Origin of the sequence: Streptomyces sp. NP-1717 (assembly GCF_022695985.1) — a bacterium.
In the GTDB taxonomy this organism is placed as follows: domain Bacteria; phylum Actinomycetota; class Actinomycetes; order Streptomycetales; family Streptomycetaceae; genus Streptomyces.
On sequence record NZ_JAAPBF010000003.1, the window covers coordinates 1 to 56,718 of the forward strand.

General features: G+C 71.2%; 51 protein-coding genes and 1 riboswitch (1 of these 52 only partly in view). Of the genes, 17 read left to right on the forward strand and 34 right to left on the reverse strand.

The features are described from left to right. Positions 1-94: 94 nt before the first annotated feature. The 5 genes from GXP76_RS00900 (at position 95) to GXP76_RS00920 (ending at position 5,345) form a co-directional block, all read left to right on the forward strand. Positions 95-1,129 carry an SMP-30/gluconolactonase/LRE family protein gene (locus GXP76_RS00900; RefSeq protein WP_374359561.1) on the forward strand — a complete coding sequence of 345 codons (1,035 nt, stop codon included), beginning with the start codon at positions 95-97 and terminating at the stop codon, positions 1,127-1,129. 170 nt (positions 1,130-1,299) lie between these two features. Continuing rightward, the gene (locus tag GXP76_RS00905; RefSeq protein WP_242569440.1) at positions 1,300-2,142 is read left to right on the forward strand and encodes an MBL fold metallo-hydrolase; all 843 of its coding nucleotides are present in this window, start codon (positions 1,300-1,302) and stop codon (positions 2,140-2,142) included. Positions 2,143-2,207: 65 nt separating this feature from the next. Continuing rightward, entirely contained in the window at positions 2,208-3,701 is a 1,494-nt protein-coding gene (locus GXP76_RS00910) for a carboxylesterase/lipase family protein (RefSeq protein WP_242569441.1), read from the forward strand. Positions 3,702-3,792: 91 nt separating this feature from the next. Next, positions 3,793-4,287, forward strand: coding sequence for a hypothetical protein (locus GXP76_RS00915; RefSeq protein ID WP_242569442.1), 495 nt, complete (start codon positions 3,793-3,795; stop codon positions 4,285-4,287). Between the two features lie 200 nt (positions 4,288-4,487). Further along, complete coding sequence (locus GXP76_RS00920; protein ID WP_242569443.1) at positions 4,488-5,345, forward strand: aldo/keto reductase; 858 nt, start codon at positions 4,488-4,490, stop codon at positions 5,343-5,345. Between the two features lie 39 nt (positions 5,346-5,384). Here GXP76_RS00920 and GXP76_RS00925 read toward each other — a convergent pair whose 3' ends face one another. The 4 genes from GXP76_RS00925 to GXP76_RS00940 form a co-directional block, all read right to left on the reverse strand. Then, on the reverse strand, positions 5,385-6,863 hold the full coding sequence (locus tag GXP76_RS00925) for an extracellular solute-binding protein (RefSeq protein ID WP_242569444.1): 1,479 nt from the start codon (positions 6,861-6,863) through the stop codon (positions 5,385-5,387). Beyond that, positions 6,860-9,334 carry a substrate-binding domain-containing protein gene (locus tag GXP76_RS00930; RefSeq protein WP_242569445.1) on the reverse strand — a complete coding sequence of 825 codons (2,475 nt, stop codon included), beginning with the start codon at positions 9,332-9,334 and terminating at the stop codon, positions 6,860-6,862. Before GXP76_RS00930 ends, GXP76_RS00925 begins: the two co-directional genes overlap by 4 nt. A 4-nt stretch (positions 9,335-9,338) precedes the next feature. Then, complete coding sequence (locus tag GXP76_RS00935) at positions 9,339-9,674, reverse strand: hypothetical protein (protein ID WP_242569446.1); 336 nt, start codon at positions 9,672-9,674, stop codon at positions 9,339-9,341. A gap of 179 nt (positions 9,675-9,853) precedes the next feature. Next, positions 9,854-9,997, reverse strand: coding sequence for a hypothetical protein (locus tag GXP76_RS00940; RefSeq protein ID WP_242569447.1), 144 nt, complete (start codon positions 9,995-9,997; stop codon positions 9,854-9,856). A gap of 240 nt (positions 9,998-10,237) precedes the next feature. Between GXP76_RS00940 and GXP76_RS00945 the strand changes: the two genes are divergently transcribed. Then, positions 10,238-12,562: a hypothetical protein gene (locus GXP76_RS00945; protein WP_242569448.1), complete on the forward strand. Its 2,325-nt coding sequence runs from the start codon at positions 10,238-10,240 to the stop codon at positions 12,560-12,562. A gap of 241 nt (positions 12,563-12,803) precedes the next feature. Here GXP76_RS00945 and GXP76_RS00950 read toward each other — a convergent pair whose 3' ends face one another. From GXP76_RS00950 to GXP76_RS00970, 5 genes are all read right to left on the reverse strand, one after another. After that, complete coding sequence (locus GXP76_RS00950; protein ID WP_242569449.1) at positions 12,804-14,156, reverse strand: class I SAM-dependent RNA methyltransferase; 1,353 nt, start codon at positions 14,154-14,156, stop codon at positions 12,804-12,806. Positions 14,157-14,267: 111 nt separating this feature from the next. Beyond that, positions 14,268-16,319 carry an APC family permease gene (locus tag GXP76_RS00955; RefSeq protein ID WP_242569450.1) on the reverse strand — a complete coding sequence of 684 codons (2,052 nt, stop codon included), beginning with the start codon at positions 16,317-16,319 and terminating at the stop codon, positions 14,268-14,270. A gap of 111 nt (positions 16,320-16,430) precedes the next feature. Then, positions 16,431-18,539 (reverse strand): MMPL family transporter, encoded by a 2,109-nt coding sequence (locus tag GXP76_RS00960; RefSeq protein WP_242569451.1) that lies wholly within the window; start codon positions 18,537-18,539, stop codon positions 16,431-16,433. 168 nt (positions 18,540-18,707) lie between these two features. Continuing rightward, complete coding sequence (locus tag GXP76_RS00965; RefSeq protein WP_242569452.1) at positions 18,708-18,974, reverse strand: hypothetical protein; 267 nt, start codon at positions 18,972-18,974, stop codon at positions 18,708-18,710. Then, entirely contained in the window at positions 18,971-19,312 is a 342-nt protein-coding gene (locus tag GXP76_RS00970; RefSeq protein ID WP_242569453.1) for a winged helix-turn-helix domain-containing protein, read from the reverse strand. The genes GXP76_RS00965 and GXP76_RS00970 overlap by 4 nt, the downstream gene beginning before the upstream one ends. A 290-nt stretch (positions 19,313-19,602) precedes the next feature. Here GXP76_RS00970 and GXP76_RS00975 point away from each other — a divergent pair, with 290 nt between their 5' ends. Then, complete coding sequence (locus GXP76_RS00975; protein WP_242569454.1) at positions 19,603-20,271, forward strand: TrkA family potassium uptake protein; 669 nt, start codon at positions 19,603-19,605, stop codon at positions 20,269-20,271. After that, entirely contained in the window at positions 20,271-20,942 is a 672-nt protein-coding gene (locus tag GXP76_RS00980) for a TrkA family potassium uptake protein (protein WP_078074646.1), read from the forward strand. The genes GXP76_RS00975 and GXP76_RS00980 overlap by 1 nt, the downstream gene beginning before the upstream one ends. A gap of 180 nt (positions 20,943-21,122) precedes the next feature. On the opposite strand, the gene GXP76_RS00985 is transcribed toward GXP76_RS00980, so the two are convergent. The 8 genes from GXP76_RS00985 to GXP76_RS01020 all read right to left on the reverse strand — a co-directional run bounded on the left by GXP76_RS00985 (position 21,123) and on the right by GXP76_RS01020 (position 28,843). Next, positions 21,123-21,887, reverse strand: a complete 765-nt coding sequence (locus tag GXP76_RS00985; RefSeq protein ID WP_242569455.1) for a DUF3159 domain-containing protein — start codon at positions 21,885-21,887, stop codon at positions 21,123-21,125. A gap of 3 nt (positions 21,888-21,890) precedes the next feature. Then, positions 21,891-22,277 (reverse strand): OB-fold nucleic acid binding domain-containing protein, encoded by a 387-nt coding sequence (locus tag GXP76_RS00990; RefSeq protein ID WP_189109070.1) that lies wholly within the window; start codon positions 22,275-22,277, stop codon positions 21,891-21,893. A gap of 33 nt (positions 22,278-22,310) precedes the next feature. Continuing rightward, positions 22,311-23,033 carry a response regulator gene (locus GXP76_RS00995; RefSeq protein ID WP_242569456.1) on the reverse strand — a complete coding sequence of 241 codons (723 nt, stop codon included), beginning with the start codon at positions 23,031-23,033 and terminating at the stop codon, positions 22,311-22,313. A 29-nt stretch (positions 23,034-23,062) separates the two neighbouring features. Beyond that, positions 23,063-25,606, reverse strand: a complete 2,544-nt coding sequence (locus tag GXP76_RS01000; protein WP_242569457.1) for a sensor histidine kinase KdpD — start codon at positions 25,604-25,606, stop codon at positions 23,063-23,065. 482 nt (positions 25,607-26,088) lie between these two features. After that, a complete protein-coding gene (locus tag GXP76_RS01005) occupies positions 26,089-26,829 on the reverse strand; it encodes an ABC transporter ATP-binding protein (RefSeq protein WP_242569458.1) in 741 nt (246 codons plus the stop codon). Between the two features lie 175 nt (positions 26,830-27,004). After that, positions 27,005-27,778: a DUF3710 domain-containing protein gene (locus GXP76_RS01010; RefSeq protein WP_242569459.1), complete on the reverse strand. Its 774-nt coding sequence runs from the start codon at positions 27,776-27,778 to the stop codon at positions 27,005-27,007. Between the two features lies 1 nt (position 27,779). Next, entirely contained in the window at positions 27,780-28,304 is a 525-nt protein-coding gene (dut, locus tag GXP76_RS01015) for a dUTP diphosphatase (RefSeq protein WP_242569460.1), read from the reverse strand. Continuing rightward, the gene (locus GXP76_RS01020; protein ID WP_242569461.1) at positions 28,301-28,843 is read right to left on the reverse strand and encodes a PaaI family thioesterase; all 543 of its coding nucleotides are present in this window, start codon (positions 28,841-28,843) and stop codon (positions 28,301-28,303) included. Before GXP76_RS01020 ends, dut begins: the two co-directional genes overlap by 4 nt. A 136-nt stretch (positions 28,844-28,979) precedes the next feature. On the opposite strand from GXP76_RS01020, the gene GXP76_RS01025 reads away from it, so the two are divergent. Beyond that, positions 28,980-29,480 carry a DUF3093 domain-containing protein gene (locus GXP76_RS01025; RefSeq protein ID WP_242569462.1) on the forward strand — a complete coding sequence of 167 codons (501 nt, stop codon included), beginning with the start codon at positions 28,980-28,982 and terminating at the stop codon, positions 29,478-29,480. On the opposite strand, the gene GXP76_RS01030 is transcribed toward GXP76_RS01025, so the two are convergent. The 4 genes from GXP76_RS01030 to GXP76_RS01045 all read right to left on the reverse strand — a co-directional run bounded on the left by GXP76_RS01030 (position 29,481) and on the right by GXP76_RS01045 (position 32,999). After that, the gene (locus GXP76_RS01030; protein WP_242569463.1) at positions 29,481-30,398 is read right to left on the reverse strand and encodes a hypothetical protein; all 918 of its coding nucleotides are present in this window, start codon (positions 30,396-30,398) and stop codon (positions 29,481-29,483) included. Between the two features lie 13 nt (positions 30,399-30,411). Beyond that, positions 30,412-30,708 (reverse strand): DUF4193 domain-containing protein, encoded by a 297-nt coding sequence (locus GXP76_RS01035; protein WP_023538148.1) that lies wholly within the window; start codon positions 30,706-30,708, stop codon positions 30,412-30,414. Positions 30,709-31,098: 390 nt separating this feature from the next. Continuing rightward, on the reverse strand, positions 31,099-32,340 hold the full coding sequence (locus tag GXP76_RS01040; RefSeq protein ID WP_147878719.1) for a cell wall metabolism sensor histidine kinase WalK: 1,242 nt from the start codon (positions 32,338-32,340) through the stop codon (positions 31,099-31,101). A 5-nt stretch (positions 32,341-32,345) separates the two neighbouring features. After that, complete coding sequence (locus tag GXP76_RS01045; protein WP_023538150.1) at positions 32,346-32,999, reverse strand: response regulator transcription factor; 654 nt, start codon at positions 32,997-32,999, stop codon at positions 32,346-32,348. Between the two features lie 357 nt (positions 33,000-33,356). On the opposite strand from GXP76_RS01045, the gene GXP76_RS01050 reads away from it, so the two are divergent. After that, positions 33,357-33,530 (forward strand): hypothetical protein, encoded by a 174-nt coding sequence (locus GXP76_RS01050; RefSeq protein ID WP_187280419.1) that lies wholly within the window; start codon positions 33,357-33,359, stop codon positions 33,528-33,530. A 75-nt stretch (positions 33,531-33,605) separates the two neighbouring features. Here GXP76_RS01050 and GXP76_RS01055 read toward each other — a convergent pair whose 3' ends face one another. Together GXP76_RS01055 and GXP76_RS01060 are read right to left on the reverse strand one after the other, a co-directional pair. Further along, positions 33,606-34,430: an inositol monophosphatase family protein gene (locus GXP76_RS01055; protein ID WP_242569464.1), complete on the reverse strand. Its 825-nt coding sequence runs from the start codon at positions 34,428-34,430 to the stop codon at positions 33,606-33,608. A 79-nt stretch (positions 34,431-34,509) separates the two neighbouring features. Then, a complete protein-coding gene (locus GXP76_RS01060) occupies positions 34,510-35,637 on the reverse strand; it encodes a ferrochelatase (RefSeq protein ID WP_242569465.1) in 1,128 nt (375 codons plus the stop codon). Between the two features lie 154 nt (positions 35,638-35,791). Here GXP76_RS01060 and GXP76_RS01065 point away from each other — a divergent pair, with 154 nt between their 5' ends. Then, a complete protein-coding gene (locus GXP76_RS01065) occupies positions 35,792-37,057 on the forward strand; it encodes an MFS transporter (protein ID WP_242569466.1) in 1,266 nt (421 codons plus the stop codon). Then, complete coding sequence (locus GXP76_RS01070) at positions 36,999-38,336, forward strand: D-arabinono-1,4-lactone oxidase (RefSeq protein WP_242569467.1); 1,338 nt, start codon at positions 36,999-37,001, stop codon at positions 38,334-38,336. The genes GXP76_RS01065 and GXP76_RS01070 overlap by 59 nt, the downstream gene beginning before the upstream one ends. Positions 38,337-38,445: 109 nt before the next feature. On the opposite strand, the gene GXP76_RS01075 is transcribed toward GXP76_RS01070, so the two are convergent. Beyond that, on the reverse strand, positions 38,446-39,318 hold the full coding sequence (locus GXP76_RS01075; RefSeq protein ID WP_308354079.1) for a hypothetical protein: 873 nt from the start codon (positions 39,316-39,318) through the stop codon (positions 38,446-38,448). A 467-nt stretch (positions 39,319-39,785) separates the two neighbouring features. Here GXP76_RS01075 and sepH point away from each other — a divergent pair, with 467 nt between their 5' ends. Beyond that, positions 39,786-40,838: a septation protein SepH gene (sepH, locus tag GXP76_RS01080; protein WP_242569468.1), complete on the forward strand. Its 1,053-nt coding sequence runs from the start codon at positions 39,786-39,788 to the stop codon at positions 40,836-40,838. Between the two features lie 85 nt (positions 40,839-40,923). On the opposite strand, the gene GXP76_RS01085 is transcribed toward sepH, so the two are convergent. Beyond that, positions 40,924-41,760, reverse strand: coding sequence for a sulfurtransferase (locus GXP76_RS01085; protein ID WP_242569469.1), 837 nt, complete (start codon positions 41,758-41,760; stop codon positions 40,924-40,926). Positions 41,761-42,014: 254 nt separating this feature from the next. On the opposite strand from GXP76_RS01085, the gene GXP76_RS01090 reads away from it, so the two are divergent. After that, positions 42,015-42,827: a VOC family protein gene (locus GXP76_RS01090; protein ID WP_242569470.1), complete on the forward strand. Its 813-nt coding sequence runs from the start codon at positions 42,015-42,017 to the stop codon at positions 42,825-42,827. Positions 42,828-42,886: 59 nt separating this feature from the next. Continuing rightward, positions 42,887-43,249 (forward strand): arsenate reductase family protein, encoded by a 363-nt coding sequence (locus GXP76_RS01095; RefSeq protein WP_242569471.1) that lies wholly within the window; start codon positions 42,887-42,889, stop codon positions 43,247-43,249. A gap of 47 nt (positions 43,250-43,296) precedes the next feature. Here the strand turns inward: GXP76_RS01095 and GXP76_RS01100 are convergent, their stop codons facing one another. The 5 genes from GXP76_RS01100 to GXP76_RS01120 all read right to left on the reverse strand — a co-directional run bounded on the left by GXP76_RS01100 (position 43,297) and on the right by GXP76_RS01120 (position 49,543). Continuing rightward, positions 43,297-43,626 (reverse strand): DUF1801 domain-containing protein, encoded by a 330-nt coding sequence (locus GXP76_RS01100; protein ID WP_242569472.1) that lies wholly within the window; start codon positions 43,624-43,626, stop codon positions 43,297-43,299. Between the two features lie 88 nt (positions 43,627-43,714). Then, on the reverse strand, positions 43,715-44,365 hold the full coding sequence (locus GXP76_RS01105; protein ID WP_242569473.1) for a thymidine kinase: 651 nt from the start codon (positions 44,363-44,365) through the stop codon (positions 43,715-43,717). 102 nt (positions 44,366-44,467) lie between these two features. After that, a complete protein-coding gene (locus GXP76_RS01110; protein ID WP_242569474.1) occupies positions 44,468-45,688 on the reverse strand; it encodes an alkaline phosphatase family protein in 1,221 nt (406 codons plus the stop codon). Further along, the gene (locus tag GXP76_RS01115) at positions 45,688-46,287 is read right to left on the reverse strand and encodes a DUF5998 family protein (RefSeq protein ID WP_242569475.1); all 600 of its coding nucleotides are present in this window, start codon (positions 46,285-46,287) and stop codon (positions 45,688-45,690) included. Before GXP76_RS01115 ends, GXP76_RS01110 begins: the two co-directional genes overlap by 1 nt. Positions 46,288-46,693: 406 nt before the next feature. Beyond that, a complete protein-coding gene (locus tag GXP76_RS01120) occupies positions 46,694-49,543 on the reverse strand; it encodes a bifunctional GNAT family N-acetyltransferase/acetate--CoA ligase family protein (RefSeq protein ID WP_242569476.1) in 2,850 nt (949 codons plus the stop codon). Between the two features lie 153 nt (positions 49,544-49,696). Here GXP76_RS01120 and GXP76_RS01125 point away from each other — a divergent pair, with 153 nt between their 5' ends. Continuing rightward, complete coding sequence (locus tag GXP76_RS01125) at positions 49,697-49,978, forward strand: HPr family phosphocarrier protein (RefSeq protein WP_242569477.1); 282 nt, start codon at positions 49,697-49,699, stop codon at positions 49,976-49,978. A 14-nt stretch (positions 49,979-49,992) separates the two neighbouring features. On the opposite strand, the gene GXP76_RS01130 is transcribed toward GXP76_RS01125, so the two are convergent. The 3 genes from GXP76_RS01130 to GXP76_RS01140 all read right to left on the reverse strand — a co-directional run bounded on the left by GXP76_RS01130 (position 49,993) and on the right by GXP76_RS01140 (position 53,937). After that, positions 49,993-50,790 carry a M23 family metallopeptidase gene (locus GXP76_RS01130; protein WP_242569478.1) on the reverse strand — a complete coding sequence of 266 codons (798 nt, stop codon included), beginning with the start codon at positions 50,788-50,790 and terminating at the stop codon, positions 49,993-49,995. 12 nt (positions 50,791-50,802) lie between these two features. Further along, a riboswitch (cyclic di-AMP (ydaO/yuaA leader) is annotated at positions 50,803-50,969 on the reverse strand. Positions 50,970-51,187: 218 nt separating this feature from the next. Then, complete coding sequence (locus tag GXP76_RS01135; RefSeq protein WP_242569513.1) at positions 51,188-52,555, reverse strand: pitrilysin family protein; 1,368 nt, start codon at positions 52,553-52,555, stop codon at positions 51,188-51,190. Between the two features lie 17 nt (positions 52,556-52,572). Continuing rightward, positions 52,573-53,937, reverse strand: coding sequence for a pitrilysin family protein (locus GXP76_RS01140; protein ID WP_242569479.1), 1,365 nt, complete (start codon positions 53,935-53,937; stop codon positions 52,573-52,575). Between the two features lie 292 nt (positions 53,938-54,229). Here GXP76_RS01140 and GXP76_RS01145 point away from each other — a divergent pair, with 292 nt between their 5' ends. Further along, positions 54,230-56,680: a DNA topoisomerase (ATP-hydrolyzing) subunit A gene (locus GXP76_RS01145; protein ID WP_242569480.1), complete on the forward strand. Its 2,451-nt coding sequence runs from the start codon at positions 54,230-54,232 to the stop codon at positions 56,678-56,680. Between the two features lie 13 nt (positions 56,681-56,693). Here the strand turns inward: GXP76_RS01145 and GXP76_RS01150 are convergent, their stop codons facing one another. Beyond that, positions 56,694-56,718: the 3' portion of a GTP-binding protein gene (locus GXP76_RS01150; RefSeq protein ID WP_242569481.1), read on the reverse strand. 1,088 nt of this gene lie beyond the right edge of the window; only the last 25 of its 1,113 coding nucleotides appear in the window; its start codon lies beyond the right edge, outside the window — the gene reads right to left on this strand; the stop codon is at positions 56,694-56,696.

Sequence of the window (56,718 nt, forward strand, 5' to 3'; positions counted from 1 at the left end):
ACCCGAGCCCCACCCCAAGCCCGAACCCCCAGCTCCGCCCGGTCCCGGGCGGGAGCCGCCCCACATCACTCACGCGTCGGCGTACCGCTGCCGCATGCCCGAAAACAGCGAAGGCATCATGTTGAAGAAGCTCTCCACGGCCACCGTCACCACCGCGGTCGCCCACACCGTCGCGGTGACCGGCCTGGCTCCTACACCGGCCGCTTCCACGACAGCGATGTCCCGGCCGACCACGACCGCGACAGCCATCTCCCCGGCAGCCACCGTGGACAACGCCCGGATCGTCGCGCACTTCGACCTCGCCAAGGGCCGGATGCCGGAGAACATCGCGCTGTCCCCCGGCGGCACCGCGTACGTCACCTTCGCCGCCGCCCGCCAGATCGCCCAGTTCACCCCCAGCGGCACCACGCGGATCCTGGCCACACTGCCCGAACCGGCCGACGGCGGAATCCGCACCCCCGTCCTGGGCTTCCCCCTGACCACCGGCATCGTCCGGGCCCACGACGGCACGCTGTACTTCCTGTACGCCACCGGCACCGACGACCTGACGGGCCTGTGGCGTCTGCGCCCCGGCGGCGAACCGCGGCGCATCGCGGCGCTGCCCGCCACCGGGCTCCCCAACGGCCTGGCTCTCGACCCCGGTTCCCGCACCCTCTACATGACGGACTCCGTCCTCGGCGTCATCTGGAGCGTTCCCACCAAGGGCGGCACCCCCACCGCCTGGTCCACCGCCCCCGAACTGGCCTCCACCGGATTCCTCGGCGCCAACGGCCTGAAGATCCACCGGGGCGCGGTCTGGGCCACCAATCTCGACAAGGGCACCCTCCTGCGGATCCCCGTCCTGCCCGGCGGACGCGCCGGCCGCGTACAGACCCGGGCCACCGGCCTGACCGGCATCGACGACTTCGCCTTCACCGGCAGCGGCGACAGCGTCCTGGCCACCCTCAACGGCCCCAACGAGGTGGCGCTCGTGCGACGCGACGGCACCCACTCCACCGTGCTGACCGCCGCCGACGGGCTCCAGAACCCCACCTCCGTCGCACTGCGCGGCGACAGGGTCTACGTCCTGAGCGCCGCCTACACCACCGCCGAGGACCCCAACCTCGTCCTCGCCCGCCTCAACGACTGAGCCGCACCGCCCGACCGTCCACCCGCTTCAGCAAACCCGGAACGGAACACCCATGTCGCACACGCAGCACACGCGGAACACGCAGCACAAACCAACCCAACCAGCAGACACACGAGATCACCCTGGGGGATGTCACCATCACCCGCGTCGAGGAGACGCACGGCCCGATCATGCCCGCGGACCAGTTCTTCCCGGACCTGCCCGCGCAGGCGTGGAATGACCACCGCGAGACACTCGTTCCCGACCATCTGGGCGCCGACGACACCATGGTCCACGCCGCGATGCAGACCTGGCTGCTGCGCAGCGAAGGCAGGACCATCCTCGTCGACACCGGCGTCGGCAACGACAAGTCCCGCCCCGCCGTGGCTTCGTGGGACCGGCTGAGCCTCGACTATCTCGGCAATCTCGCCCGCGCCGGTGTACGGCCCGAGGACGTCGACCTCGTGATCAACACCCATCTGCACGTGGACCACGTTGGCTGGAACACCCGGCTGAGCGACGGCGCGTGGACACCCACGTTCCCCAACGCCACCTATCTGATGCCCCGGGCCGACTTCGAGTTCTGGAACCCGGCGAACAACCCGGACATCACCGGCGGCGTCAACGAGAACGTCTTCGAGGACAGCGTCGCCCCCGTCCACGACGCGGGCCAGGCCCTGTTGTGGGAGGGCAGCCACCGTATCGACGCCAACCTGCTCCTGGAGGCGGCGCCCGGACACACTCCCGGTTCCAGCGTGGTCACCCTGACCTCCGGGGCGGACCGCGCGGTGTTCGCCGGTGACCTGCTGCACACCCCGCTCCAGATCATGGAGCCCGAGCACAACAGCTGCTTCTGCGAGGACCCCGCCGGCTCCCGCGCCACCCGCCGCAGAATTCTGAGCTGGGCGGCCGACAACAACGCGCTGCTGATCCCCGCGCATCTGAGCGGCCACGGCGCGGCCGAAGTGCGGCGCGAGGGTGGCACGTTCGCCATCAAGGGCTGGGCCCCGTTCACGCCGTACAGCCAGGCCTGACGCCGGCGAACCCGCGGAACCCGTCCAGACAGAGAGGCCAGGCAGTGCCCCGTCGACCCACCCCCGTGAACCGTCGCGTTGATCCCGTCGCCACCACTGCGCAGGGCACTGTCCGCGGCCGGCGCCAGGACGGAGTCCTCTCCTTCCTGAACATCCCGTACGCCGCTCCTCCCACCGGCGCCGGCCGGTTCGGGGCGCCGCGGCCGCACGACTCGTGGCGCGGTGTGCGGGACGCCACCGTGCCGGGGCCGAACGCCCCTCAGTCCGAACGCCGTCTCGGCGGCGTGGACATGTCCCCCTACTTCGGGGACGGCTGGAGCCGCGGGGAGGACTTCCTCACCGTTAGCGTCCGGACACCGGGGGGCACGGGCGCCGCCCTGCCGGTGATGGTGTTCGTGCACGGTGGCGGTTTCGTCGCCGGCTCGACACGCTCGGCGCTGTACGACGGCACGGGCTTCGCCCGCGACGGCGTCGTCCTCGTGACCCTCAACTACCGGCTCGGGATCAGCGGTTTCCTCGACATCCCGGGGGCGCCCGCCAACCGTGGTCTGCTCGATGTCGTGGCCGCGCTGCGCTGGGTCCGCGCGAACATCGCCGCCTTCGGCGGTGACGCGGACAACGTGACTCTCTTCGGTCAGTCGGCCGGAGCCACCGTCGTCGGCGGCGTACTCGCTTCCCCCGAGGCCACCGGCCTGTTCCGGCGGGCGATCGTCCAGAGCGGCAGTGGCCTCGGCGCGTTCACTACCGAGCAGGCGGCGCGGGTCACGAGGGCCGCGGCCAAGGCGCTCGGCATCGAGCCACGGGCCGACGCCTTCGCGGAAATCCCCGACGAACGCCTGGTCGAGGCCGCTTCCCGGCTCACGGGCATCGACCTGCGGACCGAGACGCACCACGATCCCCTGGTCGGGATCAGCCCCTTCAGCCTCGTCCTCGACACCCAGCCCGCGCACGCCGTCGCCAGGGGCCGGGGCGCCGATGTCGACCTGCTCATCGGCACCAACTCCGAAGAGGGCAACCTCTATCTGGTCCCCACGGGCGAGTACGCGCGCTCGACGGCCGCCGACATCGAAGCGCTCGCCGCCCGCTCGCACCCGGACCCGGACCCGTCGAGACTCGTGGCGGCGTACCGGACGGCCCGGCCGGACGCGGACTTCGGCGCGCTGCGTTCGGCGGTCATGGGCGACGCCCTGTTCGGCGCGGGCAGTTGGGCCCTGGCCGACGCGCACGCCACGAACAACTCGTCGGCCACCTTCTGCTACGAGTTCGCCTGGCGCTCCGAAGCCCTGGACGGTCAACTCGGCGCCACCCACACCATGGAGCTGCCCTTCGTCTTCGACCTCACCCACCTGCCCCGCCTGCACGGACCCGCCGCACTGCTCGGCCCCGACAGCCCGACCGACCTCGCCGCCCGGGTCCACGAGACCTGGGTCAGGTTCGCCAGAACGGGCGACCCGGGCTGGGACCCGTACGACACCGACCGCCGGACCACGATGCGGATCGACACCGAGTGGACACAGCTCGACGACCCCCACACCCAGGAACGCCAGGCGTGGCACTGACCGGCCCCCGGTCCTTGCCCCCACCGTTGCGGTCAACCACTCGGCCGAGTCGGTCGTCTCTTCCGGGAGTACGACCACCAGAGGAGAAAAAGTGACGACGAACCCGGAGACGGACCAGCGAGGGGCGCGCCCGAGGGAGGTGGAGACAGCCTTCCTCCTGTTACTGGCCGCCATCGCCGTGGACGCCCTGGTCTGGACACTCGACACGTTCGTCGTCTCCCCTTCCGGATTCGACGACATGCGCGACGAGATGGGCGGGAGCAACGCGATCCAGCAGGCCGCCATGTCCGCCGGGTTCCTGATCGCGACCAGCGGTCTGCTCGTCTACTTCGTCTTCCAGATGCGCCAGGGCCGCAACTGGGCACGGTACACACTCGCCGCGGTCGCCGCTCTCGTCGCGTTGTTCATGATCAACAGCATGAGCATGAACGGATTCACCACAGGGAGCACGGCCGATGTCATCTACGACATCGCCATCGGCACCCTCCCGCCCCTCCTGGTGGCCGGCGCCGTCCTGCTGATGTTCCTGCCCACGGCGAACAGGTACTTCTCCACCCCGAAAGGCGCGGAGGAGCGGGGCATCTGACGGCCCATCGGCAAATCGCGCCTCCACCGGGCCGAGGGTCGCCTCCGTGCCCGGACGAGCGGAACAAGCACAGCCCCGCCCGGGTTGGGGAAGCGTGGCTCGCCCGACGGGTACGGAACGCGCCGCCGGGCAGGAGCCAGACGTGAGGAGCCCACCGGAGACCCGGCAGGGCGTAACAGCGGCAAGGAGATCGACACACCATGAAGACTCGCCGTATTGGTAGCGCCGAGGTCGGCGCGATCGGCCTGGGCGGTATGCCGATGTCGATCGAGGGACGGCCCGACGAGGCCCGTTCCCTGGCCACCATCCACGCGGCACTGGACGCCGGGGTGACGCTGATCGACACGGCGGACGCCTATCACATGCACGCCGACGAAGTGGGCCACAACGAGTCGCTGATCGCGAAGGCGCTGGCGTCGCACAGCCAGGGCTCCGAGGTCCTGGTCGCCACCAAGGGCGGCCATCTGCGGCCGGGTGACGGCTCCTGGACGGTGGACGGCTCCCCCGAGCACCTCAGGCGCGCCTGCGAGGCATCGCTCGGCCGGCTCGGTGTGGAGGCGATCGGGCTGTACCAGTTCCACCGCCCCGACCCCGGGGTTCCGTACGAGGAGTCCGTCGGCGCCCTGCGGGATCTGCTCGACGAGGGCAAGATCCAGCAGGCCGGCATCTCCAACGCGAATCCGGAACAGATCCGCCTGGCCTACGACATCCTCGGCGGCCGGCTCGCCTCCGTACAGAATCAGTTCTCACCGGCATTCCGTTCCAGCGAACCGGAGTTGGAGCTGTGCAGGGAGCTGGGGATTGCGTTCCTGCCGTGGAGCCCGTTCGGCGGCATCAAGAACGCCGGCGGACTCGGCTCCTCCCACTCCCCGTTCAAGACCGTCGCCGACGCGCACGGAGTGAGCCCGCAGCGTGTCTGCCTGGCCTGGCTGCTGGCGAAGTCGCCCACGGTGGTGCCGATTCCGGGCTCCAGCCGCCCGGAGACCGTCACCGACTCGACTGCCGCCGCCACTCTCGAACTCACTGCGGCCGAACTGGCGGAGCTGGACGCGGCCTGATTGGCCGTCAGGTTTGTCGCGATCGGGCCTGCCGACGGCTCAGTCAGCCGTCGGCATGGCCTCGCGCAGCGCCTTGTCCAAGGCCTTCGCGATCGCGGGGTCCGATGGAGGACTGTCGCGGAAGAGCGGATCGAGCGCGGTGGTGAACGCGAGGGTGAACGCACCGTAGTACGGAGTGCGGGGGCGCTGCGCCGCGTTCTTCAAGGCGGTCAGCAGCGTCTCGGCCGCGTACATCGGACGGCCGTGTTCGTCACGCGGCGTGGGGTCCGCGCTCTCACCCGAGCCGGAGGACGACGGAGAAGGGGACAAGGCCGAAGCGTCACTCTCGGCCTCGTCCTCGCAAGGGCCAGGACTCTTGGCGTAGACGGACTCCCTGGTCGCCGCGAACCCCGCCCGCAGCAGGCGACATTGGCTGTCCGCGTTGGTGAGGAAACCGACCAGGTCCTCGGCCGCTGCCGCGTGTTGGGATCTGCTGCTGACGGCGAGGTTCTGACCGCCCAGTACGGCTCTGCCGGGCAGGGGCATCACCCCCAGCTGATCCGCTTCGAAGGTTTGGTGCAGGGTGCTGTAGGCGGTGGGCCAGTGACGCAGGAAGGCCGTCTTGCCCGCCGTGAAGTCCGACAGTGACTCCGTCTCCTTCGAGTCCCTGGCACGTTCGAGCGTGAACGGCTCGGCCGTACGGTCGCTCAGTTCGCGCACTCCACTGATCAGACTCTGTTCGGTCCCTTTGTATCGTCCCTCACCGTCGACAAGAGACGGACCGTCATCCGCGGACTCGAACGCCTCGATCGCGTTGACCGTTCGCCCCTCGTAGCCGTCGAGCTGTGTCGTCCACCCTTTGTCGTACGGCTGGGGCAGGTTCGCCTCCTCGACGTCGTTGATCACCCCCCGGAGTCCGCCCCATGTCTTCACTCGCCAGTCCCGGTGCTGGGGCTTCAGACCCGCTTGCTCCAGGTAGTCCCGCCGGTAGTACAGGAGCCCTACGTCGCTGTTGAACGGCGCCGCGTAGACGTCTTCGTTCCAGCGCCCGGTACTGGCGACGGAATCGATCACATCGCCGTCAAGGAGTTTCTCGTCCAAGGTGTTGATGAGGCCGGCCGCGGCGAACTCCGGTACCCATGTCACATCGAGATTGACCACGTCGTACTTCGCGCTGCCCGACTGGAGTGCGCCGAGCAGCTGGCTGCGCTGCTGGTCGGCCGAGCCCGACAGTTCCACCAGGTGGGCGCGGTAGGGATGCGTGCCCTTCTTCTTCGCCTCTGCCTTCTGTTCGGCGTTCCAGCCGTCCACAAGCCGCTGGCGGATTCCGCCCTTGCCGGTGACATCACGTCCGCTGGCCACCCAGATGTGACGGGGACCGCCGGAGCCCTGGGCAGTCGTGCCGGTACCCTCGTCGGCGCTGTACGGTCCGTCGTCCCCGCCGTCTCCGGTGCAGGCAGCGGTGAACGTGAGCGCGAGCGCCGCTGCGAGCCCCGCCACGCGGAATCGCGCGGGGCGCGGAAAACGGGGCAGCGTCATTTCTGGTCTCCTGACCCGGTGCTGGCGACCTCGTCCAACAGCGCGGAGGTGAGGTCACTGCCGGCGCTGTCCAGGCAGCGTCCCCCGCTTTCATCCGCGATCTTCCGGTCGGGTCTGTCCTCGAGGCACGCGTCCGATTCCAGCGACACCATGGCTACCGGAATCCCCTTGTCCCTGGCCGACCCGAGCAGCCTGGACAGCTTGTCGGCACCTGCCGGCCGGTCGTTGTCCTCGTCGTCGGTGAGGTAGACGATCAGCTGCGGACCCTGGTCGTCGGCGCCCCTTTCCGCCATGTACTCAAGGGCCTCGGAGAGCGCCCGGTACGGGTCGGCCTGGGCGTCCTTCACCTGGGCGTCCTTGTCGATCCTGTTCATCGCGTCCGTGTTCGTACGCGAGGCGAAGTCGAGCAGTTCGGTGTACGGACCGGAGCCTGTGTCGGCGACCGCCCAGATGCCGTACGTGTCCTCCTCACCGAGTCCGGCGAGCGACTGTTTGAGCATCCCGGGGGCGCCGCTCGGGCCCTCCCAGTGTTTCCGCATGGAGCCGGAGCTGTCGAGCAGGAAGAGCACGCGCCCGGGGCCGCTCGCGTTGCGGTACTTGCCAAGCGCGTCGTCGAGCGCGTCACCGTTGGCGGGTTCGGCGAGCGGGGCCGGCTCGGGCAGTGTCCCGGGGACGGCCTTGGCCGGGCCGGCCACCTCGTCGGCACGGGTCCTGCCCTCCAAGGCACCCCTGAATCCGTCCGCGCCGAAGACGGCGGCCCCTTCCTTGCCGGTGAGCCATGTCCTGAAGCTGTCCGCGGCCTCACTCCTGGGACCCTCGTCCAGGTTCGCGCCCTCCCAGGTCACCCGGACGAATGCCGGGTCGAGACCCGGTACATCGGCCGGGTACAGGGCGATGCGCTCGGCACGTTTCTCCTTCTCGCAGTCGACGCCGGTCCTGAGCAGGTGCTCGGGCACGATCGCGGCCGTGCGGTCGTCCACCTCGCCGAGGTCCGGCAACCGGCAGAGCATCTCCCGTCCGGTGAGTGCGGGCAGTCCCGCGTGCGCGACCGTCTTCTCGGCGTTCTTGCCGGAGGCCGCCGTACCGTACAGCCCCCGTGTGGCCAGCAGGGCGGCGGACGTGAACTCCGGATCCGCGCGGCGCACTTCGGAGCCGGGTTCCGTGCGGAGGAACGCGGTGATCAGGTCGGCGATCTTCCGCCCCTCCCGCTGACCGGCAAGCTGTTTCGCGGAGTCCTCCGGGACGGCGAGCACGATCGGCGAGGAAGCCAGTGGGGTGTCCGTGCCGAGCGACGCGTCACCCAATCCGCTCGTCGGACGGACCAGTTCGACATCCGCCGAGGTGGACGGGATCCAGATGTCGGGCTGTGCGCCTATGTCGCGTTGCGGATTGGCGGTGGCCTCGTCGTCCGACGGCTTCTGCCAGGCCGAGGAGTTGTCACGGAGCGCCGCTACGACATCGGAGGCGCCCGCACTGTACGTCGTGATCCCGCTGCGTCGGCAGCCGTCGCCCGTACGGTTCGCGTCGGAGACCATGTACGTCGCGGCCGCCTTGCGCACGGTGGGCTCGATGTCGGGATCGGTGAGCAGCCGCAGTTCCAGGGGTGGCGCGCAGAGTGCCTGGCCGCCCTGGGTGGTCAGGTAGTACGTGCCCAGGCCGAGGACCGGCAGCAGCGCGGCGGCGACGGCGCCGAGGACCGGTTTTCGGCGCCACCACGGGATCGGTGGCGCGGGCGGGAGCGGGATGTCCGTGGCGAGCAGCACGTCCGTACCGGAAGTGCCGGGGCGGCTCTGTGGCTCCCAGGTGTCGGAACGTGCCGTCCTGTGCTTGGACATGCGCGCCCGGATCTCCTCCGACAGTGTCCGGAAGCTGACGTCGCCTCCCTGCCCGGCCACTCCTTCCCGCAGAATCCGTAGGAGTTGTTCGGTGAAGGGGGTTGGCCTCGTCCCCGGCCCCGCGCCGATCTGGTGGTTGGCCTGCACGCTCATGAGCTGCGAGATGCGCCCTTTGTGCTCCAACATCTCCCAGGCACTACCGGCGTTGCCAGCGTGGCAGCAGTCGAGAACGACGACGATCTGCTTCGCCCTGCTGCTGGCCAGCGTGCCGAGCACCTGGGTCCACGACTGGGCTCCCTGGAACACGACACCCTTGACGACGTGCGCGTTGCGCATCTGGAGCCACAGCTCGTCCCCGCCGCTGGGGACGGCTCCATGGCCGGCGAAGTAGAACAGCAGCAGGCCCTCGGCCGACTCGACGGCCGTGTTGAGTGTTCTGGTGAACTCGTCCACACCCGCGGGGCTGCAGACGGTGATCTCGTCCCGGCCGAAGATCTCGCCGGCTCCCAGCACGTCCGAGAGCTGCGCGAGGTTGTGGACCACGCCCGGCAGGTTGCCGCTGTCCAATGTCTCGTACTCGGACACCCCGACCAGCAGTGCCCGATTCGCCCTCCCCCTCGGGTCGAACCGTGGCACCTGGTCACTCCTCCCCGTTGTCCGGTGTGCCGGGACCGCCCTCAGGCGGATCGATCGGGGTGATCTCGACCTCGGGCGGGTCGCCGGGCTCCACGGACCGGCGGTTCTTCCGCCAGGCTTCGACTCCCGATCTGGTCCTGGCGAGCACCAGGTCGAAGAGCTGGGGAGCCACGGCCCCGGTCATGACCAGCATGATGTCCATGGCGACGCCCATGACGGGACCGTCACCGCCCGCGTCGCCGCCGTCCGCCCGCGGCTGCTCGTGGATGCTCAGTTCGCCGTCGTCGACCAGGATTTCCAGGCCGCGCTCGCGCTCCAGCCACTTCCTCAGCGCGTGCACATCGACGTTCCCCGCCGCACCTCCGGCAAGTCTGACGCGAATCGAGCGATAGCCCCCGTGCTCTCCAACCGTCATAACTCCGCATCATGGCACGGTAGTTGTGGTTCAGGCGGTTCCGATGTCACTTATTGTGACCACTCTGTAACAGATCATATGCCGCAGTGCCGTCGCCCAGCCGGTCATCGGCTCTGCAACCAGTACACGGCCCACGTCACCGTCGCGGAGCCCACGGCTCCGGCAGCGCCGATCGCCGCTTGGAGGAGGAGGCGGCGCCACACCGGCGTCTTGGGCTGCTCGCGCGTGGTGTCACCTGTGTCGGTCATGGGTGGTGGTCCTCCTGGATACGCCGGAGCCGCCGACGGTCGGTGCCCCTGGCCTCTTGCTCGTCACGACCATGGTTACCGGCCCGCGGGCCAGAACGGTGGACTCCGGTGTTGCCAGGCGCAGACGGCATCAGCGTGCCCTGTTGTTGCCAGCCGTCGGCAACAACAGGGCGTGTTGCCAGATGAGTTGGCAACACATGTCGGACGGCGGGCGCACAACTCGCGGCGGATACTGTCGGTATGCCTGACAGTGCCTTCGAGATCATCGACGCGAACCCCGGCGGCCGGGGACGGTCGGCGCGCCTTGCCGCCCTCAAGGAGGGTCTGCCCGCGGACAAGCGGGCTTTGGCCGAGGATCTCCGGGCGCTGTTCGGTGCGCTGGGCGTGAGCGTGCGGCGGTACGCCGTGCGCCGCCATCTCGACGCCAGCTCGGTGACGCGCTATCTCAGCGGTGACCGGGTCCCGCCCTGGGACTTCGTGGCCGGCCTGATCGGCGATGTCAGAGAGGCGTCAGCACCTCTGACGCCTCAGGCGGAGGCCGCACTGCGCGAGACGCACCGGGCAGCCCTGAAGGCGAACCGTCGCAGCAGCGCCATGCAGGAACTACAGGACGAACTGGCCGGCGCGGACGAGGAGACACGCCGGATCAGGACACGGGAACGGGCCCTGGAGCAGGCCCTGCACGACCGCGAGCGGAGTCTGTCCGAGTCGGTGAGTCGGTCCCGGCATCTGGAAATGGAGCTCGACAACCGGCAGTTGGCGCACCGGACCGATGTGGCGCTGTGGGAGGGAGAGTACGAACAGCTGCGGAGGGACTGCGACGATCTCCGCGAGGAGATGCTCCACCTGCAGGAGGCCCTCGCCGTCACGAGGGCTGAACTGATCGCCGCCGAGGTGCAGTGCAATCGGCTGGAGGCCGAGCTCGACGCCATGGCGGGGCTTGAAGGCCGGGCCGAGGGGGCGTCGTCGCTGATGGCAGCCCTGGAGGCGGCGAACCGGACCTCCTCTGTCGCTGAGCTGGTCAACGTGGTGGGTGACCTGGAGGCACGCACGCAGCAGGCCATGGCGCGTGAGCTGGTCTCCGCGGCCAGCCGTTCTCGCCGGGTCGAGGACGTGGCGGCGCTGTTGTCGGGGTTGGAGCAGGCCGGCCTTCATGCCCACGCGGTGAGCGCCGTACCCGCGTTGGTGATGACACGGCCCGTGACCGAGACCGCGGCGCTCGCCGGTGAACTGCACCGCTCGGGCTTTGAGGACGGAGTGGCCGCGGTACTGCGGTCGTCGGTCGAGTTGAAGTCCCCGTGCGACATCATCGGCCTCTGTCTGGGCTTGCACAGAGGCGGACAGGGCGAGCTGGCGGAGAGTCTTCTTACGGCCGCTTTCGTTGTGCGCACGGTGACCGATGTGGTCGCTGTCGCGGTATGGGCCGCAGGCACCGAGGTCGAACCGGCGAGTCTGAGCGCGCTGGGTCCGGCCGTGGATCAGCGCAGTGCTCAGGAGCTGGTGGAACTCACCATCGCGCTGCGTGCCGCGGGCCGGCACAAGCATGCCGACTCGCTGCCGGTCGCGGTCGCGGAGCGATGCGAGGCCATGAACGTCGTCAGTGTGATCGAGTGCTTCACGGCCAAGGGAATGACCGGGGAAGCCGACTTCACTCTCTCCGCGACCCAGGGCCGGGGCGTGTCCCATGTGCTGGCGCTGGTGCGTGCGCTGGTGCAGGGAAAGCACAGCGAGGCCGCCGCCTCGGTGGTGGATCTCGCGGTGAGACATCGGCCGGTGGAATACATCGCCACCATGATCGCCGATCTGTACAGCACGAACCATTTCCCCCAGGCCGCCCAGGCGTTGATGGCCTCCATGCGGCACTCCGGCGTATCGACACGGTTCCTCCTGCGCTATCTGGACGAGACCTACCCCGGTGCGGAGGCCGTGGTGGAGATGGTCGTCGCCACGGGCAGTCCCGAACGGGCCGCCCATTTGCTGACATGCCTGGAGGGCGCCGAGCTGCCGCTGCTGGCCGAGGTGGTGTTCCAGCAGACGCTGCGGGAGAAGCCCACCGGTCACGCCGGACTGTTCCTGGACGTACTGGACCGATCCAGTGCTGCTGTCGTACGAGAAGCCGACCTGTATGCCCGGGCTTGTGCCGCACAGGGGCCGGACATGGCACCGCTTCTGCTCGCACTGACGGCTGCCGGCGGACTTCCCGCCCGCGACGCCGTGGTGCACGGCTGCATCAGCAACGGTGACGTCTCCGAACTCGTCATGCTGCTGCGGCAGTTGCACAACCTGGATCACCCGATAAGGCCACGCGTCATGGGCGTAGTCGACCGCATCATGGTGGCCGTGACGCAGAGCTGGCCGATGGTCCGGCAGGCAACACTGCTGATGTCACTGAGCGACGCGGGCCTGACGGACGACGCCGATCGGCTGGCCCGCCGGGCCGCGGACCAGCCGAAGTTCAAGGGCATCCTGAAAAAGGAACAGACCAAACACGAGCAGAAGGTTCTCTCCCGGGCGTTCTGGGGAAAAAGCTCGCACGGCAGGGACGGTGAGCGGAACACCCCGTGACCGCGACCGAAGGACGATGAGCCCGGCGACCTCAGCACCGGCCTCATGTCCCAGGGCGCGGCCCAGGCCGGGTCACTGTTTTTGGTCGGTGACCGAGGTCCCAGAACCGCGGCCGGTCGAGGCCACATCGGTCAAACCGCACGCGCGCCGGACCCATGAGACGACCGCCCCCCGTCGGGACGAGTGCCGAGGCGCCTCGGCGCGGGTCGTCCCAGCGTCAGGAAATCGACCGTGGCGCATTTCAGGCACCTTCGCGAACCGGCTCCAGGATCGCCACGCACTCCACGTGGTGCGTCATCGGGAACAGGTCGAACGCCCGCAGTGTCCGCGGCTTGTAGCCCGACTCCCGGAAATACGCCAGGTCGCGGGCCAGTGCCGCCGGGTCGCAGGCCACGTAGGCGATGCGGCGGGCGCCCAGGGTCGACAGGTGGGTGACGACCTGTTTGCCGGCGCCCGCGCGTGGGGGGTCGAGGACGATCAGGTCCGTCTCGGTGATCTGGGTGCGGGGCAGCACCGTGTCGACCTTGCCGTGTTCGATGCGGACCCTGGGGAGGTCCTTGAGGTTGTACTGGGCGTCCTCCGCCGCGCGCCTGCCGGATTCGATGCCGAGCACCGCGCCCGTCTCGCCCACGCGTTGGGCGATCGCCCCCGCGAACAGGCCCACGCCGCAGTAGAGATCGAGGGCCGTCTCGCCCCTGCGGGGCATCAGGCCCTGCATCACGGCCTCCACCAGGACCTCGGGGGCCTTCGGGTGGACCTGCCAGAAGCCGCCCATGCCGATGCGCCAGGTGCGGTCGTCGGCGCGTTCGCGGACGAAGGCGCGGCCGTGGACCCGGTGCACTCCTCCGTCGTGCTCCTCGATCCGCAGGACCGACACCGGCTTGTCCAGCTCGACCAGGGGGAGCCGGCCGCCCTTGAGGGGGGCGAGGACCACTTGGCGGTCGCCGGAGCCGGAGGCCGCGATCGCCTCGACCGAGGCCATCTGCGGCCATTCGCGCTTCTCGACGCCGAGTTCGCTGACGCCCTCGGAGGCGATCATGCAGTGGTCGACGGGCTGTACGTCGTGCGAGCGGTGCTTGCGCAGTCCGGCCCGGCCGTCGGCGTCGACGGCGTACTGGACGCGGGTACGCCACTGGGGCACCTCGCCCGCGGGCAGTTTGTCGCCGGGCGCGGGCATGACGGTGCCGTCCCAGCCCGCCTCCTCCGGGGTGAGGCCGGCCAGCCGCTGGAGCTGTTCGGTGATGACGTCGCCCTTGAGCCGGCGCTGGGCGCCCGGCTTGGCGTGCTGCCAGTCGCAGCCGCCGCACATGCCCGGGCCCGCGTACGGGCAGGGGGCCTCGACGCGCTCCTTGGAGGCTTCCAGGACGGTGACCGCGTCGGCGCGCAGATAGCGCGAGCCCTCGTCGCCGTCCGTCACCCGGGCGACGACCTTCTCGCCGGGCAGCGCGTGCCGTACGAAGAGCACCCGGCCCCCGTCGGTGCGGGCGACGCAGTGGCCGCCGTGCGCGACGGGCCCGACCTCGACCTCGTACTCCTCGCCGACCAGCGAAGCCTGCTCAGGGGCCTGCTCTGAAGGCTGCGGTTGTGTCTGCATGAGGGGCTGGGCTCCAAAACGTCAAAGGCGAGGTCAGAGGCGAGAAGGTGGGGCGGCGGAAGCCAATCAGTCTACGTGCGGGCGGCGGCGCCCACCGCCACCCGCGGTCCCTCAGGACTTCCCCGTGGGCTCCTTCCCCGGCCGCGTGTCCACCGGCCCCCGCCGCACCGAGCCGGGCGCGCTCCACTCCGCACGCCGTCTGGCCCGCTTCTTCGCGACCTCGGAGGACTCCAGCTGGTACGGCACGGAGGTCACCATCACGCCCGGGGAGAAGAGCAGCCGCCCCTTGAGCCGCAGCGCGCTCTGGTTGTGGAGCACCTGCTCGTACCAGCGGCCGACCACGTACTCGGGGATGAAGATGCTGACCACGTCGCGCGGGTTCTCGGTGCGCAGGCCCTTCACGTACTCGATGACGGGCCGGGTGATCTCGCGGTACGGGGAGTCGAGGATCTTCAGCGGCACGTTGATGCCGCGCCGCTCCCACTCCTCCCTCAGCTGCTTCGTCTCGGCGGGGTCGACATTGATGGAGAGCGCCTCCAGCCGGTCCGAGCGCGTCAGTTTCGCGAACGCGAGCGCGCGCAGCGTCGGCTTGTGGACCTTGGAGACGAGCACGATGGTGTGGACGCGGGACGGCCGTACGCTGTCGGGCCCGGGGGCCTCGGCGGCGGCGATCTCCTCGGACACCCGGTCGTAGTGCCGGCGGATCGCGCTCATCGTCCCGTAGAAGATCACCATGCCGAGCAGGGCGACCCATGCCCCGTGCGTGAACTTGGTGGCCAGCACGACGATCAGGACGAGCCCGGTGAAGAAGGCGCCGAAGGCGTTGATCGCGCGTGAGCGGATCATGTGGCGGCGCTTGGACCTGTCGCGTTCGGTCCGCAGATGGCGGTTCCAGTGCCGGACCATGCCGGTCTGGCTGAGGGTGAAGGAGACGAAGACGCCGACGATGTAGAGCTGGATCAGCTTGGTCGAGTCCGCCCCGTAGAGCCACACCAGCAGGATGGCGGCGCCCGCCAGCAGCACGATGCCGTTGGAGAAGGCGAGGCGGTCGCCGCGGGTGTGGAGCTGGCGCGGCAGATAGCGGTCCTGGGCGAGGATCGAGCCGAGCAGCGGGAAGCCGTTGTACGCGGTGTTGGCGGCCAGGAACAGCACGAGCGCGGTGGCGGCGGCGAGCAGGACGAAGAAGAACGTGTCCGCGCCGAAGACGGCGGCGGCGACCTGGGTGATGACCGGGTTCTGGACGTAGCCCTCACCGACCGGCACACCGTCGCGCAGCAGATCCCTGCCGGGGAACTCGGCCATCTTCACATCGGTGGCCAGGGCCAGCCCGATGATGCCGCAGAACATGGTGACGGCCAGGGTGCCCATCAGCGCCAGCGTCGTCGCCGCGTTCCTGCTCTTGGGCTTGCGAAAGGCGGGGACGCCGTTGCTGATGGCCTCGACGCCGGTCAGGGCCGCGCAGCCGGAGGAGAACGCGCGCAGCAGCAGGAAGACGAGCGCGAAACCGGCCAGTCCGCTCTCCTCCGCCTTGATCTCGAAGTGGGCGGTGGGCGCGTGCATGGTGTCGTCGAGTACGAGGCCCCGGTAGGCGCCCCACACGATCATGATGAAGACGCCGGTGACGAAGACGTACGTCGGAAAGGCGAAGAGCTTGCCCGACTCCCGTACGCCGCGCAGATTCATCAGCGTCAGGATGACGATTATCCCGATCGCGCACAGGACCTTGTTCTCGATGACGAAGGGGATCGCCGAGCCGAGGTTCTCCACGCCCGAGGAGATCGACACGGCCACGGTCAGGACGTAGTCGACGAGCAGCGCGCTCGCGACGGTCAGTCCGGCCTTGGGACCGAGGTTGGTGTTGGCGACCTCGTAGTCGCCGCCGCCGCTCGGATAGGCGTGCACGTTCTGACGGTAGGAGGCGACGACGGTGAACATCAGGACCACGACGGCCAGTGCGATCCACGGGCTGAAGTGGTACGCGGACGCGCCCGCGATGGAGAGCACCAGGAGGACTTCTCCTGGTGCGTAGGCCACCGAGGAGAGCGGGTCGGAGGCGAAGACGGGCAGTGCGATGCGTTTGGGAAGGAGCGTTTCTCCCAGCCTGTCGCTACGCAGCGCCCTCCCGATCAGGATCCGTTTGGGCACGTCGGTCAGTTTCGGCACGATGAGGATCGTAAGCCGTCCGGGCTCGGCCCTCCCAAGCACCACCCCGCCCGGGCGGGGCCGGAGGCGCGCCACCCCGCGCGACGGGCGGCGGGCCCCCGGCGAACGGCGTCAGACGTGCTCGGGCGAGCGCTCCCCCGCCTTCCCTCCGGACAGCCCGGCGGGGCCGTCGTGCGCGCCCCGCGCGAAGAGCCGCCCCGGCCACCAGAACCGGCGCCCGAGGTCCAGGGCGAGGGCGGGCACGAGCACCGTACGGACCAGGAAGGTGTCCAGCAGGACTCCGATGCCGACGATTACGCCCATCTGCGCCATCGTCACCAGCGGCAGCGCCGCGAAGACGGCGAAGGTCGCGGCGAGCACCACGCCCGCCGAGGTGATGACGCCTCCGGTGCTGGTCAGACCCTCCAGTACGCCACGCCTGTGGCCGGTCCGCAGTGCCTCCTCGCGGACCCGGTGCATCAGGAAGATGTTGTAGTCGATGCCGAGCGCGACCAGGAACACGAAGCCCATCAGCGGGATCGACCAGTCGACACCGGCGAATCCGAAGACGGTCTCGAACAGGAGGTTCGAGGCGCCGAGGGCGGCGAAGTACGACAGGACGACCGTCGCGAGCAGCAGCAGCGGTGCGACCAGGGCGCGCAGCAGCAGGATCAGTACGACCAGTACCACCACCAGCACCACGGGGATGACGGTGCGCAGATCGCGGTCGGCGGCCCGCTGGGTGTCGAGGGTCTGCGCGGTGGCCCCGCCGACGACGGCGTCGGCGCCGTCGACGGTGCCCACGGCGTCCCGGAGCCGGTCGACGGTGTCCTTGGCCGCCGTGCTGTCCGGGGTGTCGGTCAGGACCACCGACAGGGTGGCGAGACGGCCGTCGGGCGTACGGTCGCCGTCCTCGACGCGCGCGACGCCCTCGACGTCCCGCAGGGCCGACTCGACGTCGGCGGCGCGGTCGGCGCGGGTGACGACCTTGGCCGGGTCGGAGGCGCCCGACGGGTAGTGCGCGGAGATGAGTTCCTGCGCCACGACCGATTCGGGCTTCTCCTGGAACATCTCGGACTGCCGCAGCCCCATGTCGATGCCGAACGCGCTGAGCGCGAGCGCTCCGGTGACGCCCACCGACATCAGCCAGGACCAGCGCGGGCGCCGGGCGACCAGGGCGCCGATCCGGGACCACACGGTGGTCTCCTTGCGGGCGGGGGTGCCGAAGCGCGGGACGAACGGCCAGAAGACCCAGCGGCCGGCGATCACCAGCAGCGCGGGCAGCACCGTGACCATCGCGAGGAACGCGCAGACCACCCCGACGGCGCCGACCAGCCCCATGGAGCGCGAGGAGTTGATGTCGGCGAACGCCAGACAGGCCAGTCCGATCGCGACGGTGCCCGCGGAGGCGAGGATCGCCGGGCCCGAGCGGACCAGCGCGGTCCGCATCGCCTCGTGCCGGTCCTCCCGCCGGTGCAGTTCCTCGCGGTAGCGGGCGATGAGCAGCAGGGCGTAGTCCGTGCCGACGCCGAAGACGAGCACCATCAGGATGCCCGCGCTCTGCGGATCGACGGGCAGATGGCCGTACTTGGCGAGCAGATACGTGCCGACCTGGGTGAGTACGGCGGCGAAGCCGACGGACAGCAGCGGGAACAGCCACAGCAGGGGGCTGCGGTAAGTGATCAGCAGCAGGACGGCGACGACGAGCCCGGTCGCGATCATCAGGGTCGCGTCGAGGGTGCCGAAGACGGCGACGGAGTCGGTCAGGGAGGCGGCGGGGCCGCCCACCTCGGCCTCGACACCGGGTGGGGCGTTGGCGCCGGCGATGTCGCGGAGCCTGTCGACCGTGTCGGTGATCTCGTCCTCGTACGACAGGGGGACGACGGCCATCAGGGCCTCGCCGTCCTCGGACGGTACGGCGGGCGGCAGTTGCTCGCCGTCGGCGACGTACGGCGCGAAGCGCTCGCGGTCCGCGGCGGCCTTCGCCGCGGCCCCGTCGCCGGTGTAGACGACGACCGCCGGCATCAGGGTGTCGGTGCGGAATTTCTCCAGCTCGGTGTTGACCCGGGCCGATTCCGCGCCACGGGGCAGGAACGCGTTCGGCCCCGTCTCCTCGACTTCGCCGAGCTTGCCCGCGAGCGGGCCGAGCGCGACGACGAGGATCAGCCAGGCGACGAGGACGAACCACTTCCCGCGACTGCCGCCGGGTGCCCCGGCGAGCCGCTTCGGCAAGGTGGTCATGAGTAATCTCCTTGGTATGGAGTGAGTGAGGGCACGCTCCTTCCGCACCGCGGCGTGATGGTTTGCCGACCTGCCGCGGCGCGCGGGATGGTGCCCTGAGTGACGGATCTCCATGAGTACGGCCGGGAGCGGGAACTCCCGGCCGTACGTCTTCACTTGGCGCCGGTACTACTCGATCTCGCGCATCATCTTCTCCATCGACGCGATCGAGCCACGGGCCTGTGTCAGTTCGTCGAGCGTGCGGCGGTGGAGTTCGACGTTGTCCTCCAGAAGCTGCGCGTACTTCATGGCGAGCTTCTTGTACTGCTCCTCACGCGCGGCCACCATGCGCGCGCGCCAGGTCGCCGCGACCTGCCAGACGACCACGATGAGGAACAGGAAGACGCCGCCGGCGCCGATGGCCCCCGCCAGGTCCGTCCATCCCGAATCGTTCATTTCGCGGACTCCTTCACGGTCGTTCCCTCTTCCTCGGTGAGCGTCTGCGCCGCCGTGGCGACGGACTGGGGGGTCAGGGCGAAACAGAACGGCGTCAGCTCGAAGTACTTCATCGACTTGCCGCTCTCGGAGAGCTCCAGCGTCCCTGCGACCAGACCGGCCGCCTCCAGCCGCTGGAGGTGCATGTGCAGCAGCGGACGGCCGATGCCGAGCTCGCGGGCGAGCCTGCTGACGTAGTTCCGGCCCTCCAGGAGCGCGCCGATGATCCGCATCCGGTGGGGATTGCCGAGCGCGCCGAGCACTTTCAGCAGCTCGTCGCCGGTCGGGACCTCTTGCATCGCAGCGCCCTTTCTCAGCACCTGTCAGAGAAGACTGACAGCAGCCCCGGGACCTGTCAAAGAAACCTGACACATATCAGGGTCGGCTGAGGGGAAGTCGGGGTCGTCTCAGGGTCCCCCGGCGCATCCCCGACACGGGTGACGGCACGGCGGACGCGGACGCATAAGCTCATCACCGGGCGGCGCCCCGTACGGTTGTCCCGTCCGTGGCCCGGCGCACGGAGAAGGAAGAGTGAACCAGGTGTTTACGCAGGTCAGCTCGGCGAACAGGACTGCGGGGTAAAGAGGACGTGCACATCGTCATCATGGGCTGCGGCCGAGTGGGAGCCGCGCTCGCGACCAGCCTGGAGCGGCAGGGGCACACGGTCGCGGTCATCGACCGCGACCCCACGGCGTTCCGCAGGCTCGGCTCCGGCTTCGGCGGCCGGCGTGTCAACGGCGTCGGCTTCGACCAGGACACGTTGCGCGACGCGGGCATCGAGGACGCGGGCGCGTTCGCCGCGGTCAGTAGCGGCGACAACTCGAACATCATCGCCGCCCGGGTGGCCCGCGAGATGTTCGGCATCGAGAACGTGGCCGCGCGCATCTACGACCCCCGGCGTGCGGAGGTCTACCAGCGGCTCGGCATCCCGACCGTGGCGACCGTCCGGTGGACCGCCGACCAGATGCTCAGGCGGCTGCTGCCGTCCGGCGCGGAGCCGCTGTGGCGCGACCCGAGCGGCGGCGTGCAGCTCGCCGAGGTCCACACGTCGGCCGGCTGGATCGGCCACAAGATCAGCACCCTCCAGGAGGAGACGGGCGTCCGCGTCGCGTTCCTCACCCGGCTCGGCGAGGCCATACTGCCCACGTCGCAGACCGTGCTCCAGGAGGGCGACCTCGTCCACGTGATGATGCGTACGGACGACATCCAGAAGGTCGAGGCGGCCTTCGCCGAGGGCCCTGAGGAGGGCGGTCACTGATGCGCGTCGCGATTGCCGGAGCAGGTGCGGTGGGTCGTTCCATCGCGGGCGAACTGCTGGAGAACGGCCACGAGATCCTGCTGATCGACAAGGCGCCCACCGCCATCTCGGTCGAACGGGTCCCGATGGCGGAGTGGCTGCTGGCCGACGCGTGCGAGATCACCTCGCTGGACGAGGCGGCGCTGCAACGCTGCAACGTCGTGATCGCCGCGACCGGCGACGACAAGGTCAACCTGGTCGTCTCGCTGCTGGCCAAGACGGAGTACGGCGTCCCGAGGGTGGTGGCCCGCGTCAACAACCCCAAGAACGAGTGGCTGTTCAACGAGTCGTGGGGCGTGGACGTCGCGGTGTCGACGCCGCGGCTGATGTCGGCGCTGGTGGAAGAGGCGGTGAGCGTCGGCGATCTCGTACGGCTGCTGCGCTTCAGCCACGGCGACGCGAACCTCGTGGAGCTGACGCTGCCGCCGGAGTCGGCGGTGACGGGGACGCAGGTCGGGGACGTGAACTGGCCGGAGGACACGTCGCTGGTGACGATCATCCGAGGGTCGCGCGTGCTGACGCCGAACGCGGAGGAGACGCTGGAGGCGGGGGACGAACTGCTCTTCGTGGCGGCGCAGGCGCGGGAGGAGCAGCTGGAGGACCTGCTGTCGGTGCGACGGGAAGACGCGTAGCGCTGCGCTGTGCGGTTGCGTGTGTGCCTGTCCCTGCGGGCCGGGCTTGATCGGTGCGGGGTTTCGTTCGACCGCGTCCGCCCGGTGGTCGGGTTGTCCTCAATCGCCGGACGGGCTTCAAATCCGCCCGTCCGGCGGGTGTGAACAGCACCCAGCCCCCGGCAACGAACCCGCAACCAACTAGCCCTGCTCGCGCGCCGACCGCGCCGCCTGCGCCGACCGCTCCGCCTCCTCCTCCGCCTCCATCTCGGCGAAGACGTCGATCGGCGCCGGGGCCTTCGCCAGGAACACCCAGGTCAGATACACCGCCAGCAGGAACGGCGGGATCTTCAGCGACACCAGGACCCAGCCCAGCTGCGTCGTGTCCGCCCACCAGTACAGCGGGAAGAGGATCGCGCACTTCGCGAGGAGGATGAACCCCCACGCGTAACTCGCCTTCGTGTACGCCGCCTTGCGCCCCGGGTTCCGCGTGCGCCAGGACAGGTTCTCCTTGAAGACCGGGCCCAGGATCAGCCCGATCAGGGGCACCCCCGCGACGCTGGTCCCGATGTACGCGACGGCCAGCCCCAGCGTGTAGAGCATGCCCGGCAGGTAGAAGTCCTTCGCGTTGCCGGTCATCATCGCGAAGACCACGCCGAAGGCGACCCCGAAGACGCCGCTGAAGGCGTGCTTCACGGTGTCGCGGCGGATCAGCCGGACGGCCACCAGCAGCAGCGACACCGCGAGGGCGGCGATCGCCGAGACGTGCAGGTCCTTGTTGATCGTGAAGATCGTGACGAAGAGCAGTCCGGGGACGACCGTCTCCACCATCCCGCGCACGCCGCCGAAGGCCTCGAAGAGCGCGGCCTCGGTGACGGCCTTGGCGTCGGCGTCGGTCTGCGGGTCGCCCCCGGGGGCGGGGGTACTGGGGTCTGTCGTCGCGGCGGGCTTGTCGGTTGACGTCACCGGCTACTCCTGTCCGAGCGGTCGGAGTTCGTATTTGGGGTTGAACAGCACCCTGCGGCCGTGGCTCATGGAGATCCGGCCGGATGCGATGAGCTTGCGGCCCGGCTCTATGCCCGCGATGGAGCGCCGTCCCAGCCACACCACGTCCAGCGGCGCGGTGCCGTCGAACAGCTCCGCCTCCAGCGCGGGCACACCGGCCCGCGGACGCAAAGTGACCGTCCGCAACGTACCAGTCACCTTGACTATCTGGCGGTCGCCGCAGTCGCTGATGCGTGTGCAGCCCGAAGCCTGCGCGTCCTCACGCAGCTCCTCGGATTCCAGGTCCTCCTGGGAGCTGGACAGCCGGTCGAGCATCCGGCGGAAGCGGCCGGTCGGCTTCTCAGCACTCATGACAGAAGCGTACCGGGGTCCGCGGGCGCCGGATCATCGGTCGAACCGGTAGCCCATGCCGGGCTCGGTCACGAAGTGTCTGGGGTGCGAGGGGTCGGCCTCCAGCTTGCGGCGGAGCTGGGCCATGTAGACCCGCAGATAGTTGGTCTCCGTGCCGTAGGAGGGCCCCCAGACCTCCTGGAGGAGCTGTTTCTGGCTGACGAGGCGGCCGGTGTTGCGTACGAGCACCTCCAGGAGGTGCCACTCGGTCGGGGTGAGCCGTACGTCGCGGCCCTCCCGGTGCACCTTCTTGGCCACCAGGTCGACGGTGAAGCCCTCGGTCTCGACCATGGCCGCCGCGGCGTCGTCGCCGGAGCCGACGGGCTCGGCGCGGCGGACGGCGGCGCGCAGCCGGGCGAGGAGTTCGTCCATGCCGAAGGGTTTGGTGACGTAGTCGTCGGCGCCCGCGTCCAGCGCCTCGACCTTCTCGTCGGAGGTCTGGCGCGCGGAGAGCACCAGGATCGGTACGCGGGTCCAGCCGCGCAGGCCCTTGATGACCTCCACGCCGTCCATGTCGGGCAGGCCGAGGTCGAGCACGACGACGTCCGGGTGGCGGGCGGCGGCGAGTTCCAGGGCGCTCGCGCCGTCGGCTGCGGCGTCGACCTCGTACTTGCGGGCCTTCAGGTTGATCACGAGCGCGCGCACGATCTGCGGCTCGTCGTCGACCACGAGCACCCTCACGGGCCCTCGGGGGTCTCCCCCGGCGGGAGGCGCCATGGTGGCCTGCCTTTCTGCTGTGCCGCCGGTCACGAGACGACCTGGGCGGGTAGTTCGGGGCCGGCCGGCGCGAGGCCCGGTACGGCCGTGAGGTCGATGACCATGGTGAGTCCGCCGCCGGGGGTGTCCTCGGCGGTGAGGGTGCCGTCCATGGCGTCCACGAAGCCGCGGGCGACGGCGAGGCCGAGGCCCACGCCCGCGCCGCGGGGGGCGTCCCCGTGGCGCTGGAAGGGCTCGAAGATGCGTTCCTTGGCGTCGTCGGGGACGCCGGGGCCGCGGTCCACGACGCGTACCTGGACGCGGGCGCCGAGCGAGCTGGCCGAGACGGTGACGCGGGTGCCCTCGGGGCTGTACTTGACGGCGTTCTCGACGATGTTGGCCACGGCGCGCTCCAGCAGGCCGGGGTCGACGGCGACCATCGGCAGCGACTCCGGGACGTCCAGGTCCACGCTGTCCTCGGGGACTCCGCCGAGCGCCATGGGAACGACCTCGTCGAGGTCGATCTCGCGGATCAGCGGGGTGACGGTGCCGGTCTGGAGCCGCGACATGTCGAGGAGGTTGCCGACGAGGTGGTCGAGGCGGTCGGCGCCGTTCTCGATGCCTTCGAGGAGTTCGGCGTGGTCCTCCTCGGACCATTCGACGTCGTCGGAGCGGAGCGAGGTGACGGCGGCCTTGATGGCGGCGAGCGGGGTGCGCAGGTCGTGGCTGACGGCGGCGAGCAGGGCCGTACGTATCCGGTTGCCCTCCGCGAGCCTGCGGGCGCCCTCGGCCTCGCCGACCAGGCGCTGGCGGTCCAGTACGACGGCGGCCTGGGCGGCGAAGGCGGAGAGCACCCGGCGGTCCTCGGCGGGCAGTACCCGGCCGGAGAGCGCGAGCGCCATGTGGTCGCCGACGGGCATGTCGACGTCCGCCTCCTCGGGGCGGTCGACGGGCCGGGGGCCGACGCTGCCCGCGCGGGTCCACGGGTCGACGCCGCCGGCGCGTTCCAGCAGCGCCACGGACTCCATGGAGAACGTCTCGCGCACGCGCTCCAGCAGCGCGTCCAGGGTGGTCTCGCCGCGCAGCACGCTGCCGGCCAGGAAGGAGAGGATCTCGGACTCGGCGCGGAGTCTGGCGGCCTGGTGGGTACGGCGGGCCGCGAGGTCGACCACGGACGCCACGGCGACGGCGACCGCGAAGAAGATCACGATGGCGACGAGGTTCCGGGGGTCCTGGATGGTGAGGTTGTGGGTCGGTGGCGTGAAGTAGAAGTTCAGCAGGATCGAGCCGACTGCGGCCGATGCCAGGGCCGGCCGCAGTCCGCCGAGCAGTGCGGCGAGGACGGTCAGGAAGAGGAAGAGCAGGACGTCGTTGGCCAGGCCGAGGGTGTCGTGCAGCGCGGTGAGGAGCAGCGTCAGCAGGACGGGGGCGACGACGCCGGCCAGCCAGCCGGAGACGATCCGGGAGCGGCCGAGGCGGGCGCCGTGCGCGACGGGCAGGCCGCGGCCCTTGGCGACCTCCTCGTGGGTGACGATGTGGACGTCCAGGTCGGGTCCGGACTCGCGGGCGACGGTGGCGCCGACGCCGGGCCCGAACATGTACTGCCAGGCCTTGCGGCGGCTGGAGCCGAGGACGATCTGGGTGGCGTTGACGCCGCGGGCGAATTCCAGCAGTGCCGAGGGCACGTCGTCCCCGATGACGTGGTGGAAGGTGCCGCCGAGGTCCTCGACCAGGGTGCGCTGGACGGTCAGTTCCTTGGGCGACGCGGAGGTGAGGCCGTCGCTGCGGGCGATGTACACGGCGAGGATCTCGCTGCCGGAGCCCTTGGCGGCCATGCGGGCGGCGCGGCGGATGAGGGTACGGCCCTCGGGTCCGCCGGTGAGGCCCACGGCGATGCGCTCGCGGGCCTGCCAGGTGGTGCGGATGTTGTGCTCGCCGCGGTACTGCTGGAGGTACTCGTCGACGCGGTCGGCGGTCCACAGGAGGGCGAGCTCGCGCAGGGCGGTGAGGTTGCCGGGGCGGAAGTAGTGCGAGAGGGCGGCGTTGACCTTGTCGGGCTGGTAGATGTTGCCGTGCGCCATACGGCGCCGCAGCGCCTGGGGCGACATGTCGACAAGCTCGATCTGGTCGGCCCGTCTGACCATCTCGTCGGGGACGGTCTCGCGCTGCCGTACGCCCGTTATCGACTCGACGACATCGCCGAGTGACTCCAGGTGCTGGATGTTGACGGTCGAGACGACGTCGATGCCGGCCTGGAGCAGTTCCTCGACGTCCTGCCAGCGCTTGGAGTTGCGGGAGCCGGGGACGTTGGTGTGGGCCAGCTCGTCCACCAGGGCGACGGTGGGGCGGCGCTCGATGACCGCGTCGACGTCCATCTCGGTGAAGACGGTGCCCCGGTGCGGCAGCTCCGTGCGGTGGATCTGTTCGAGGCCCTGGAGCATGACCTCGGTGCGTGGCCGGTTGTGGTGCTCGACGAACGCCACGACGCAGTCGGTGCCGCGCTCGACGCGCCGGTGCGCCTCGGAGAGCATCGCGTACGTCTTGCCGACGCCCGGTGCCGCGCCCAGATAGATCCTCAGCTTGCCGCGTCCCATGGCCCCATTGTCTTCCCGCCGGGCCGCCGCGTCCCGTCACGGCCTCGCGCCCGAAGCTACCGCCCAGGATGACCCCGAAACGGACATCCGGCGGGGTGGGGGGTCCGTCTTGACATGATTCTGATGGTGCCCGGTGTCAGGGCCTGTCCTCGAAGTAGCGGCGTCCGCCCGCAGGGCGGGGCCCGCGGCGGCTGGTGCGGTGCATCGCAAGGCGGAGGGCCGGACTCGTACCGGGCGTACTCGGCCGGGTCCGACAACGCGGCGAGGTGCCGTGCCGGGCGTCGCGGGCCAGGCGGGACTTCGAGGACACCCCCCAGGGGGTGTCTTGTCGATCAGGCCGGATCAGGGAGCGGGGTCTGGTGCGTGCGATCGCAAGGCGGAGGAGGGAGGCATGGCGGGAGCCGTGCCTCCCTCCTGCGCTGTCAACGCGGCGAACGTGCGTGCCAGACCCCGCGAGCCCGGCAAGATCGGCAAGACACCCCCTAAGGGCCGGGCGTCGGCTCGTGCTCCAGCAGGTGGCCGTCGGCGAGTTCGAGCACCCGGTCGGCGAGGCCGAGGAGCTGCGCGTCGTGGGTGGCCACCAGCACGGTGACACCCTCGCTGCGCACGACCGCGCGCAGCAGTTCCATTACGGCGAGACCGGTCTCCGCGTCGAGCTGCCCGGTGGGTTCGTCGGCGATCAGCAGGGCGGGCCGGTTCGCGAGGGCGCGGGCGATGGCGACGCGCTGCTGCTGTCCGCCGGAGAGTTCGCCGGGCCGCTGCGCCGCGTGGTCGCCGAGGCCGACGAGGGCGAGCAGCAGGGCCACGCGCTCCTCGCGCTCACGCGGGTCGGCCCGGCGCAGCCGCAGGGGCACGCCGACGTTCTCGGCGGCGGTGAGGATGGGGATCAGTCCGAAGGACTGGAAGATGAAGCCGATGCGGTCGCGGCGCATTTCGAGCAGTCCGCTCTCGCCGAGCGTGGCGAGGTCCGTGCCGTCGACGGTGATCTGCCCGTCGTCCGGGGTGTCGAGTCCGCCGACGAGGTTGAGCAGGGTCGTCTTGCCCGATCCGGAGCGGCCCTTGAGCGCGATCAGCTCGCCGCGCGGCACGGTGAACGACACTCCGCGCAGCGCGTGGACGGCGGCGGCGCCGGTGCCGTACGAGCGGTGCAGGCCGCTCACCCGCACCATGGGGCCCGCCGTCTCGTCCACGACGGCCGTGCCGGTGCTGCTGGTCCTGGTCATGAGTCATCCCCCGTGCGGTGCCGGATCCCGGGCGTCAGTATGTGCGGGGCGTGTGTGGCCGGGCAATGGTGGTGCTCACACACGCGGGTGGGCCGCGCCCCCGTGCCGGGGACGCGGCCCACCCGCGTGTGTCGAGCGTGTCCGGGCGTCCCCGTCGGGGCCCGGGACTCTCGGGTCAGCGGACCTCGGTGATCTCGGGGCCGCGCTGGAGCTGCCCCATGCCGCCGGCGAAGCGTGAACCTTCCTGCTCCTCGGCCTGCTGCACGCCCTCGGCGACCATCTGCGCGTCGTCCGGCAGCTTCAGGACGATCGGGTCGCGGGGGGCCATCGGGCCCTCGCCGCGCACGACGACCGTGTCCTTGAAGATCTGCTCCAGCAGTCCGGCGGCCTCGGGCTGCACCGCGCCCTGTCCGGAGATCACTCCGCGCAGGAACCAGCGCGGGCCGTCGACCCCGATGAAGCGCACGAGCTGTACGCCACCGGTGCCGTCCGGGAGCTGTACCGGCACCTGGGCCCGGAGCTCCCAGCCGAGCGGGCCCTCGACCTCGTCGATGATGCCGCCCTGCTGCGTGATGCCCGAGGCGATCTCCTCGCGCACCTCGCTCCAGATGCCCTCCTTCTTGGGAGCGGCGAAGGCCTGGAGCTGTACGGCGCTGTCGCGTACGACGACGGTCGCCGCGACGATCGCGTCGCCCGCGACCTCTACACGAAGCTCCATTCCGTCGACCCCGGGGACGTAGATGCCGCCCAGGTCGACCCGGCCCTCGTCGGGCTTGGAGACCTCGGAGATGTCCCACGGCCCGTCGGGCCGGGGGGCCGGGGGAAGATTCACCCGGCGGGGCTGCTCGGCCCCGTCCTCCGTGTCATCGGCGTCGATGTCGTCGACGACCTGCTCGGCCTCGCCCGCCGTGTCTTCGGCGGCACCGCTCTTCTTGCGACGTCCGAACACGTCACTGTCCTTCCCGGTCGGATACGACCGATGCGTATCGATTCCCGCCCTGTGAAGCGCCCACCGCGGCATGACCTCCGGTGGATCCGAAGCCCCCCTCGGCCCTTGCCGAGCCGGGAAGCTCCGCCACCTCGTGGAAGCGCACCTTCTCGACCTGCTGGACGACCAGTTGGGCAATCCGGTCGAACCGCTCGAACCGCACCGTCTCGCGCGGATCGAGATTGACCACGATCACCTTGATCTCCCCACGGTACCCGGCATCGACCGTCCCCGGGGCATTCACCAGGGCCACCCCACAACGGGCGGCCAGCCCGGATCGCGGGTGCACGAAGGCGGCGTACCCGTCGGGCAGCGCGAGGGAAACCCCGGTGGGCAGTACGGCGCGTTCGCCCGGAGCGAGATCGGCGGCCTCGGTGGTCACCACATCGACGCCGGCGTCGCCCGGGTGCGCGTACGAGGGGAGCGGCACCTCGGGGTCGGTCCGGCGGATCAGCACGTCGACGGGGGTGCGGGGGGCAGGACTCATGGGTTCACCTCGAAGGCGCGGGCGCGCCTGACCTGGTCGGGATCGGCCATGGCCACCTGGATCTCCTCCTGGCGGCCGTTGTCGATGAAGTGGTCGACCTTGACCTCGACGAAGAGGGCGTCGGCGCGCAGCGCGACGGGTCCCTCGGGGCCGCCGAGCCGGCCGGTCGCCGAGCAGAAGATCTTGCGGCCGCTGACGGCGGTGGCCTCGGCGGCCAGGAACAGCACGGAGCCCACGGGTACGGGGCGGACGAAGTCCGTCTCCAGCTTCCCGGTCACGGCGACCACGCGCAGCAGCCAGCTGAGCGCGCCGAGCGACTCGTCGAGGGCGGTGGCGAGCACGCCGCCGTGCGCGAGGCCGGGGGCGCCCTGGTGGGCGGGCCGTACGGTGAACTCGGCCGTGATCGAGACGCCCTCGCCGGCCCTGGCCTGGAGGTGCAGGCCGTGGGGCTGTTCGTCGCCGCAGCCGAAGCAGTGCGCGTAGTGCGAGCCGAGCGGTTCGCCGGGGGCGGGGGCGTCGGGGTGCCTCACCGGCGCCATGGCGCCGGCCGGCGGCGTCAGAGCCGGGGACCGGGCGGCGGAACGGGGTCGCTTACCCCCGGAGGGCACAGTACTCACAGGCGCAGACCTTACCCGCGCGGCTACCCGCCGGTCGCACCGTGCCAAGCTTGGCGCCATGGAGCATTCAGCGGCGCCTTACGACGAACGTCTCACCGCACCCGGTTCCTGGTGGGTGATCACCGCTCTCGTCGCACTCTCGGGGGGTCTCATCCTGCTGCCGCTGGGCACGGTGCCGATGCTGGGGGCGGTGGTCGTGACGGGGCTGCTGGCCGCGGTGGCCGTCAGCTCGTACGGCTCGGCGCGGATCCGGGTGGTGGCCGGCTCGCTGGTCGCGGGCGACGCCAGGATCCCGGTGACGGCGCTCGGCGACGCCGAGGTGCTGGCGGGCGAGGAGGCGCGCGCCTGGCGCATGCACAAGGGCGATCCCCGCGCCTTCATGCTGCTGCGCAGCTACATCCCGACCGCCCTGCGGGTGAGGATCACGGACCCGGCCGACCCGACACCGTACGTCTATGTGTCGACCCGGAACCCGAGGGCGCTCGCGGCGGCGCTGGACGCGGTGCGGCGCGGCGGGAGCGAGGAGAAGGAAAAGTCCGGCCCGGTCCAGGGCCTGTAGCTAGCGGCCCAGTTCCTTCGGGAGTTCGGGAGGCAGCACCTTCGGCTGCTCAAGCGGGGGAAGCGCGGGCAGGGCGTCCCAGGGGACCTGTCGGGTGCGCAGGTCCTTGCGGACGCGCTCGGCGACCTTGCGGGTGTCACGGCGGTTCATCATCGCGCCGACGGCCGCTCCGATCATGAACGGCACCAGGTTGGGCAGGCTGCGCACCGTGCGCTTCATGATCTGCTGGCGCAGTTCGCGCTTCATGCGGCCGGAGAGCGCCGAGTTGATCGTCGCCGGTTTGGTGATGTCGACGCCGCGCTCCTCGGTCCACGAGGTCAGGTACGCGGTGCTGCGCTCCTTGAGATTGCCGGGCGGACGCAGGCCGTAGACCTCGTGCAGCTCGGCTATGAGTTTCAGTTCGATCGCGGCGACCGCCGTGATCTCCGCGGCCAGTTCGGTCGGCATCGCGGGCGGTACGGGCATCATCGCGACGGCGCCGATACCGGCGCCCACCGTGGAGCTGCTGTTCGCCGCGCCCGCGATGAGTTTGTCGGCGAGCTCTTCGGGCCCGAGGCCCGGGAACTGCCCGCGCAGCGTGGCCAGATCACGGACGGGAACGCGCGGGGCGTTGTCGATGATCCGGTCGGCGAGATGCGCGAGTCCGGCCCTGGCGCTGGCGCCGCCCTTCTGGATGCCCCGCCTGACCCTGCCCGGGCGCCTGGCCCCGGTCGTGGGCCCGTGGTGGCCGCCCTGGGCCGCTTCGAGCGAGGCCGGGAGGCCTCGCCCGTCGTCGTCGGATACGCCGGGGTGGGGCAGGAGAGCGGAGTGCTCGGCAGGGGGCGTGGCGCCTTCTGCCGGGCCCGGGCCGCTCTGGTACGCCTCCGGCGCGCTACTGCGCCGGAAACGCCGTTTCCTGGACGGTGTGTCACCTGCCACGGCCGACCGCTCCTCAGTCGCAGTCGCGGCAGATCGGCTGACCGTTCTTCTCCCGGGACAGCTGGCTGCGGTGGTGCACGAGGAAGCAGCTCATGCAGGTGAACTCGTCGGCCTGCCTGGGCAGTACACGAACCGACAGCTCCTCGTTGGAGAGGTCGGCCCCGGGCAGCTCAAGTCCCTCGGCCTGCTCGAACTCGTCCACGTCGACCGCGGATGTCGACTTGTCGTTCCGGCGGGCCTTCAGTTCCTCAAGGCTGTCGGAATCGACGTCGTCGTCGGTCTTGCGTGGGGTGTCGTAATCCGTTGCCATGTCGCTTCTCCCCCTCTGGGTGTCATCGGTGTCTCAGCGCACGTAACGCGTGAGAGGCCGGACTTGTGCCCGACCTGAGGCGGAGATTTTGCCTCACATCAAGGTCTGTTACTCAATCGACACCCAACCGGACTCTTTCCGAGTGATCGGCTTTGGGTGCGAACCGGACCGTACACGGTCCGAATGTCGTACTTCACGGGCGCCACCCCGTGTACTTCCCGTGATCCCGACCCCTGGAAACCCGGATTTTCCCGGCTTTCCGTCAGGGGCTTGATCACAGAGAGTGCGAGGCTTGAATTCGCCTCTGTGATCGATCACACACGACCCAACCGGGAACGGGTCCCGAAAATTCCGCGCAAAGCGAACTCCGCTCCGATCAGGAGCGAAAGTTCAGACAGGAAGAGTGACACGCATCACGAGCCCGCCTCCCTCGCGGGGCTCCGCGATGATACGGCCCCCGTGGGCCCGCGCGACCGAGCGGGCGATCGACAGGCCGAGACCCACGCCCTTGTCGCTGCCGGTCCGCTCCGTACGGAGGCGGCGGAACGGCTCGAAGATGTTGTCGATCTCGTACGCGGGAACCACCGGACCCGTGTTCGAAACCAGCAGCACCGCCTGACCGTGCTCCACCGCGGTCGTGACCTCGACCCAGCCCTCCTCCTTCACGTTGTAGCGCACGGCGTTCTGTACGAGGTTGAGCGCGATCCGCTCCAGGAGGACGCCGTTGCCCTGCACGACCGCCGGCGCGCGCTCGCCGCGGATCTCGACGCCCTTCGCCTCGGCCTCGCCGCGCGTCTGGTCGACGGCGCGGGTGGCGACCTCGGCGAGGTCGACGGGCTTGCGCTCGACGAGCTGGTTGTCGCTGCGGGCGAGCAGCAGCAGCCCCTCCACCAGCTGTTCACTGCGTTCGTTGGTGGCCAGGAGCGTCCGGCCGAGCTGCTGGAGCTCGACGGGCGCCGCCGGGTCGGAGAGCTGGACCTCCAGCAGTGTCCGGTTGATCGCGAGGGGTGTGCGCAGCTCGTGGGAGGCGTTGGCGACGAAGCGCTGCTGGGCGGTGAAGGCCCGCTCCAGGCGCTCCAGCATCTCGTCGAAGGTGTCGGCGAGCTCCTTCAGCTCGTCGTCCGGGCCGTCCAGTTCGATCCTGCGGGCCAGGTCGGAGCCGACGACGCGGCGCGCGGTGCGGGTGATCCGGCCCAGCGGCGAGAGGACCCGTCCGGCCATCGCGTAACCGAACGCGAAGGCGATGATGGAGAGCCCGGTCAGGGCGAACAGCGAGCGGGTGAGCAGGTCGTCGAGCGCCTGCTGGCGCTGGGCGGACATGCACGCCTTGAGTGACGCGTTCAGCTGGTCGTTGTTGACGGCCTCGTTCAGACCCGGACACGTGGGGCTCGTCAGCTGGACGTTGACCCCGGTCACCTTCAGGGCCAGCTCGCTGCCCTCGTTGATGGCCTGTGCCGCCAGCAGATAGATGATCGACAGCAGCAGGATGCCGGCGATGAGGAACATCCCGCCGTACAGCAGCGTCAGACGTATCCGGATCGTCGGCCGGACCCACGGCAGCGCCTGGTCGGGCCGCCGGGGGTCCCAGGTCGGTTTCGGGGGCGCCGAGGGCGGCGCCGGGGTGGTCGCCACGGGCATCAGATCCGGTAGCCGGAGCCGGGCACGGTGACGATCACGGGCGGCTCGCCGAGCTTGCGGCGCAGCGTCATGACCGTGACGCGCACGACATTGGTGAACGGGTCGGTGTTCTCGTCCCAGGCCTTCTCCAGAAGCTGCTCGGCGGAGACCACCGCGCCCTCGCTGCGCATCAGCACTTCGAGGACGGCGAACTCCTTGGGCGCGAGCTGGATCTCCTTGCCGTCCCGGAAGACCTCGCGGCGGTTCGGGTCGAGCTTGATGCCCGACCGTTCGAGGACCGGCGGCAGCGGGACGGTCGTACGGCGGCCGAGGGCGCGCACGCGCGCGGTGAGCTCGGTGAAGGCGAACGGCTTCGGAAGGTAGTCGTCGGCGCCCAGCTCCAGGCCCTCGACCCGGTCGCTGACGTCACCGGACGCGGTGAGCATCAGTACCCGCGTGGGCATGCCCAGTTCGACGATCTTGCGGCAGACGTCGTCGCCGTGGATCAGCGGAAGGTCCCGGTCCAGCACGACGACGTCGTAGTCGTTGACCCCGATCCGCTCCAGGGCCGCGGCGCCGTCGTACACGACGTCGACGGCCATGGCCTCCCGGCGCAGCCCGGTGGCCACCGCATCGGCGAGCAGCTGCTCGTCCTCGACGACGAGTACGCGCACGTCGCTGTCCTTCCTGTGGGGCCCATCGCCGGTGATCCGGGGAACCGGGCAGGTCGTAGCACTGGTTGTGCGGGCCCATCCTGCCCGCTACGCGCATAAACCGGCGGTAAGACAATGCCGTCCGTCCGGCATACGGAAGGAATACGCAAGATTCTTGAATGAAGAGAGGTTTCTCCCGGACACGCCCTGGGGATGACGAGTGCACACCAGAGATCACGCCCTTCACGTGGCATGCCACTACCCGCTCTGTCCCCCAGAGGGAGTGGTGCGTGATCGACCGCCGTCGGCACTTCCAGGTGCCACTTGACCACGACGTCGGCACACCCCCGTGCCATCGACCCACGCCGAGGGGGCGCAATGGACGCATTCACCGCAGGTCTTCTGCAGCGCATAAGGGCCACGGAATCCGATCTCACACGAGCTCGTGAGACGGGCGACGACTTCCTCGCGGAGGTCGAGCAGGAGGAGCTGGAGGACCTGCACCGCCTCGCGGCCGAGCACGGCGTTCAATTCGGCGCCGCCAACGTGTGACCCACGCGGGAAGGACCCCGGCACCATGGGACGGTGCCGGGGTCCTTCCATGTCCGGGCCGGGTCGCCCGGCGGGTCAGTCGTGCCAGGCGCCGTACTCCTCCAGCAGCGCCTGGAGCGGTTCGAAGACGCCGGGGGTGGCCGCGACCGTGAGGTCGCCGTCGGCCGGGGTGCCGGGACGGCCGCCGGTGAGCGCGCCCGCCTCGCGTGCGACGAGATCGCCGGCCGCGAGGTCCCACGGATACAGCCCGCGTTCGTAGTAGCCGTCGAGCCGGCCCGCCGCGAGGTCGCACAGATCCACGGCCGCCGAGCCGCCGCGCCGGATGTCGCGCAGCTGGGGGATCAGCCGCTGCGCCACGGACGCCTGGTGGGCGCGGACAGCGGTGACGTAGTTGAAGCCCGTCGAGACCAGCGCCTGCTCCAGCGGCGGTGCGGGGCGGCAGCGCACCGGCCGGTCGTTGAGGTACGCGCCGCCGCCGAGCACGGCCCGGAAGGTCTCGCGGCGCATCGGGGCCTCGACGACGCCGACGAGCGTAACGCCGTCGCGTTCGGCGGCGATGGAGACGGCCCAGGTCGGCAGCCCGTACAGATAGTTGACGGTGCCGTCCAGCGGGTCGATCACCCAGCGGACGCCGCTGCTGCCCGCCGAACTGGCGCCCTCCTCACCGAGGAAGCCGTCGTCGGGGCGGTTCTCGGCCAGGAATCCGGTGATCAGCTTCTCGGCCGCGATGTCCATCTCCGTGACGACGTCGATGGGGCTGGACTTCGTCGCGGCCACCCCGAGGTCGGCGGGGCGTCCGTCGCGCAGCAGCGCCCCGGCCCGGCTCGCGGCCTCCAGGGCGAGGGCGAGCAGTTCGGAGGTGAGGGCGTCGGTGTCGACGTCCGGGCGGGACTCGGTCACGGGCAGGTCACTCCTCGGGAGGGAACCGGGCGGTGGGACGGGTGGCGGGACGGGGGCGGTGCGTACGGCACGCGGGGCGTCAGGCGTACGGGCTGTCGGCGCCCGCGGCGGCCGGCCGGGGCGCCCTGGCGGGACAGCAGCCGACGGGGCAGACGTCGTGGCTGGGACCGAGCGCCCCGAGCGCGCACCGCTCCACCGGGCGCCCGCGCTCGGCCGCCGCGCGCTCCAGGAGCAGATCGCGAACGGCCGCGACGAACCGCCCGTCGGCACCGACGGTCGCCGAACGCCGGACGGGCAGGCCGAGTTCGGCGGCCTTCGCCGTGGCCTCGGTGTCGAGGTCGTACAGCACCTCCATGTGGTCCGAGACGAACCCGATGGGCACCATCACGACCGCCGGGGCGCCCGCACCGTGCAGATCCTCCAGGTGGTCGCAGATGTCGGGCTCCAGCCACGGGATGTGCGGGGCGCCGCTGCGGGACTGGTAGACGAGCCGCCAGGGGTGTTCGACGCCGGTCTCCTCGCGCACCGTGCCGGCGATCAGCTTCGCCACGTCGAGGTGCTGGGCGACGTACGCGCCGCCGTCGCCGTGGTCCTCGGCGCGGCCCGAGGTGTCGGCCGCGGCCACCGGCACGGAGTGGGTGGTGAAGGCGAGGTGCGCGCCCGCGCGCACGTCCTCGGGCAGGTCGGCGAGGGACGCGAGCACGCTGTCGGCCATGGGCCGTACGAAGCCGGGGTGGTTGAAGTAGTGCCGCAGTTTGTCGACACGAGGCGGCTCCAGGCCCTCGTCCACGAGTGTGGCGAGCGCGTCCGCGAGGTTTTCGCGGTACTGGCGGCAGCCTGAGTAGGAGGCGTAGGCGCTGGTGGCCAGGACGGCGACGCGGCGCCTGCCGTCCCGGGTCATCTCCCGCAGGGTGTCGGTCAGATACGGCGTCCAGTTGCGGTTGCCCCAGTAGACGGGCAGTTCCAGGCCGTTCTCGGCGAAGTCCTCGCGCAGCGCCCGGAGCAGGACGCGGTTCTGCTCGTTGATCGGACTGACCCCGCCGAACAGGAAGTAGTGCTGCCCGACTTCCTTCAGCCGCTCCTCGGGGATGCCCCGGCCACGCGTCACGTTCCGGAGAAACGGAACCACGTCGTCCGGGCCTTCGGGGCCGCCGAAGGACAGCAGGAGAAGGGCGTCGTAGGGAGAAGTCGCACGCTGTTCGGGCATGTCCCGATCCTGCCATCCGCCGCTGGGCGGCGGTAAATCGCGGCGCGCTCGGGCGCCGCCGGGCCGTAAGCTGTCTGGGCCTGTTCATTCCTTACCGCCAGTGGTCAGCGGCCGTACGCGCCGTCACTCGCGACAGCGCCCGACGGAGCGACCCGTGGCCAGTCCCTACCGCGCGATCTTCGCCGCCCCCGGCACCCGGGGATTCAGCGCGGCCGGCCTCGTCGGCCGGATGCCGCTGGCGATGATGGGCATCGGCGTCGTGACGATGATCTCCCAGCTCACCGGGCGCTACGGGCTGGCGGGCGCGCTGTCGGCGACACTGGCGCTGTCCGCCGCCGGGATGGGTCCGCTGATCTCGCGGCTGGTGGACCGGCACGGCCAGCGCCGGGTGCTGCGGCCGGCCGCGCTGACCGCCGTGACGGCCGTCGCCGGACTGCTGGTGTGCGCCCAGCGCTCGGCGCCCGAGTGGACACTCTTCGTCTTCGCCGCGGGCGCGGGCTGTGTACCGAGCGTGGGGTCGATGGTCCGGGCGCGGTGGGCGGAGATCTACCGGGGCTCGCCGCGCGAGCTGCACGCCGCGTACGCCTGGGAGTCGATCGTCGACGAGGTGTGCTTCATCTTCGGCCCGATCATCTCGATCGGTCTGTCCACGGCCTGGTTCCCGGAGGCGGGTCCGCTGCTGGCCGCGCTCTTCCTGCTGGTGGGGGTCTTCTGGCTGACCGCGCAGCGGGCCACCGAGCCGGTGCCGCAGTCACGCGAGCACCACACCGGGGGCACCGCGCTGCGCTCCCCCGGTCTGCGGGTGCTGGTGGTCACGTTCGTGGCGACCGGCGCGATCTTCGGCGCCGTCGACGTGGTGACCGTGGCGTTCGCGGAGGAGCGGGGGAACAAGGCGGCGGCGAGCCTCGTGCTGGCCGTGTACGCGCTCGGCTCCTGCCTCGCCGGCGCCGTCTTCGGGCTGCTGCACCTTCGGGGCAGCGCGTCCAGGAGGTGGCTGGTGGGAGTCTGTGTGATGGCCGTGAGTATGATCCCCCTCCAACTGGCCGGGAGTCTGCCGCTTCTGGCCGTGGCGCTCTTCGTCGCCGGCCTGTCGGTCGCCCCCACGATGGTGACGACGATGGCCCTCGTCGAAGCGCACGTACCTCGTACCAAGCTCACCGAGGGCATGACCTGGACCAGTACCGGACTCGCCGTCGGAGTGGCGCTCGGCTCGTCCGCGGGGGGATGGGTGGTCGACGCCTGGGGGGCGCGGACGGGGTTCGCTGTGCCCGTCGTGGCGGGAGCGGTCGCGGCCCTGGTGGCGCTGCCGGGTCACCGCAGGCTGCTGGAGCGGTCAACGGATGGGGAGGGGCGCGGGGCTGATGACCAATACCGGTACGGGCGCGGCGGCGACGAGGAACGCGACAAGCACCTGGCGTAACTGGGCGGGGAACGTGAGCGCGCGTCCCGCCCGCACGTCCTCCCCCGCCTCCGTGGCGGAGCTGGCCGACGTGATCCGTACGGCCGCCGAGGACGGACTGCGGGTCAAGGCGGTGGGGACGGGGCACTCGTTCACCTCCGCCGCCGCCACCGACGGCCTGCTGATACGGCCCGATCTGCTCACCGGCATCCGGGCGGTCGACCGGAAGGCCGGCACCGTCACCGTGGAGGCGGGCACCCCGCTGAAACGGCTGAACGAGGCCCTGGCCAGAGAGGGCCTGTCGCTCACCAACATGGGCGACATCATGGATCAGACCGTCGCCGGCGCGACGTCCACGGGCACGCACGGCACCGGCCGCGAGTCGGCGTCGATCGCCGCGCAGATCCGGGCGCTCGAACTCGTCACGGCGGACGGGACGGTCCTGACCTGCTCCCCGGACGAGAATCCGGACGTCTTCGCGAGCGCCCGGATCGGACTGGGCGCGCTGGGTGTCGTCTCCGCGATCACCTTCTCCGTCGAGCCGGTCTTCCTGCTGACGGCTCGCGAGGAGCCGATGTCCTTCGACCGGGTGACATCCGACTTCGACGCGCTCGTCGCCGAGAACGAGCACTTCGAGTTCTACTGGTTTCCGCACACCGGCAACTGCAACACCAAGCGCAACAACCGCAGCGCCGGACCGGCGGCCCCTCCCGGCCCGGTCAGAGGCTGGATCGAGGACGAACTCCTCTCCAACGGGCTGTTCCAGGTGGCCTGTTCGCTCGGCCGCGCGGTGCCCGGGACCATCCCCGCGATCGCCCGGGTCTCCAGCCGGGCCCTCTCCGCGCGTCTGTACACGGACATTCCTTACAAGGTCTTCACGAGCCCGCGCCGCGTGCGCTTCGTGGAGATGGAGTACGCCCTGCCGCGCGAGTCGGCGGTGGGTGCCCTGCGCGAGGTCAAGGCGATGATCGAGCGGTCCCCCCTGCGGGTGAGTTTCCCGGTGGAGGTGCGGACCGCGCCGGCCGACGACATCCCGCTGTCGACGGCGTCGGGGCGTGAGACGGCGTACGTCGCGGTGCATCTGTACCGGGGCACGCCGTACCGCTCGTACTTCACGGCGGTGGAACGGATCATGACCGCGCACGGCGGGCGGCCGCACTGGGGCAAGGTGCACACGCGGGACGCGGCGTATCTGGCCGGGGTCTATCCGCGCTTCGAGGAGTTCACGGCGGTACGCGACCGGCTCGACCCGGAGCGGCTGTTCGGGAACCCGTATCTGCGGCGGGTCATCGGCGCGTAAGGGCCGCGTCGCGCCGGGGATCGTCCGACCGGGTCCGCCCGGTGGCCGGTTTGCCCTCAATCGCCGGACGGGCTGCATTTGCGGCCCGTCCGGCGATTGAGGACAGGCCCTACGGCGACGGGGCCAGGGGTGACGGGACCGTGGACTCGTGCGTCGGTGGCGAGATGTCCTCGCCCGACGAGTCTCCGGATCCGCCGTCCGGTCGGGGCGGCTCCGGTGTCGGGGCGGTCGAAGGGCCGCCGTCCCCGGGCGGGTTCGGGTTCGGGTCGTGGTTCTGCCCGGTGCCGGGTGCGGAGGGGGTCGGAGTCGGGGTCGGGGTCCCGTCGGTCCCGGTGCCCTTGTCCCTGTCCGTCCCCGTGCCGTCGCCGGAGGGGGCCGGTCCGCCGTCCCGCGGTCCGGCCGGCCCGTCGGGCGCGGAGCCTCCGCCGGTGTCCCCGCCCCGTACGACGGAGCTGAACGTCGTCCCCTTGCCGCCGCTCAGGTCCTGTCCGGCGGCCAGTTCGTAGCCGGTGATGGCGAGCATCGCCACGGCGAAGACGACCGCGGCGGCGGCGACGGGCCGCTTCCACCCGCGTACCCGGGTGCCGTACGTGGTCGCTCCCCCGAACTCGTCCCCGGCGGCGGCCTCCTGAGGAGGCGCGGCCGCGGGCGCCGGGGGCGGGGCGGGGGCCGGTTCGGCGTCGTACACCTGGCGGGCCCTCGGCTTCACCTGGACCGAGACCTCGCGTATCTGGTCACCGGTGCGCCGGAACAGATGCTGGAAGACGGTGCCGCCACAGGTGGCGATCACGCTCACCACTCCGGCGCCGATGATCGTCCCGTACACCCCGAGCTTCGAGGCGAAGACCGCCGCCGCGATCGCCGCGAGCGCGCTGCCCGCGACCTGCGGCAGGCTCAGTTCGAGCCGTTGCGTCGCCACCCCGTCACCGGCCCGGACGTCCGGGTTCCGCCTCTGATCCATCTCCAGCCTCTGCTCGCCCATCTGTGCCACCGTGCACCAAGAAGGGACTTTTGAGCGAATCGGATAGTTCCACTTGTGGAGGTTGTGTGAATTGGGACACGTACGAGGGATACGGACACCCCCTCAACTCCCCTACTCCGGGAGAACTTCGGTGGCGTGGCAGTCCACCCCGATGGCCCGAATGGAGTACTGTGGCGAGCCCTGGGGCCGGACTCCTTCACAGGTGTCCGGGTCTACGGGAGGGGGCCGAAGTTGGCACTCGACCCGGCGGCGCGAAGGCACCGCACGGGCGCCTGCTACACAGCGTGACCGGGTCTGTCACTCTGAGTCGCAAACAGGCAACCGTGTCATGACGGCGTTCCAGGGCCCATGCCCGACACGCCGGGCAACTCGGCAAGGTTGTGGCAGGCTGCACCCGGGCAAGTCACACTCGACTAGCGGAAGCAGCGACGCACGTGACGTCGGCAGGCACCACCCGGGAGGTCCCCATGCCCGAACTGCGTGTCGTGGCCGTCTCCAACGACGGCACACGACTGGTGCTCAAGGCTGCCGACAGCACGGAGTACACGCTCCCCATCGACGAGCGGCTGCGGGCCGCCGTACGCAACGACCGCGCTCGCCTCGGCCAGATCGAGATCGAGGTGGAGAGCCACCTCAGGCCCCGTGACATCCAGGCGCGGATACGGTCCGGAGCCTCCGCCGAGGAGGTCGCCCAGATGGCCGGGATCCCGGTCGACCGGGTCCGGCGCTTCGAGGGTCCCGTGCTGGCCGAGCGCGCCTTCATGGCCGAGCGCGCCAGGAAGACGGCGGTGCGCCGTCCTGGCGAGAACACCGGTCCGCAGCTGGGCGAGGCGGTGAACGAGCGGCTGCTGATGCGCGGCGCCGAGAAGGAGACCGCGCAGTGGGACTCGTGGCGCCGCGACGACGGCACCTGGGAGGTCCTGCTCGTCTACCGGGTCGCGGGCGAACCGCACTCGGCGTGCTGGACGTACGACCCGCCCCGGCGGCTCGTCCAGGCGGTCGACGACGAGGCGCGCTCGCTGATCGGCGAGACGGACGACTCGCTGGCCGCCGGTACGAAGGAGCCGAGCTTTCCGTTCGTACCGCGCATCGCACGGCTGCCGAGGGATCGTGAACGGCCCCTCGACCGCGCGCTGGAACGGCAGACGGAGCGGTCGGCGGCGCCGGACCCGGACGAGGACACCAGCGAGCGCGACACCCTGACCAGCCTGCTGGAGGCGGTGCCGAGCTTCCGTGGCGACATGGTGGTCCCGGAGCGGCCGTCGCCGCCCGAGCCGCCGGCGATCGAGCCCGGTCAGGTGGACGACGAGGAGGAGCCGGTGGCACCGGCCGCCTCGGCGGGCGCGGGGTCCGCGTACGCGGATGTGCTGATGCCGCGTTCGGTGGCGGGCCACCGCGACCGGCTGACCGGTACGACGGACCGTCAGGCGGAGGCCGACGGCGTACGGCCGGGCCGCCGTGCCGCCGTGCCGAGCTGGGACGAGATCGTCTTCGGCACGCGCCGCAAGAAGCAGGACTGAGCGGGACCGGAGCAGCCGGTTCGGCCGGGGCGGTACGCGACGCACGCGTACCGCCCCGGCCGTCCGTTCCTGATCGCCCGCTCCGTTACTCGGGATCGGGGCCCGTCGCCACCGGCCGCGAGGTGTCCGCCGTCCACTCCGACCAGGATCCGGCGTACAGCGCGGCGGGAATGCCCGCGATCTCCAGCGCCACCAACTGGTGTGCCGCGGAGACCCCGGAGCCGCAGTACACGCCGACCTCGGGGCCGCCCGAACCGGCCGTCGCGCCCAGCGCCTTGAACCGGGCCGCCAGCGTTTCGGCCGGGAGGAAACGGCCGTCCGGACCGACGTTCTCCGACGTGGGCGCGGAGACCGCGCCCGGAATGTGTCCGCCGACGCGGTCCAGCGGTTCGACGTCGCCCCGGTAGCGCTCCGCCGCCCGCGCGTCCAGCAGCAGCCCCTCGCGGGCCAGCGCCGCGGCGCCCTCCGCGTCGAGCAGCGGAAGCGAACCCGGTACGGGGCTGAAGTCGCCCTCGTCCGGGACCGGGATCTCGGTGGTCAACGGGCCGTCCCAGCCCGGGAGTCCGCCGTCCAGCACCCGTACGTCGCGGTGGCCGGCCCAGCGCAGCATCCACCACGCGCGGGCCGCCGCCCAGCCCTGGCCTCCGTCGTAGACGACGACGGGTGTCCCGGCCGAGACGCCCGCGCGGCGCATCACCGCGCCGAACGCCGCGACGCCGGGCAGCGGGTGACGGCCACCGGCGCCGGGCGGGCCGGACAGTTCCGCTTCGAGGTCGACGAACACGGCGCCGGGCAGATGGCCCGCCTCGTACTCCGGGCGGCCGGGCGGGGCCCCGGGCGCGTAGCGGACGTCGAGCAGCACGGGCGGCTTGGGGCCGGCCGTCAGACCGGCGAGTTCGGACGCGGAGATGATGACTGTCATGCGGCCATCCTCGCGCACCGGCAAGGGCGTTCGACTCCGCCCCGGTGCGTGACACCACGGACACGTTACGTGAATGTCAAAACAGTCATCCTCTTGCTGGATCGCGCCAAAAGCGGCGCGGCCGGGGCGCGGCGCGCGGCGGGGAATGGAACCATGCTCGGGCAACCGGCCGCGCCGCCCGAGGCGCGCGGCCCGTTCTCCGCCTGCCCATCGCGATCACGACCGTCCCCGAACGGTCCGAGGGGAGAGTGACGATGACCGAGGCAGCGATCCGGCACAGACCCGGCACGCCGTGCTGGGTGAGTCTGATGGTGCACGACCTTGGCGCGGCACAGGACTTCTACGGAGGCCTCTTCGGCTGGAAGTTCGTCCGCGTGCCCGGGCCTGAGCCGTTGAGCGCGTACGTACGCGGCGTGCTCGACGGACAGGAGGTCGCCGGTATCGGCCAACTGCCGCCGGAGCGGCGGCTGCCGCTCGCGTGGACGACGTATCTGGCGACGGACGACGCCGACATGACGGCGGAGGCGGTCAGATGCTGCGGCGGCACCGTCGGGGTGGGACCGCTCGACACGGGCGTGGACGGGCGCGTCGCGATCGCGTCGGATCCGGCCGGCGCGGTCTTCGGCATCCGGCAGGCGCAGGCGCGCGCCGGCGCGGGCTCCGGCTTCCTGGAGTCCGGAGCGGAAGCCGGACCGGGAGCGCACGGCATGCCGGTCCGGAACGAGTTGGTGACGCACGAGGCCGCGTGGGCCGGCACGTTCTACCGGTCGGTCTTCGGCTACGACGTGGAGACGACCGGGCGGGACGGGGCGGACGTACTGACGCTGCGCCTCGACGGGCACCCGGTGGCGACGCTGCGCGGAGTGGGCGAGGGCCTGGAGCGGGTTCGTGGCTCGCACTGGATGACGTACTTCGAGGTGGACGACACGGACGCATCGGCGCTGCGCGTCACCGAGTTGGGCGGGCATGTGATCGACCGGCCGCGGGAGACGGCGGCGGGACGGGTGGCGACGGTGACGGACCCGGAGGGCGCGGTCTTCAGTGTGGTGCGGTCGGCCGCTCGCTGACGGCCGGTCCGCGCCGGCACGAGTGCCCTGTCCGGGGCGTTTGCCGTACCGTTCGAGCCATGGAGATCTGGATCAATCCCGCCTGCTCGAAGTGCCGGGGCGCGCTGACGCTGCTCGACGAGGAGGGTGCCTCGTACACCGTCCGCCGCTACCTGGAGGACGTGCCGTCCGAGGACGAGATCCGGGCCGTGCTCGGACGCCTCGGGCTGGAACCCTGGGAGATCACCCGGACCGGGGAGGCCGACGCGAAGGAGCTGGGCGTCGGGGAGTGGGCGCGGGACGCCGGCTCGCGGGAGCGGTGGATCTCGGCGCTCGCGGCGCATCCGAAGCTGATCCAGCGGCCGATCATCACGGCGGAGGACGGTACGGCCGTGGTGGCGCGCACGGACGAGGCGGTACGGGACGCACTCGGCCGGTCGTAGGGGCCCGCCGTCACCCCGGCCGGCGGGGAGATCCGGGGGGGGCGGTGTCAGCAGATCGCGCCGGGCCGGGCAGCGGTGGCCTTGAGCAGATCGCGCACCAGGTCGAGGTCGACGCTCTCCGGCTTGCGGAACCGCAGGCAGCCCTTGCCCATGTCCTGTCCGGCGAGCCGATCCGTGAACGCCTCGCGGACGTCGCTGCGCATGAGGTAGAAGGAGATGTACCGCTTCTGGCTCGCGAACGCGATCTCGCAGGCGCCGTCCCGCTCGTAGGCGGGCATCCCGTACGCCATGACCTCGTCGAAGCCCGCCAGCTCCTCCTGGCACAGCTGCCGCAGCCGGGCCAGGACAGCCCTGCGTTCCTGAGGAACCTCAGTCATATAGCCTTCGATATCGCTTGCCTCGCTCTGCATTCCATGAGGATATGCCGCGTCCGCGGACCTCATCCACCGGTCCGGCCGGACGGTCTCAGTCGGAGGCCACCGGCAGGACGTCCGGCGAGAGCGCGCCAGCCCGGACGGAACCGCTGGTCATCCGGCGCCGGTGATGACGGCGGCAGAGCACCTCGTAGCCGACCTCGTCCGCGGACTGGTGCACGTCGCCGACCACCACCTGCGCGCCCTCGACCACCATCTGCCCGCCGACGGTGCGGGCGTTGTGGGTGGCGCGCGCGCCGCACCAGCACAGCGCCTCGACCTGGAGGACCTCGACGCGGTCGGCGAGTTCCACCAGGCGCCGGGAGCCGGGGAAGAGCTCGGTGCGGAAGTCGGTGGTGATGCCGAACGCGAAGACGTCCAGGTCGAGGTCGTCCACGACACGGGCGAGCTGGTCGATCTGACCGGGCGCGAGGAACTGCGCCTCGTCGGCGATGACGTAGTCGCAACGGCCGCCCTGGGAGAGGCGGTCGACTATGTACGCGTAGAAGTCGAAGCCGTCCGCGGCCTCGACGGCGTCGGTGACCAGACCGAGCCGCGAGGAGAGCTTGCCCTCGCCCGCGCGGTCGTCACGCGTGAAGATCATGCCCAGCAGGCCGCGGGCGGAGCGGTTGTGCTCGATCTGAAGAGCCAGGGTGCTCTTTCCGCAGTCCATCGTTCCGGAGAAGAACACCAGCTCGGGCATGAGGAAGTGACGGCCTTTCAGATACGGGCGGGGCGGACGGCGCGCGCCGGTGCGGGGCGGTGTCCGCAGGCGGGTACGCCGGGGCGCTACCGGGACGGGCGGTTACGAGCGTACTTCGAGGAGCGGCACCAACTGCTCGACGGGGGTCATCGAGCCGTGCATCCCGACCATCCGGGACTCGCGCGGCTCGTTGACGGACGCGGTGATCACCACGTCGTCGTGCGCGGCCGCCACGACGTCGCCGATCCTGCCGCGTACCCGCTCCTCCACCGTGCCGGGCGGGCCGAACCAGCCCGCCGCGACGGCCTCGTCGCGGCTCGCGACCCAGAACTGTTCGCCGAGCACCTCGCGCCAGACGGCGAGGACGTCCGCCTCGGCGCCGGGCACCGCGTAGACGTGCCGGGCCCGGCCCTCGCCGCCGAGGAGCGCGACACCGGCGCGCAGCTCCCAGTCCTCGTCGAAGTCGATGCGCGACCGCTCGTCGAAGGGGATGTCGATCATGCCGTGGTCGGCGGTGACGTACAGCGCGGACCGGGGCGGCAGTTGCTCGGCGAGACGCTGGGCGAGCCGGTCCACGTACATGAGCTGGCCGCGCCAGGCGTCGGAGTCCATGCCGAACTTGTGGCCCTTGCCGTCGACCTCGCTGTAGTACGTGTAGACCAGCGACTGGTCCCCCGCGGCCAGTTGGGCGGCGGCGAGGTCCATCCGCTCCTCGCCGGAGAGGCGGCCGTGGAAGGTGCCGCCGCTCAGGGCGATGTCGGTGAGCGGGGTGCGTTCGAAGGTCGGGGACGAGACCTGCGCGGTGTGGATGCCTGCCGCGTCGGCGAGCTGGAAGATCGTGGGGTACGGCTGCCAGAGGTGCGGGTCGGTCCACGGACGCCAGCGCAGCTGGTTCATCAGCGCACCGGTGGCGGGGTCGCGCACGGTGTAGCCGGGCAGACCGTGGGCTCCGGGGGGCAGACCCGTGCCGACGGAGGCGAGGGACGTGGCGGTGGTGGCGGGGAAGCCGACGGTGATCGGCCGGCCGGTGCCGCCGCGTGAAGTGCCCAGCAGCGACGTCAGATACGGCGCCTCGTCGGGGTGGTCCTTGATCTGCTGCCAGCCGAGGCCGTCGATCAGGAAGACGCAGTTGCGGTCGGCCGGGGTGAGTTCGGGGATCACGGCGGCCGGGGCGCCGTGGGCGGCGCCCGGGACGGCGACGCCCTGGCCCGCGACGAGCGTGGGCAGCAGATCGGCGAGCGAGCCGCCGCCGTACTCGGGGACGGGCGCGGTGTCCAGTGCGAGCGGGACAGGGTCCTGCCAGGCGGTGGGCGGGGCGGCCATCAACGGCCGGTCGACGACGGGGTGGCCGCGGTGGCTTCGGAGAGCGACTGGGCGAAGACGAGCGTCTGCCGTACGGTGTCGGGTCCGTCACCGGCCTCGCTGACGCGCAGGCTCAGGTCGTCGGCGGTGGAGTTGCCCGTGTAGCCGTGGTCCGCCTCGCAGTTGGGGTCGCCGCAGGCGGCGGGCTCCAGATCGATCCGGGAGACGGCGCCCCAGCCGATGGTGAGGACGACCTCGCGGGGCAGGGTGCCGGGGGTGTACGACTCCGGGTTCGCCACGACGCGGCTGACCACGACGGACGAGATCCGGTCCAGCTTGACCGACTCGGTCGAGGTGGTGGCGTACGGGGTCGGCGAACTGGTGTCGGCGGCCTGCTCGTCGGTGTGGCTGACGATGAAGCGGTGGGCCGTGAGGACGAGGACGGTGACATGCCTGCGGACCTCGTTGGAGTCGAAGGTCGTCTCCTGGTGCACCAGATACGACGCGATCGGCTCGCCGCCGACAGCGGCCTCGACCGCCTCGGCCACGAGAGCCGGGTAGTAGCCGCTGCGCTCGATCGCCGTGCGCAGCCCCTGGGTCGTCGTACCGGTCTTCGCCATGTCCCCATCCTACGGTGACGGGATGTATGGCCCGCACCGCGCGAGTCCGCCGGAGGCGGAAGCGGGTGGGCGGCCGAGTCGTGACGTGCCGGGATCGCTCCGGGCCGGTCCCCGGGCTCCGGCCGCGTTTGCCGCACCGGGTCCGCGCGGTGACCGGTTCGCCCTCAGTCGCCGGGCGGGCTTCATGAGCCCGCCCGGCGACTGAGGGCAGGCCCTCGTGGAGGACGGGTCCTGGGCCGGGCCCGACACATAGCGACGTCCGCCCGCAAGGCGGGGCCGGCGGTGTTGGTGCGGTGCATCGCAAGGCGGAGGGTCGGGCCCGTACCGGGCGTACCCGGCCGGGTCCGACAAGCGGCGGGGCGCCGTGCCGGACGCCGCCGGCCAGGCGGGATTGGTCGGACCCGGCCTAATAGCTCGGCAGGCGGCGGGGGCCGAGGTCGTCGTGGGACGGGGGCGGGGCGAGTCGGACGCTCGCGCCGAGCACCGAGAGGCCCTGCGTCGCGACGACCACCGGTTCCAGCGCGACGGACACGATCTCCGGGTGGTCGTCGACGAGCCGGGACACCCGGAGCAGCAGTTCTTCGAGGGCGGCCGTGTCGACGGGCGCGGAGCCGCGCCAGCCGAAGAGGAGCGGCGCCGTCCGGACGGACCGGAGCAGTTCCGCGGCTTCGCGGTCGGTGACGGGGACCAGCCGGTGCGCCACGTCCCCCAGCAGTTCGGAGACCACCCCGGCCAGCCCGAACGAGAGGACGGCGCCGGCGGCCGGGTCGATGACGGCGCTCACGACGGTGTCCACCCCGCGCGGCGCCATCGCCTGGACGACGGGCCGCAGTTCGGCGGGCTCGCCGAGCAGCCCGGTGAGTTCGCGGTACGCCGCCCGCAGCCGCTCCTCGTCCGGGAGGTCGAGCCGTACGCCTCCGAGGTCGGCCCGGTGGCGCAGATGCGGCGCGGTGGTCTTGAGCGCGACCGGGTATCCGAGCCGCGCGGCGGCCTCGGCGGCTTCGTCGGGTCCGGGCGCGGGGAGAGTGGGCCGTACGGAGATCCCGTACCGCGCGAGCAGTTCCCGGGCGTCGTCGTCGCCCAGGCTCATCCCGTGCGGGTCGGGGTGCGCGTCGCCGAGAATCCGGTCGATGAGCCCGGCGGCTCCGGTCTCGTCGATGTCGTCGTACTCGGGCACCTTGCCGGGCTCCGCCGCCTGCCGCCGCCACTGCGCGTACGTGACGGCCCGGCCGAGCGCGCGCACGGCGCGCTCGGCCGCCGGGTAGGCGGGGATCCGCCGGGGTGCGGTGCCGGGCTCCCGGGGCTGCGCGGGAGTGGCCCCGGCCGGCTCGGGCGCGGGCGGCGGGGTGTCCGGCGCGGTGCCCGCTCCCGTCGCCGGTCCCCGGCGGGGCGCCGTCGTCGAGGCCGCCGAGAGGGCGTTCGCGAGGCCGCTGATCTCGACGTGGACCACCGTCACCGGTTTCTCCGGCGCCGTCGGGCCCGCCGCCTCGCGGAGCGCCGTCGCCAGGACCTCGCCGTCGTCCGACTCCACCGCGCCGTCCTCGCCGACCCAGGGGATCGCCGTGACGACGACCGCGTCGCAGCCCGGGTCGGCCAGCGCCGCGGCCAGCGCCGTACGGAAGTCCTCGGGGCGGGCCGACGTCGTGAGGTCGAGCGGTGGGAGCGGGCGCAGACCTTCGGTCAGGCAGGCGTCGTACGTAAGGAGGCCCAGCGATTCGGAGTTGCCGAGGATCGCGACACGGGGGCCGGCCGGCAGGGGCTGGGCTGCGAGCAGGAGCCCGGCGTCCACCAGCTCCGTGACGGTGTCCACGCGGATCACGCCCGCCTGGCTGAGCAGCGCCGAGACGGTCGCGTCCGGGATGCCGGTGACGGGCACCGCGTGCCCGGGCGGCGCGCTGCCGCTGTGCCGCGCGCCCTTGGCGACGACGACCGGTTTCGTCGCCCCGGTGCGCCGGGCGAGACGGGTGAACTTCCGCGGGTTGCCGATCGATTCGAGGTAGAGCAGCACGACGTCGGTGTCCGGGTCGTCGTGCCAGTACTGGAGGAAGTCGTTGCCCGAGACGTCCGCGCGGTTGCCCGCCGAGATGAAGGTGGACACGCCCGCGCCGCGCCGGACCAGCCCGGCGAGGAGCGCGATGCCGATCGCGCCCGACTGGGTGAAGAGACCGATCCGCCCCCGGCCCGGCGTCTCGGGCGCGAGCGAGGCGTTCATCCGGACGGGCGGTCCGGTGTTGATGACGCCGAACGCGTTGGGTCCGATGACCCGCATCCCGTACGACCGTGCCTGCCGCACCAGTTCGCGCTGCCGCTCCCGCCCGGCCGGCCCGCTCTCGGCGTATCCGGCGGAGAGCACGACCAGGCCCTGGACGCCGTGTTCGCCGCAGTCGGCGACGACTTCGGGCACCCGCCCGGCGGGGACGGCGACGATCGCGAGGTCGACGGGCTCCTCGATCTCCGCGAGGGAGCGCACGGCCGGGACCCCGTCGATCTCGGTGATCTCCGGGGGCAGGGCCACGTTCACCGCGTACGTCCGCCCCGTGAAGCCCCCGTCGAGGAGATTGCGCAGTACGGCCCGCCCGACGCCGCCCGCCGTGCGTCCGGCGCCGACGACGGCCACCGACGACGGGCCGAGCAGCCTCTGTACGGAGCGTGCCTCGGCGCGCTGCTCGCGGCCGCGCTGGACGGCGAGGGACTCGGCGGTCGGTTCGAGGTCGAGGACCAGGCGGACGGCGCCGTCCTCGAAGTTGCGCCGCTGGGTGAACCCGGCGTCCCGGAACACCTTGATCATCTTGTTGTTGGCGGGCAGTACCTCCGCCGCGAAGCGCCTGATGCCCCGCTCGCGCGCGACGGCGGCGATGTGTTCGAGAAGCGCCGAGGCGATCCCGCGCCCCTGGTGCGCGTCCTGGACGAGGAAGGCGACCTCGGCCTCGTCGGCGGGCGCGGACGCGGGCATCCCCCGGTCGTCGATCCGGTCGTAGCGGACGGTGGCGACGAACTCGCCGCCGACGGTCACGGCGAGTCCCACCCGGTCCACGTAGTCGTGGTGGGTGAAGCGGTAGACGTCCTTGTCGGAGAGCCGGGGGTAGGGCGCGAAGAAGCGGTAGTACTTCGACTCGTCGGAGACCTGTTCGTAGAAGCTGACCAGCCGCTCGGCGTCGTCGGTGGTGATGGGCCTCACGCGCGCGGTGCCCCCGTCGCGCAGGACCACGTCTGCTTCCCAGTGATCGGGGTAGGCGTGCTGTGACGGCGTCGTCATGGGGAGAGCCTACGGCGCGCACACGGGTAGCGGTGGGTCCTCGGCAGGGGCAGGCTGGGGTCTGTCGACAGACCCCAGGGGTGCCTCACCGGACCGTCCGGGGCCGCGTGGCACACTGGTCTAGACAACAACTGTGACTTGAAGGGCAACACCATGGCTGAGCGCCGCGTCAACGTCGGCTGGGCCGAGGGCCTGCACGCCCGTCCCGCCTCCATCTTCGTCCGTGCCGCCACGGCCTCCGGCGTGCCGGTGACGATCGCCAAGGCCGACGGCAGCCCGGTCAACGCGGCGTCGATGCTCGCCGTGCTGGGACTGGGCGCGCAGGGCGGCGACGAGATCGTCCTGACCTCCGACGTCGACGGCGCGGACGTCGCGCTCGACCGGCTGGCGAAGCTGGTCTCCGAGGGTCTGGACGAGCTCCCCGAGACCGTCTGACCCCCTCACGCCCCTCACGTACGCACGGCGACGCCGTGCGCGCGCAGATACGCGAGCGGGTCGATGTCCGTGCCGTACTCCGCGCTCGTCCGCGCCTCGAAGTGCAGGTGCGGTCCCGTGGAGTTGCCGGTCGAGCCCGAGAGGCCGATCGACGTGCCCGGGGAGACGCTCTGGCCGACGTTGACGCCGATCGAGGAGAGGTGTCCGTACTGGGTGTAGGTGCCGTCGTTCATACGGATGACGACGTTGTTGCCGTACGCGCCGCCCCAGCCGGCCTCGACGACGGTGCCCGCGCCGACGGCCACGACCGACGTGCCCGACGCGGCGCGGAAGTCGACGCCGCTGTGGCTGCCGGAGGACCACAGCGCGCCTCCGGTCCGGTAGCCGGTGGTGGCCGAGGAGCCGGCGACGGGGAGCCGGTAGGCATTGAGGCGCTCGCGCTCGGCGGCGCGTGCCGCGCGTTCCTTCTCCTCGCGGGCCTCCTTGGCGCGGGCCTCCGCCTTGCGCTTCGCCTCCGCCTCGGCGCGGGCCGCGGCCTTTGCCTTCGCGGCCTTGTGGGCGGCCAGGCGCTGCGCGTCGGCCTGGGCGTCGATCGTGGCGGCGAGGGAGTCGTCGATGACGATGGCGCGGGCCGGGGCGGCCGGGGCGGCCTCCTTGGCGAGGGTCGCCTCCGCCTCGGCGGCGAGCGCCGGGGAGGCGAGGGTGCCGATGACACCGGCCGCGGTGAGTGTGGCGACTCCGGCGATGTTCGCGCCGCGGCGCGTCATGCGGCCCGGGGCACGGTGCTTCCCGGTGGCACGGGTGAACGCCATGAAGTGGCTGGTCCTTTCCTTCCTTCTCGCCTACCGGGTTAGCTGACGGGTTCGGAGCAGGAAGGTCTCCTACGGGCCCCTCCGCGGATCACGCGAAGGCCCCCGATTCACCCCAGGGACGTGAATGGGTCCCCGGCTCCCCAGGCTCGCGCCTGACGGGGACTCGGCGATGGCTGTCCGGTGCCGCGGATGCGGCGGGCTCTGGCGGACAGCCGGACCGACGCTAAAGGGGTCATCTTTCAATCACCAAACAGACAGGCCCTTTTGTAGCGCACGCCACAGGGCATTCAGGCAACCTCCTTATGAATGCGGACATAGCAGGAAACCCCGGCGACGGGTTCGTCACCGGGGTTCCTTTTGTACGTATCGAGCCGCGTGGTCCGTCAGCCGGCCGGCCTCAGCCGGTGACGACCTTCACCTCGCCGATGCCCAGGGCCTCGACCGGCTCGCGGATCACCGAGGCGTCCCCGACGAGCACCGTGACGAGCCGGTCGCCCGGGAAGGCGCTGACGACGGCGGCCGTCGCCTCGACCGTGCCGGTCTCGGCCAGGCGCGCGTAGAGCCGCGCCTGGAAGTCGTCCGGGAGGTGCTGCTCGACCTGGTCGGCGAGCGTGTCGGCGACGGAGGCGGCCGTCTCGTACTTCAGCGGCGCGACACCGACCAGGTTCTGCACGGCCGTCTCGCGCTCGGCGTCCGTCAGCCCCTCGGCGGCGAGCGTGCGCAGCACCTTCCACAGATCGTCCAGCGCGGGGCCGGTCGACTCGGTGTCCACGGAGCCGCTGATGGCGAGCATGGAGGCGCCCGTGCCGTTCGGGTCCGAGCGCAGCACCTGCGCGAAGGCCCGCACGCCGTAGGTGTAGCCCTTCTCCTCGCGCAGCACCCGGTCGAGCCGGGAGGTGAGCGTGCCGCCCAGGCAGTACGTGCCGAGCACCTGGGCCGGCCAGACGCGGTCGTGCCGGTCGGGGCCGACCCTGCCGATCAGCAGCTGGGTCTGGACGGCTCCCGGCCGGTCCACGATCACCACACGGCCGGTGTCGTCGGCGCTCACCGGCGGCACGGGGCGCGGCTCGGAGGTGTCGCCCGTCCAGTCGCCCAGGGTCCCGGCGAGCAGCGCGTCGACGTCGACGCCGGTGAGGTCACCGACGATCACCGCGGTGGCGGTGGCGGGGCGGACGTGCGCGTCGTAGAAGGCGCGGACACTCTTCGCGTCGATGCGCCCCACGGTCTCCTCGGTGCCCTGGCGCGGGCGCGACATGCGCGAGGTCTCCGGGAACAGCTCCTTGGAGAGCTGCTTGGCGGCGCGGCGGGCCGGGTTGGCCTGCTCGTGCGGGATCTCGTCCAGCCGGTTCGTGACGAGCCGGCCGACCTCGCTCTCGGAGAACAGCGGGGCGCGCAGGGCGTCGGCGAGCAGACCGAGGGCCTTGGGCAGCCGGGAGACCGGGACCTCCAGGGAGACCCGTACGCCGGGGTGGTCGGCGTGCGCGTCGAGCGTGGCGCCGCAGCGCTCCAGCTCGGCGGCGAACTCCTCGGCCGTGTGCTTGTCGGTGCCCTCGGACAGCGCGCGGGCCATGATCGTGGCGATGCCGTCCAGGCCCTCGGGCTCGGCCTCCAGCGGGGCGGCGAGGGAGATCTCGACGGCCACCACCTGCTGGCCGGGGCGGTGGCAGCGCAGCACCGTGAGGCCGTTGGGCAGGGCGCCGCGCTCGGGCGCGGGGAACGCCCAGGGCCTGGCCTCCCCGGCGGTCGGCTGCGGGTGGAACTCCATGGTCACGGCAGCGTCGGTCACTGGTCCGCCCCCTCGTGCTCGTCGGTGTCGGCGGCCGCGTCGTCGGCGTCGTCTTCAGGGGAGGTGGGCTCGTAGACGAGCACCGCCCTGTTGTCGGGGCGCAGCCGCGCCTCGGCGACGGCGCGCACCTCTTCGGCGGTGACGTCCAGCACCCGCTGGACGGCGGTCAGCGCCAGCTGCGGGTCGCCGAACAGCACCGCGTACCTGCACAGTTCGTCCGCGCGGCCCGCGACCGTGCCGAGCCGGTCGAGCCATTCGCGCTCCAACTGGGCCTGGGCGCGCTCCATTTCCTCGGCCGTGGGGCCCTCGGCCGCGAACCGGGCCAGCTCCTCGTCGACGGCGGCCTCGATCTGCGGGACCTCGACGCCGCCGGACGTCTTCACGTCCAGCCAGCCGAGCGAGGGCGCGCCCGCCAGCCGCAGCAGTCCGAATCCGGCGGCGACGGCCGTGCGGTCGCGGCGCACCAGGCGGTTGTGCAGCCGGGAGGACTCGCCGCCGCCGAGGACGGTGAGCGCCAGGTCGGCGGCGTCGGACTCGCGGGTGCCGTCCTGCGGCAGCCGGTAGGCGGCCATCAGCGCGCGCGCCGGGACCTCCTCGTGGATCTCCTCGCGCAGCTGCTCGCCGATGATGTCGGGCAGGGAGCCGTCGCGCGGCGGCTGCTTGCCGTCGTGTCCGGGGATCGAGCCGAAGTACTTCTCGACCCAGGCGAGGGTCTGCTCGGGGTCGATGTCGCCGACGACCGAGAGGACCGCGTTGTTCGGCGCGTAGTACGTACGGAAGAACTGCCGCGCGTCGTCGAGGGTCGCCGCGTCCAGGTCGGCCATCGAGCCGATCGGGGTGTGGTGGTAAGGGTGGCCCTCGGGGTAGGAGAGGGCGGTCAGGCGCTCGAAGGCGGTGCCGTAGGGCACGTTGTCGTAACGCTGGCGGCGTTCGTTCTTCACGACGTCGCGCTGGTTCTCCATCCCTTCGTCGTCGAGGGAGGACAGCAGCGAGCCCATGCGGTCGGCCTCCAGCCAGAGGGCGAGCTCCAGCTGGTGGGTGGGCATGGTCTCGAAGTAGTTGGTGCGCTCGAAGCTGGTGGTGCCGTTGAGCGAGCCGCCGGCGCCCTGCACCAGTTCGAAGTGACCGTTGCCCTTGACCTGCGCGGACCCCTGGAACATCAGGTGCTCGAAGAGGTGGGCGAGGCCCGTACGGCCCTTGACCTCGTGGCGCGAGCCGACGTCGTACCAGAGGCAGACCGCGGCGACCGGGGTCAGGTGGTCCTCGGAGAGCACCACACGCAGTCCGTTGGCGAGCCGGTGCTCGGTCGCTGTGAGGCCGCCGGAACCGGCCTGCGCTGTGGCCGTGTGACCCATGGGCATGTACGTCCCTTCGATCGCGATATAAGAAGTCCTGCCACTGTATGCAAGCGCGCCGACGCGTGGCGAAGTTTCCGCGTCGCGCGTAGGGGCGTGGACTCGCCACCGGCCCGGCCGCGGCGCGGCGGCGTGCCACCGGAAACGGGCGCCCCGGGCGGCTCAACGACGGGTCGAGGTCGGCGTTGTCAGTCCGGCGGGCCACAATGGTCCGCGTCAGTTCCTCGAGTTGTCCGCCCAGAGTTCCCGAAGTTGTCCGCCCAGACCCGCACAGACCTGTGAAGGAGCCGCAGCAGCGATGGCCCGCCGCAGCACGAAGACCCCGCCGCCGGAGGACTTCGAGGAGAAGATCCTCGACATCGACGTGGTCGATGAAATGCAGGGCTCCTTCCTTGAGTACGCGTACTCGGTGATCTACTCCCGTGCCCTGCCCGACGCCCGCGACGGCATGAAGCCGGTGCACCGCCGCATCGTCTACCAGATGAACGAGATGGGCCTGCGCCCCGACCGCGGCTATGTGAAGTGCGCCCGTGTCGTCGGTGAGGTGATGGGTAAATTGCACCCGCACGGGGACGCGTCGATCTACGACGCCCTCGTCCGGATGGCACAGCCGTTCTCGATGCGGCTGCCGCTCGTCGACGGGCACGGCAACTTCGGCTCCCTCGGCAACGACGACCCGCCGGCCGCCATGCGGTACACCGAGTGCCGGATGGCCGACGCCACGTCACTGATGACGGAGTCGATCGACGAGGACACCGTCGATTTCCAGTCGAATTACGACGGCCAGGAGCAGGAACCGGTCACGCTGCCCGCCGCGTACCCGAATCTGCTGGTCAACGGGGCCTCCGGAATCGCCGTCGGCATGGCGACGAACATGGCGCCGCACAACCTCGGCGAGGTCATCGCCGCCGCGCGGCATCTGATCAAGCACCCGGGCGCCGACCTGGAAACGCTGATGCGGTACGTGCCGGGGCCCGACCTGCCCACCGGTGGCCGGATCGTGGGCCTCCAGGGGATCAAGGACGCGTACGAGAACGGGCGCGGGACGTTCAAGATCCGCGCCACGGTCACGGTGGAGGACGTCACCGCGCGCCGCAAGGGCCTCGTCGTCACCGAACTGCCCTTCACCGTCGGCCCGGAGAAGGTGATCGCCAAGATCAAGGACCTGGTCTCGGCGAAGAAGCTCATGGGCATCGCCGACGTCAAGGACCTCACCGACCGGGCGCACGGGCTGCGTCTGGTCATCGAGATCAAGAACGGTTTCATCCCCGAGGCGGTCCTCGAACAGCTCTACAAGTTGACGCCGATGGAGGAGACCTTCGGTATCAACAACGTGGCGCTGGTGGACGGCCAGCCGCTGACGCTGGGGCTGAAGGAGCTGCTGGAGGTCTATCTCGACCACCGGTTCACGGTGGTGCGCAGGCGCAGCGAGTTCCGCAGGACCAAGCGGCGCGACCGGCTGCATCTGGTGGAGGGTCTGCTCGTCGCGCTGCTCGACATCGACGAGGTCATCCGCCTCATCCGGTCGAGCGACAACTCGGCGCAGGCCAAGGAGCGGCTGATCGAGCGCTTCTCGCTGAGCGACATCCAGACGCAGTACATCCTGGACACGCCGCTGCGCCGGCTCACCCGGTTCGACCGGATCGAGCTGGAGAGCGAGCGCGACCGGCTCAACGGCGAGATCGACGAGCTGACCGGCATCCTGGAGTCGGACAGCGAGCTGCGCAAGCTCGTCTCCGCCGAACTGGCCACGGTGGCGAAGAAGTTCGGCACCGACCGGCGCACCGTGCTGCTGGAGTCCGGCAGTTCGCCGGTCGCCGCGGTGCCGCTGGAGGTGGCCGACGACCCGTGCCGGGTGCTGATGTCCTCCACCGGACTGCTGGCGCGTACGGCCAACGGCGGACCGCTGGGCAGCGGCGACGGCAAGCGGGTGAAGCACGACGTGATCGTCTCGGCCGTGCCGGCGACGGCGCGCGGCGAGGTCGGGGCCGTCACCTCGACCGGTCGGCTGCTGCGGATCTCCGTCATCGACCTGCCGCAGCTGCCCGACACGGCCTCGGCGCCGAACCTGTCGGGCGGGGCGCCGCTCGCGGAGTTCCTGACGCTGGAGCCCGACGAGGACCTGGTCTGTCTGACGACGCTGGACGAGTCCTCGCCCGGCCTGGCGCTGGGCACGCTCCAGGGTGTCGTCAAGCGGGTCGTGCCCGACTATCCGTCCAACAAGGACGAGTTGGAGGTCATCAGTCTCAAGGAGGGTGACCGGGTGGTGGGCGCGGCAGAGCTGCGTACGGGCGAGGAGGATCTGGTCTTCATCACCTCCGACGCCCAACTGCTGCGCTACCAGGCGTCGCAGGTACGGCCGCAGGGCCGGCCCGCGGGGGGCATGGCCGGTGTCAAGCTGGCCGAGGGCGCCTCGGTGATCTCGTTCACGGCGGTCGACCCGGCGGGCGACGGGGTGGTCTACACGGTCGCGGGCTCGCACGGCACGCTGGACGATTCGGAGACGACGGCGAAGCTCACGCCGTTCGACCAGTATCCGCGCAAGGGGCGGGCCACCGGCGGGGTGCGCTGCCAGCGCTTCCTCAAGGGCGAGGACCTGCTGATCTTCGCCTGGGCGGGCGCGGCCCCGGCGCGGGCCGCGCAGAAGAACGGCACACCGGCCAGGCTGCCGGAGCCCGATCCGCGCAGGGACGGTTCGGGGACGCCGCCGCCGTCGGTCGTGGCCGTCGTGGCGGGTCCGGCGAGCTGACGCGGAGGTCCGTTCAGACCGGGTCGGCGGCCTCTTCG

Excerpts from the sequence above, each read along its gene's own strand:
- GXP76_RS01060 (WP_242569465.1), bottom strand. The coding sequence starts at position 35,637 with ATGCCCGAACAGCGTGCGACTTCTCCCTACGACGCCCTTCTCCTGCTG.
- GXP76_RS01125 (WP_242569477.1), top strand. The coding sequence starts at position 49,697 with ATGGCTGAGCGCCGCGTCAACGTCGGCTGGGCCGAGGGCCTGCACGCC.
- GXP76_RS01105 (WP_242569473.1), bottom strand. The coding sequence starts at position 44,365 with ATGCCCGAGCTGGTGTTCTTCTCCGGAACGATGGACTGCGGAAAGAGC.
- GXP76_RS00950 (WP_242569449.1), bottom strand. The coding sequence starts at position 14,156 with ATGCAGACACAACCGCAGCCTTCAGAGCAGGCCCCTGAGCAGGCTTCG.
- GXP76_RS00995 (WP_242569456.1), bottom strand. The coding sequence starts at position 23,033 with ATGGCGCCTCCCGCCGGGGGAGACCCCCGAGGGCCCGTGAGGGTGCTC.
- GXP76_RS00945 (WP_242569448.1), top strand. The coding sequence starts at position 10,238 with ATGCCTGACAGTGCCTTCGAGATCATCGACGCGAACCCCGGCGGCCGG.
- sepH (WP_242569468.1), top strand. The coding sequence starts at position 39,786 with ATGCCCGAACTGCGTGTCGTGGCCGTCTCCAACGACGGCACACGACTG.
- dut (WP_242569460.1), bottom strand. The coding sequence starts at position 28,304 with ATGAGTCCTGCCCCCCGCACCCCCGTCGACGTGCTGATCCGCCGGACC.
- GXP76_RS00970 (WP_242569453.1), bottom strand. The coding sequence starts at position 19,312 with ATGCAAGAGGTCCCGACCGGCGACGAGCTGCTGAAAGTGCTCGGCGCG.
- GXP76_RS00900 (WP_374359561.1), top strand. The coding sequence starts at position 95 with ATGCCCGAAAACAGCGAAGGCATCATGTTGAAGAAGCTCTCCACGGCC.
- GXP76_RS01025 (WP_242569462.1), top strand. The coding sequence starts at position 28,980 with ATGGAGCATTCAGCGGCGCCTTACGACGAACGTCTCACCGCACCCGGT.
- GXP76_RS01100 (WP_242569472.1), bottom strand. The coding sequence starts at position 43,626 with ATGACTGAGGTTCCTCAGGAACGCAGGGCTGTCCTGGCCCGGCTGCGG.
- GXP76_RS00980 (WP_078074646.1), top strand. The coding sequence starts at position 20,271 with ATGCGCGTCGCGATTGCCGGAGCAGGTGCGGTGGGTCGTTCCATCGCG.
- GXP76_RS01110 (WP_242569474.1), bottom strand. The coding sequence starts at position 45,688 with ATGGCCGCCCCGCCCACCGCCTGGCAGGACCCTGTCCCGCTCGCACTG.
- GXP76_RS00940 (WP_242569447.1), bottom strand. The coding sequence starts at position 9,997 with ATGACCGACACAGGTGACACCACGCGCGAGCAGCCCAAGACGCCGGTG.
- GXP76_RS01140 (WP_242569479.1), bottom strand. The coding sequence starts at position 53,937 with ATGCCCATGGGTCACACGGCCACAGCGCAGGCCGGTTCCGGCGGCCTC.
- GXP76_RS01050 (WP_187280419.1), top strand. The coding sequence starts at position 33,357 with ATGGACGCATTCACCGCAGGTCTTCTGCAGCGCATAAGGGCCACGGAA.
- GXP76_RS01115 (WP_242569475.1), bottom strand. The coding sequence starts at position 46,287 with ATGGCGAAGACCGGTACGACGACCCAGGGGCTGCGCACGGCGATCGAG.
- GXP76_RS01095 (WP_242569471.1), top strand. The coding sequence starts at position 42,887 with ATGGAGATCTGGATCAATCCCGCCTGCTCGAAGTGCCGGGGCGCGCTG.
- GXP76_RS01135 (WP_242569513.1), bottom strand. The coding sequence starts at position 52,555 with ATGGAGTTCCACCCGCAGCCGACCGCCGGGGAGGCCAGGCCCTGGGCG.
- GXP76_RS00925 (WP_242569444.1), bottom strand. The coding sequence starts at position 6,863 with ATGACGCTGCCCCGTTTTCCGCGCCCCGCGCGATTCCGCGTGGCGGGG.
- GXP76_RS01085 (WP_242569469.1), bottom strand. The coding sequence starts at position 41,760 with ATGACAGTCATCATCTCCGCGTCCGAACTCGCCGGTCTGACGGCCGGC.
- GXP76_RS01000 (WP_242569457.1), bottom strand. The coding sequence starts at position 25,606 with ATGGGACGCGGCAAGCTGAGGATCTATCTGGGCGCGGCACCGGGCGTC.
- GXP76_RS00965 (WP_242569452.1), bottom strand. The coding sequence starts at position 18,974 with ATGAACGATTCGGGATGGACGGACCTGGCGGGGGCCATCGGCGCCGGC.
- GXP76_RS01145 (WP_242569480.1), top strand. The coding sequence starts at position 54,230 with ATGGCCCGCCGCAGCACGAAGACCCCGCCGCCGGAGGACTTCGAGGAG.
- GXP76_RS01005 (WP_242569458.1), bottom strand. The coding sequence starts at position 26,829 with ATGACCAGGACCAGCAGCACCGGCACGGCCGTCGTGGACGAGACGGCG.
- GXP76_RS00990 (WP_189109070.1), bottom strand. The coding sequence starts at position 22,277 with ATGAGTGCTGAGAAGCCGACCGGCCGCTTCCGCCGGATGCTCGACCGG.
- GXP76_RS01075 (WP_308354079.1), bottom strand. The coding sequence starts at position 39,318 with ATGGGCGAGCAGAGGCTGGAGATGGATCAGAGGCGGAACCCGGACGTC.
- GXP76_RS00920 (WP_242569443.1), top strand. The coding sequence starts at position 4,488 with ATGAAGACTCGCCGTATTGGTAGCGCCGAGGTCGGCGCGATCGGCCTG.
- GXP76_RS01090 (WP_242569470.1), top strand. The coding sequence starts at position 42,015 with ATGACCGAGGCAGCGATCCGGCACAGACCCGGCACGCCGTGCTGGGTG.
- GXP76_RS01120 (WP_242569476.1), bottom strand. The coding sequence starts at position 49,543 with ATGACGACGCCGTCACAGCACGCCTACCCCGATCACTGGGAAGCAGAC.
- GXP76_RS01070 (WP_242569467.1), top strand. The coding sequence starts at position 36,999 with ATGACCAATACCGGTACGGGCGCGGCGGCGACGAGGAACGCGACAAGC.
- GXP76_RS00905 (WP_242569440.1), top strand. The coding sequence starts at position 1,300 with ATGCCCGCGGACCAGTTCTTCCCGGACCTGCCCGCGCAGGCGTGGAAT.
- GXP76_RS01130 (WP_242569478.1), bottom strand. The coding sequence starts at position 50,790 with ATGGCGTTCACCCGTGCCACCGGGAAGCACCGTGCCCCGGGCCGCATG.
- GXP76_RS00960 (WP_242569451.1), bottom strand. The coding sequence starts at position 18,539 with ATGACCACCTTGCCGAAGCGGCTCGCCGGGGCACCCGGCGGCAGTCGC.
- GXP76_RS01020 (WP_242569461.1), bottom strand. The coding sequence starts at position 28,843 with ATGGCGCCGGTGAGGCACCCCGACGCCCCCGCCCCCGGCGAACCGCTC.
- GXP76_RS01035 (WP_023538148.1), bottom strand. The coding sequence starts at position 30,708 with ATGGCAACGGATTACGACACCCCACGCAAGACCGACGACGACGTCGAT.